Annotated in this window: 43 protein-coding genes, 1 tRNA gene and 22 pseudogenes (1 of these 66 cut by a window edge); 28 read left to right on the top strand and 38 right to left on the bottom strand. The window is 67.2% G+C overall.

All coding sequences use genetic code 11. The features are described 5' to 3' along the window. The 5 genes and pseudogenes from QFZ82_RS00325 to QFZ82_RS00300 form a co-directional block, all read right to left on the bottom strand. Window positions 1-579 carry the beginning of an IS4 family transposase gene (locus QFZ82_RS00325; RefSeq protein ID WP_307711242.1) on the bottom strand. 1,323 nt of this gene lie to the left of the window's left edge, so 579 of the gene's 1,902 nt are visible here — the first part of the coding sequence; the start codon lies at window positions 577-579; its stop codon lies off the left edge, out of view. Window positions 580-1,125: 546 nt separating this feature from the next. After that, a complete protein-coding gene (locus QFZ82_RS00320) occupies window positions 1,126-1,506 on the bottom strand; it encodes a DUF6009 family protein (protein ID WP_307711325.1) in 381 nt (126 codons plus the stop codon). Between the two features lie 680 nt (window positions 1,507-2,186). Next, a complete protein-coding gene (locus tag QFZ82_RS00310; RefSeq protein WP_307711241.1) occupies window positions 2,187-2,675 on the bottom strand; it encodes a hypothetical protein in 489 nt (162 codons plus the stop codon). 370 nt (window positions 2,676-3,045) lie between these two features. Further along, window positions 3,046-3,606, bottom strand: a pseudogene (locus tag QFZ82_RS00305) (XRE family transcriptional regulator). Between the two features lie 13 nt (window positions 3,607-3,619). Next, window positions 3,620-4,144 (bottom strand): annotated as a pseudogene (locus QFZ82_RS00300) (transcriptional regulator); the annotation flags it as partial. Here QFZ82_RS00300 and QFZ82_RS00295 point away from each other — a divergent pair. Further along, window positions 4,117-4,406 (top strand): annotated as a pseudogene (locus QFZ82_RS00295) (IS630 family transposase); the annotation flags it as partial. The pseudogenes QFZ82_RS00300 and QFZ82_RS00295 overlap by 28 nt on opposite strands. Window positions 4,407-4,432: 26 nt before the next feature. On the opposite strand, the gene QFZ82_RS00290 reads toward QFZ82_RS00295, so the two are convergent. Together QFZ82_RS00290 and QFZ82_RS00285 are read right to left on the bottom strand one after the other, a co-directional pair. Next, complete coding sequence (locus QFZ82_RS00290) at window positions 4,433-4,675, bottom strand: SUKH-4 family immunity protein (RefSeq protein ID WP_307711240.1); 243 nt, start codon at window positions 4,673-4,675, stop codon at window positions 4,433-4,435. Window positions 4,676-4,920: 245 nt separating this feature from the next. Further along, window positions 4,921-5,445 carry a hypothetical protein gene (locus QFZ82_RS00285; RefSeq protein WP_307711239.1) on the bottom strand — a complete coding sequence of 175 codons (525 nt, stop codon included), beginning with the start codon at window positions 5,443-5,445 and terminating at the stop codon, window positions 4,921-4,923. A 183-nt stretch (window positions 5,446-5,628) separates the two neighbouring features. On the opposite strand from QFZ82_RS00285, the gene QFZ82_RS00280 reads away from it, so the two are divergent. Further along, a tRNA-Leu gene (locus QFZ82_RS00280) sits at window positions 5,629-5,712 on the top strand. Window positions 5,713-5,744: 32 nt separating this feature from the next. Here the strand turns inward: QFZ82_RS00280 and QFZ82_RS00275 are convergent. Together QFZ82_RS00275 and ssb are read right to left on the bottom strand one after the other, a co-directional pair. Beyond that, window positions 5,745-5,990 carry a hypothetical protein gene (locus tag QFZ82_RS00275; RefSeq protein WP_307711238.1) on the bottom strand — a complete coding sequence of 82 codons (246 nt, stop codon included), beginning with the start codon at window positions 5,988-5,990 and terminating at the stop codon, window positions 5,745-5,747. After that, complete coding sequence (gene ssb, locus QFZ82_RS00270) at window positions 5,990-6,475, bottom strand: single-stranded DNA-binding protein (protein ID WP_307711237.1); 486 nt, start codon at window positions 6,473-6,475, stop codon at window positions 5,990-5,992. The genes QFZ82_RS00275 and ssb overlap by 1 nt, the downstream gene beginning before the upstream one ends. A 204-nt stretch (window positions 6,476-6,679) precedes the next feature. Here ssb and QFZ82_RS00265 point away from each other — a divergent pair, with 204 nt between their 5' ends. Both QFZ82_RS00265 and QFZ82_RS39575 read left to right on the top strand, forming a co-directional pair. Continuing rightward, window positions 6,680-7,225, top strand: a complete 546-nt coding sequence (locus tag QFZ82_RS00265; protein WP_307711236.1) for a hypothetical protein — start codon at window positions 6,680-6,682, stop codon at window positions 7,223-7,225. Between the two features lie 18 nt (window positions 7,226-7,243). Continuing rightward, window positions 7,244-7,735 carry a DUF6233 domain-containing protein gene (locus QFZ82_RS39575; protein WP_373429202.1) on the top strand — a complete coding sequence of 164 codons (492 nt, stop codon included), beginning with the start codon at window positions 7,244-7,246 and terminating at the stop codon, window positions 7,733-7,735. A 25-nt stretch (window positions 7,736-7,760) separates the two neighbouring features. Here QFZ82_RS39575 and QFZ82_RS00260 read toward each other — a convergent pair whose 3' ends face one another. Next, window positions 7,761-9,107 (bottom strand): endonuclease domain-containing protein, encoded by a 1,347-nt coding sequence (locus QFZ82_RS00260; RefSeq protein WP_307711235.1) that lies wholly within the window; start codon window positions 9,105-9,107, stop codon window positions 7,761-7,763. Between the two features lie 46 nt (window positions 9,108-9,153). Here QFZ82_RS00260 and QFZ82_RS00255 point away from each other — a divergent pair, with 46 nt between their 5' ends. Further along, complete coding sequence (locus QFZ82_RS00255; protein ID WP_307711234.1) at window positions 9,154-9,396, top strand: hypothetical protein; 243 nt, start codon at window positions 9,154-9,156, stop codon at window positions 9,394-9,396. 678 nt (window positions 9,397-10,074) lie between these two features. Here QFZ82_RS00255 and QFZ82_RS00250 read toward each other — a convergent pair. From QFZ82_RS00250 to QFZ82_RS00240, 3 genes and pseudogenes are all read right to left on the bottom strand, one after another. After that, a complete protein-coding gene (locus QFZ82_RS00250; RefSeq protein ID WP_307711233.1) occupies window positions 10,075-10,203 on the bottom strand; it encodes a hypothetical protein in 129 nt (42 codons plus the stop codon). A gap of 204 nt (window positions 10,204-10,407) precedes the next feature. Next, window positions 10,408-11,566, bottom strand: a pseudogene (locus QFZ82_RS00245) (IS3 family transposase). A gap of 75 nt (window positions 11,567-11,641) precedes the next feature. Then, a pseudogene (locus tag QFZ82_RS00240) lies at window positions 11,642-11,997 on the bottom strand (ISAzo13 family transposase); the annotation flags it as partial. Window positions 11,998-12,048: 51 nt separating this feature from the next. Here QFZ82_RS00240 and QFZ82_RS00235 point away from each other — a divergent pair. After that, window positions 12,049-12,507 (top strand): annotated as a pseudogene (locus QFZ82_RS00235) (transposase); the annotation flags it as partial. A 330-nt stretch (window positions 12,508-12,837) separates the two neighbouring features. Here QFZ82_RS00235 and QFZ82_RS00230 read toward each other — a convergent pair. The 5 genes and pseudogenes from QFZ82_RS00230 to QFZ82_RS00210 all read right to left on the bottom strand — a co-directional run bounded on the left by QFZ82_RS00230 (window position 12,838) and on the right by QFZ82_RS00210 (window position 17,122). Next, window positions 12,838-13,755 (bottom strand): PfkB family carbohydrate kinase, encoded by a 918-nt coding sequence (locus QFZ82_RS00230; protein WP_307711324.1) that lies wholly within the window; start codon window positions 13,753-13,755, stop codon window positions 12,838-12,840. A gap of 53 nt (window positions 13,756-13,808) precedes the next feature. Next, window positions 13,809-14,276, bottom strand: a pseudogene (locus QFZ82_RS00225) (alcohol dehydrogenase catalytic domain-containing protein); the annotation flags it as partial. Next, a pseudogene (locus QFZ82_RS00220) lies at window positions 14,273-14,398 on the bottom strand (carbohydrate ABC transporter permease); the annotation flags it as partial. The pseudogenes QFZ82_RS00220 and QFZ82_RS00225, both read right to left, overlap by 4 nt. A gap of 210 nt (window positions 14,399-14,608) precedes the next feature. Continuing rightward, a pseudogene (locus QFZ82_RS00215) lies at window positions 14,609-15,167 on the bottom strand (DeoR family transcriptional regulator); the annotation flags it as partial. A 545-nt stretch (window positions 15,168-15,712) separates the two neighbouring features. Beyond that, window positions 15,713-17,122 (bottom strand): IS1380 family transposase, encoded by a 1,410-nt coding sequence (locus QFZ82_RS00210; RefSeq protein WP_307711232.1) that lies wholly within the window; start codon window positions 17,120-17,122, stop codon window positions 15,713-15,715. A gap of 285 nt (window positions 17,123-17,407) precedes the next feature. On the opposite strand from QFZ82_RS00210, the pseudogene QFZ82_RS00205 reads away from it, so the two are divergent. The 5 genes and pseudogenes from QFZ82_RS00205 to QFZ82_RS00185 form a co-directional block, all read left to right on the top strand. After that, window positions 17,408-17,827, top strand: a pseudogene (locus QFZ82_RS00205) (transposase); the annotation flags it as partial. A 308-nt stretch (window positions 17,828-18,135) separates the two neighbouring features. Then, window positions 18,136-19,161: pseudogene (locus QFZ82_RS00200) on the top strand (IS630 family transposase); the annotation flags it as partial. A 197-nt stretch (window positions 19,162-19,358) separates the two neighbouring features. After that, complete coding sequence (locus tag QFZ82_RS00195) at window positions 19,359-20,225, top strand: transposase (RefSeq protein WP_307711231.1); 867 nt, start codon at window positions 19,359-19,361, stop codon at window positions 20,223-20,225. A 140-nt stretch (window positions 20,226-20,365) separates the two neighbouring features. After that, window positions 20,366-20,545: pseudogene (locus QFZ82_RS00190) on the top strand (transposase domain-containing protein); the annotation flags it as partial. Between the two features lie 69 nt (window positions 20,546-20,614). Beyond that, a pseudogene (locus tag QFZ82_RS00185) lies at window positions 20,615-21,690 on the top strand (IS3 family transposase); the annotation flags it as partial. Window positions 21,691-22,056: 366 nt separating this feature from the next. Here the strand turns inward: QFZ82_RS00185 and QFZ82_RS39570 are convergent. From QFZ82_RS39570 to QFZ82_RS00160, 5 genes and pseudogenes are all read right to left on the bottom strand, one after another. After that, window positions 22,057-23,193, bottom strand: a pseudogene (locus tag QFZ82_RS39570) (FAD-dependent monooxygenase); the annotation flags it as partial. A gap of 40 nt (window positions 23,194-23,233) precedes the next feature. Then, on the bottom strand, window positions 23,234-24,139 hold the full coding sequence (locus tag QFZ82_RS00175; protein WP_307711229.1) for an amino acid ABC transporter permease: 906 nt from the start codon (window positions 24,137-24,139) through the stop codon (window positions 23,234-23,236). Further along, on the bottom strand, window positions 24,136-24,804 hold the full coding sequence (locus QFZ82_RS00170; RefSeq protein ID WP_307711228.1) for an amino acid ABC transporter permease: 669 nt from the start codon (window positions 24,802-24,804) through the stop codon (window positions 24,136-24,138). The genes QFZ82_RS00175 and QFZ82_RS00170 overlap by 4 nt, the downstream gene beginning before the upstream one ends. Before the next feature lie 74 nt (window positions 24,805-24,878). Next, window positions 24,879-25,724 carry a glutamate ABC transporter substrate-binding protein gene (locus tag QFZ82_RS00165; protein ID WP_307711227.1) on the bottom strand — a complete coding sequence of 282 codons (846 nt, stop codon included), beginning with the start codon at window positions 25,722-25,724 and terminating at the stop codon, window positions 24,879-24,881. 51 nt (window positions 25,725-25,775) lie between these two features. Continuing rightward, window positions 25,776-26,558 carry an amino acid ABC transporter ATP-binding protein gene (locus QFZ82_RS00160; protein WP_307711226.1) on the bottom strand — a complete coding sequence of 261 codons (783 nt, stop codon included), beginning with the start codon at window positions 26,556-26,558 and terminating at the stop codon, window positions 25,776-25,778. Window positions 26,559-26,863: 305 nt separating this feature from the next. Here QFZ82_RS00160 and QFZ82_RS39565 point away from each other — a divergent pair, with 305 nt between their 5' ends. Then, window positions 26,864-27,427, top strand: coding sequence for a WhiB family transcriptional regulator (locus QFZ82_RS39565; protein WP_373429209.1), 564 nt, complete (start codon window positions 26,864-26,866; stop codon window positions 27,425-27,427). Here the strand turns inward: QFZ82_RS39565 and QFZ82_RS00155 are convergent. Together QFZ82_RS00155 and QFZ82_RS00150 are read right to left on the bottom strand one after the other, a co-directional pair. Then, window positions 27,408-27,839, bottom strand: a complete 432-nt coding sequence (locus tag QFZ82_RS00155; protein ID WP_307711323.1) for a hypothetical protein — start codon at window positions 27,837-27,839, stop codon at window positions 27,408-27,410. The two genes, QFZ82_RS39565 and QFZ82_RS00155, sit on opposite strands and share 20 nt — an antisense overlap. A 574-nt stretch (window positions 27,840-28,413) precedes the next feature. Then, the gene (locus QFZ82_RS00150; RefSeq protein ID WP_307711322.1) at window positions 28,414-29,370 is read right to left on the bottom strand and encodes an IS3 family transposase; all 957 of its coding nucleotides are present in this window, start codon (window positions 29,368-29,370) and stop codon (window positions 28,414-28,416) included. A gap of 18 nt (window positions 29,371-29,388) precedes the next feature. Here QFZ82_RS00150 and QFZ82_RS00145 point away from each other — a divergent pair. From QFZ82_RS00145 to QFZ82_RS00110, 8 genes and pseudogenes are all read left to right on the top strand, one after another. Further along, a protein-coding gene (locus tag QFZ82_RS00145) for an IS5 family transposase (RefSeq protein WP_373429201.1) occupies window positions 29,389-30,206 on the top strand; the annotation gives its coding sequence in 2 pieces (ribosomal slippage) (window positions 29,389-29,736 and window positions 29,739-30,206; 816 coding nt in all). Between the two features lie 56 nt (window positions 30,207-30,262). After that, the gene (locus QFZ82_RS00140) at window positions 30,263-30,454 is read left to right on the top strand and encodes a hypothetical protein (protein WP_307711332.1); all 192 of its coding nucleotides are present in this window, start codon (window positions 30,263-30,265) and stop codon (window positions 30,452-30,454) included. 2 nt (window positions 30,455-30,456) lie between these two features. After that, window positions 30,457-30,729: an ATP-binding protein gene (locus QFZ82_RS00135; protein WP_373429200.1), complete on the top strand. Its 273-nt coding sequence runs from the start codon at window positions 30,457-30,459 to the stop codon at window positions 30,727-30,729. A 362-nt stretch (window positions 30,730-31,091) separates the two neighbouring features. After that, window positions 31,092-31,583 (top strand): IS30 family transposase, encoded by a 492-nt coding sequence (locus QFZ82_RS00130; protein ID WP_307711224.1) that lies wholly within the window; start codon window positions 31,092-31,094, stop codon window positions 31,581-31,583. A 126-nt stretch (window positions 31,584-31,709) separates the two neighbouring features. Continuing rightward, complete coding sequence (locus tag QFZ82_RS00125) at window positions 31,710-33,116, top strand: IS1380 family transposase (RefSeq protein ID WP_307711223.1); 1,407 nt, start codon at window positions 31,710-31,712, stop codon at window positions 33,114-33,116. Window positions 33,117-33,313: 197 nt separating this feature from the next. Next, window positions 33,314-34,243: pseudogene (locus QFZ82_RS00120) on the top strand (IS3 family transposase); the annotation flags it as partial. Between the two features lie 467 nt (window positions 34,244-34,710). Beyond that, the gene (locus QFZ82_RS00115) at window positions 34,711-35,076 is read left to right on the top strand and encodes a PadR family transcriptional regulator (protein ID WP_307711222.1); all 366 of its coding nucleotides are present in this window, start codon (window positions 34,711-34,713) and stop codon (window positions 35,074-35,076) included. After that, entirely contained in the window at window positions 35,073-35,648 is a 576-nt protein-coding gene (locus tag QFZ82_RS00110) for a hypothetical protein (RefSeq protein WP_307711221.1), read from the top strand. Before QFZ82_RS00115 ends, QFZ82_RS00110 begins: the two co-directional genes overlap by 4 nt. Window positions 35,649-35,806: 158 nt before the next feature. Here the strand turns inward: QFZ82_RS00110 and QFZ82_RS00105 are convergent. Next, window positions 35,807-36,117, bottom strand: a pseudogene (locus QFZ82_RS00105) (transposase); the annotation flags it as partial. A 362-nt stretch (window positions 36,118-36,479) separates the two neighbouring features. Here QFZ82_RS00105 and QFZ82_RS00100 point away from each other — a divergent pair. Beyond that, complete coding sequence (locus QFZ82_RS00100; RefSeq protein ID WP_307711220.1) at window positions 36,480-38,012, top strand: ISL3 family transposase; 1,533 nt, start codon at window positions 36,480-36,482, stop codon at window positions 38,010-38,012. 116 nt (window positions 38,013-38,128) lie between these two features. On the opposite strand, the gene QFZ82_RS00095 is transcribed toward QFZ82_RS00100, so the two are convergent. Further along, a complete protein-coding gene (locus tag QFZ82_RS00095) occupies window positions 38,129-38,269 on the bottom strand; it encodes a hypothetical protein (RefSeq protein ID WP_307711219.1) in 141 nt (46 codons plus the stop codon). 429 nt (window positions 38,270-38,698) lie between these two features. Here QFZ82_RS00095 and QFZ82_RS00090 point away from each other — a divergent pair, with 429 nt between their 5' ends. Continuing rightward, window positions 38,699-39,520, top strand: coding sequence for a thioesterase II family protein (locus tag QFZ82_RS00090; RefSeq protein ID WP_307711218.1), 822 nt, complete (start codon window positions 38,699-38,701; stop codon window positions 39,518-39,520). A 7-nt stretch (window positions 39,521-39,527) separates the two neighbouring features. Here the strand turns inward: QFZ82_RS00090 and QFZ82_RS00085 are convergent. Next, window positions 39,528-39,719: pseudogene (locus tag QFZ82_RS00085) on the bottom strand (hypothetical protein); the annotation flags it as partial. An 89-nt stretch (window positions 39,720-39,808) separates the two neighbouring features. On the opposite strand from QFZ82_RS00085, the pseudogene QFZ82_RS00080 reads away from it, so the two are divergent. Then, window positions 39,809-41,007 (top strand): annotated as a pseudogene (locus tag QFZ82_RS00080) (IS3 family transposase). 56 nt (window positions 41,008-41,063) lie between these two features. On the opposite strand, the gene QFZ82_RS00075 reads toward QFZ82_RS00080, so the two are convergent. Beyond that, window positions 41,064-41,881 (bottom strand): IS5 family transposase gene (locus QFZ82_RS00075; RefSeq protein WP_373429199.1). Its coding sequence is split into 2 segments (ribosomal slippage): window positions 41,064-41,531 and window positions 41,534-41,881, totalling 816 coding nucleotides; the frame shifts between segments, so codons are not numbered across the junction. Window positions 41,882-41,979: 98 nt separating this feature from the next. Between QFZ82_RS00075 and QFZ82_RS00070 the strand changes: the two are divergent. Continuing rightward, window positions 41,980-42,984, top strand: a pseudogene (locus tag QFZ82_RS00070) (IS3 family transposase); the annotation flags it as partial. Here the strand turns inward: QFZ82_RS00070 and QFZ82_RS00065 are convergent. Beyond that, entirely contained in the window at window positions 42,912-43,514 is a 603-nt protein-coding gene (locus QFZ82_RS00065; protein ID WP_307711217.1) for a transposase, read from the bottom strand. The pseudogene QFZ82_RS00070 and the gene QFZ82_RS00065 overlap by 73 nt on opposite strands. 71 nt (window positions 43,515-43,585) lie before the next feature. Between QFZ82_RS00065 and QFZ82_RS00060 the strand changes: the two genes are divergently transcribed. After that, window positions 43,586-44,745 (top strand): IS3 family transposase gene (locus tag QFZ82_RS00060; protein ID WP_307711216.1). Its coding sequence is split into 2 segments (ribosomal slippage): window positions 43,586-43,850 and window positions 43,850-44,745, totalling 1,161 coding nucleotides; the frame shifts between segments, so codons are not numbered across the junction. Between the two features lie 75 nt (window positions 44,746-44,820). Here the strand turns inward: QFZ82_RS00060 and istA are convergent. From istA to QFZ82_RS00020, 8 genes and pseudogenes are all read right to left on the bottom strand, one after another. Continuing rightward, window positions 44,821-45,810, bottom strand: a pseudogene (istA, locus tag QFZ82_RS00055) (IS21 family transposase); the annotation flags it as partial. Between the two features lie 51 nt (window positions 45,811-45,861). After that, a complete protein-coding gene (locus tag QFZ82_RS00050) occupies window positions 45,862-46,245 on the bottom strand; it encodes a helix-turn-helix domain-containing protein (RefSeq protein WP_307711215.1) in 384 nt (127 codons plus the stop codon). A gap of 41 nt (window positions 46,246-46,286) precedes the next feature. Then, window positions 46,287-46,597, bottom strand: a pseudogene (locus tag QFZ82_RS00045) (transposase); the annotation flags it as partial. A gap of 198 nt (window positions 46,598-46,795) precedes the next feature. Further along, window positions 46,796-48,634, bottom strand: a complete 1,839-nt coding sequence (locus QFZ82_RS00040; protein WP_307711214.1) for an acyl-CoA dehydrogenase — start codon at window positions 48,632-48,634, stop codon at window positions 46,796-46,798. A 56-nt stretch (window positions 48,635-48,690) separates the two neighbouring features. Beyond that, window positions 48,691-52,677, bottom strand: coding sequence for a type I polyketide synthase (locus QFZ82_RS00035; RefSeq protein ID WP_307711213.1), 3,987 nt, complete (start codon window positions 52,675-52,677; stop codon window positions 48,691-48,693). A 126-nt stretch (window positions 52,678-52,803) separates the two neighbouring features. Continuing rightward, on the bottom strand, window positions 52,804-53,616 hold the full coding sequence (locus tag QFZ82_RS00030; RefSeq protein ID WP_307711212.1) for an SDR family NAD(P)-dependent oxidoreductase: 813 nt from the start codon (window positions 53,614-53,616) through the stop codon (window positions 52,804-52,806). A gap of 236 nt (window positions 53,617-53,852) precedes the next feature. Continuing rightward, window positions 53,853-54,116 carry a hypothetical protein gene (locus QFZ82_RS00025; RefSeq protein WP_307711211.1) on the bottom strand — a complete coding sequence of 88 codons (264 nt, stop codon included), beginning with the start codon at window positions 54,114-54,116 and terminating at the stop codon, window positions 53,853-53,855. Window positions 54,117-54,168: 52 nt separating this feature from the next. After that, window positions 54,169-54,372, bottom strand: coding sequence for a hypothetical protein (locus QFZ82_RS00020; protein WP_307711210.1), 204 nt, complete (start codon window positions 54,370-54,372; stop codon window positions 54,169-54,171). Window positions 54,373-54,688: 316 nt separating this feature from the next. Here QFZ82_RS00020 and QFZ82_RS00015 point away from each other — a divergent pair, with 316 nt between their 5' ends. The 3 genes and pseudogenes from QFZ82_RS00015 to QFZ82_RS00005 all read left to right on the top strand — a co-directional run. Continuing rightward, complete coding sequence (locus QFZ82_RS00015) at window positions 54,689-54,994, top strand: transposase (RefSeq protein ID WP_307711209.1); 306 nt, start codon at window positions 54,689-54,691, stop codon at window positions 54,992-54,994. Window positions 54,995-55,073: 79 nt separating this feature from the next. Then, window positions 55,074-55,880: pseudogene (locus QFZ82_RS00010) on the top strand (IS5 family transposase). Between the two features lie 56 nt (window positions 55,881-55,936). Further along, on the top strand, window positions 55,937-57,001 hold a 1,065-nt coding region (locus tag QFZ82_RS00005), incomplete at its 3' end, for an IS30 family transposase (protein WP_307711208.1).

The following is a 57,001-nucleotide window of genomic DNA, read 5'->3' as shown; positions in this document are numbered from 1 at the left end:
GCCGAACACCGCGCCGATCAGGGCCCGGGTCCCGGTCTCCACCAAGGTCATTAACTCCAGCATCGGGTAGCCGCCGCGGCTCTGCGGTCCGAAGCGGTCGGTGTTGCGGCTGCTGTCGGGGATCTTGATGGAGCTGCAGCCGTCGAAGGAAACCGTGCGGAACGGCCCGAACCTCACCCCGCGTGTCGACGGCTGGGCCAGCGTCCCGGCCAGCACCTCGAACAAGCGCTGCAGTGGCGTGGCGCCGACCCGGCGGCGCAGGTCTCGCAGGGCCTTCGTGCTGGGCCTTGCCACGTCGAGGTCGATCAGGCCTGTGATCAGCTTCTGCCACACCAGCCGGTAACCGACCTCGGGAAACAGGCACATCGCGAGCACGAAGTACACCCCGACCCGGGAGGGCAGGTCCCGCAGCCTGCGCTGCACACTCCGGGTCTCTTCCAGGACCGCGTCGACCAGCTCGAACGGCAGAACCTGGGTCAACTCGCCCAGATGGCCGGGAGCGAAGCGGCCCCCGGCCACGGTGAGGCTTCGGGTCACGGTCGTCAGACCGGGCGGCAGGGCACAATGGCGTGCAGGCAACGGAGCTCCGTAACGGCAGAAGTCTTGGCGGACTACCTGCTCCAACGGGACTCCGTTGCCCTTGTTCCCCGCTCCATCACGGAACACCCGCCAACTCGCTTGCCACCAGCGCGAATCCGTTAACTACCCAGCCTTGGATCAAGGCCCCCTGATGCGCCGAACGCTCCTTGCCGGACGATCCGGCTTGCAACAACCCTGGTGTCGAGAAACGATGGCGAGCTCAAGCGGTCAGCGCATCACCGCTGTTCGGGAGGTCAGCGTAGATCTCTGCCGGAGTGCGGTAGCCATTCCAACGCCGTTGATGTTCCGATGACCGTTGCCGGTGCGCCGGTCGGCTGCAGAAGGGCGCCCGGCACTTCGCCGCACGGCTCAAGGCCGCGGGAGCCAGTCGCCCGTTCCCGCCGCACGGCGCCACTCCCCACCTGCACACACTTGCTGTCAGGAAACGGCTTTGAGGATGCAGAAGATCGACGCGGCCGTACGCTCCCGCTTGCGGGCAGGTCCAGAGACTGCCTGAGTCGCGGGTAGCTTATGGGCCCCCAGATCTCAGGAGGGCACTATCTCGCTTGTGCGCTTCCCTTGGGAGCGGGGCGTCTTTTCTCCCCCCTGGCGCGGTCTGATGGTTCGGGGGTCGACCGCCTCTCCTGGGGCTCCCTCCTTGTAGAGGCCCTCGGGCTCGTTCGGCCGGTCGTGCGGGAGCAGGAAGAAGGTGCGGCGCTGGAAGAGGCCGCTGTCGGGATTGGCCTCGGCGTCCTTATCGAGTTCGGCGTAGCCGACCATGCGTCCGTCGCGGGCGTAGCGGGGCTTCCCGCTGCGGCGGGCGCTCTTGTCGAGCGCCTGGCGGACGTAGTCGAGGTCGTCGAGGTCTTCCAACCACACCACGTTCGCTTCGTGTGCGAGCTGGCTTTCGTGCAGCAGCGAGCTCATGGACGCAGCTCCTTGTCGGCGGTGTGGCGGTGCGGGTTGGGGGTCTTGCCGCCCATTGCGGGCAGCTGGGCGCGGGGGTCTGGGACGCTCCCATAGTAAGACGGCGTCCAGATCCTGGGCAGGAGGCCTTCGCTCATGGCCGTCCGCCTGACGGGGCGTCGGGGCGGGCGATGTCGTCAGGGACAGGGCGAGGTTCGGGTAGTACTTCTTGCCGCTGGACTTCAGCATCTCCGCGGGGGAGGCGAGGCCGACCTCCTGACGGATGCGGCCGGCGAAGGCGCGGGCGGTGTCGGCCCGGATGCCCTCCGAGCTGCACCAGCTGGTGTAGGTGGCGTAGAGCAGGCCCTGCTCTACGCGCAGGTCACCGGTGTCCGGGCCCTGGCGGAGGCAGCACTCACTGGGACTCGAGCGCGGGAGATCGCGCGTGGCGCATAAACGCTCCAGGTACGTGCGCACACATGCGCACGCTCCAGCTACTGTCCAGATGAGTACCGACAGCCCCATCCCTCCTGCTGGTGGCGGGTGCAGATCATGGTCCGGGGCAGGTCCGGCGCCGGGTGGTCCAGGCGGGATGCGGGTGAAGCCGGACAGGCGGCGGGCGGCTTCGGCGCTGAGGTGGATGTCGGTGGCGGGCGAGCCCGCCGCGCGCCGAGCGCGCATGATCACCCCGCTGAAGTCGCTCAGCGGGCTGCCATGGTCGGCCGCGAGGTGACAGAACACGTCGTCCTCGCCCCGCGCCGCGGCCGCATGCCGCCGCTCGCGCGCCAGGCCAACTCGGCCATGGCCGGGTCCAGCATCGCCTGTGCCACGGCCACCACCTCCGGGAGGATCGCCGCGTCCCGGCCCACGATCCGCCACCACGCCAGATCCGCCCCGACGCTGCCGCCCGCCAGCTGGTGGAGACGCCACGGCCAGACCTTCTCCTGCTCCCAGTACAGGGCCTGCTCCCACCAGCGGGCCACCACCACATGGGCCAGCGCAAACGCCCGCTCCGGCTCAACTCCGGCCCGTACCGCACGCCGCGCCACGCCCGGCCACCGCCGCTGCGCGGCCACCACCTCGGGAACACCGCGCACGTCCAGGTGCTCCAGCGGCTGGTCGGCGTCCGCGTCCAGCAGCCAGCGCCCGTGCCAGACACACACCCGCTCCCAGCGCGGCACGTACCGCACCGCCCGCCCCACCTGGCCCGTGCGCCGCGCGGTGCACAGACGGCACCCGAACGCCGCCCGCCGACCGCCACCGCGCCTGCGCCACGGCGGCCTCCCGGCCGCTGCTGATCTCGAGATCATCCACGGTGAAGGACGGCAAAGCGCGCGCCAGCGCCTGTGGCTCAACCCCGCACAACTCGGCGAGCACACCCCGCCCGGCTTCGTTGAGCACGACCTCTGCATCAGCCCGCACGCCGTCGGCTGCCAGACCGTAGCGGTCCACGATCCGGTTGATCAGCGACGCGGTCAGCTCCCCGGCCAGCGGCACGGTCCGCAACGCCCCTGCTGCCACCGACGCCCTTTCCTGCTTCCTGTCCAGCGCCCTGACCGGCTACTTCAGCCCGAACTCGAGGTCGATCAGGTCTGTGAGTTTCACTTCGAGGCCGTGGGCGCGGCGGCCGTTGTCGCGGAAGTAGACCTCGCCCAGGGCCTCGGCCGCGACCTGGCGGAGCTCGTCCTCGGTGACACCGGCCTCTTGGGCCTGGAAGAGACGGGCGACCTGGTGGGGTGGCAGGGCGAGGGTGAGGTGACGTACGCGGGCCTGGTCGGTGGTGCCGGGGGGCGGCGGTGTAGCCGAACCGGGCGTGGACATCGATCACGATGCTGCCGGTGGTGTTCGCGGTCTGCTTCGCCCTGGCCCTGATCTGTGGCTGCCAGCGTGCGCGGATCTCGCGCTCCAGACGGCCGGCGAGCTGCGGCCGGGGATTTTTGATCTGGTTGTTCACGTACCTTTTGACGGTGCGCTGGCTGATGTCGAGCAGCTCGGCCACGCGCCTGGTACTGCGCTGGTGCTGTCGGACCAGATAACGCATCTGCGCCTGGCGGACTTGGGGACGGGACGTGTGAACGCGCCCTGCACCGCCTTGTCGAGTTCCTCTGCGATCGTGACCATCGGCCCGCGCCCCCTATTCCCCGGTGTCCTTGGCGGTGACCTCGCCGGTCTTGATGTAACGGGCGAGGCTGGCGACCTTGTCGGGGGCGCCGAGCTGCTCGAGCATGTCCGCCCCCCACAGCACGCTCTGGGTGCCCTCGTGCTTGACCATCCCCGGCGCCACTCCCAGCCGGAAGCTGCCCGGCACGGTCTTGCCGTCGGTGTCGTAGGGCAGGACGTCCAGCGGGCTGGGTCCGTCGGCGGCGTACACGGCGCAGTCAGAGAGGACCGCGACCGGGTAACGGCCGGTGGCCGCGGCCAGGTTGAGCATCTTGCGGTGCATGTTGATCCAGGCCCGGGAGATGACGGTCGCGCGGATGTCCGGCCGCCAGTTGCGCAGCCGCTTGTACCAGCCGTCCAGGAACCGGCCGCTCTCGCGGCGCACCCAGGCCTCGACGGGGGCGACGTCGTAACCGAGCTCGACGGCGTACGCGACCGTCGGCGCGGCGTACCAGGCCGGACCTTCAGGGCGTTCACCGGTGGGCGAAGAAGAACAAGGTCGAGCTGTGCTTCACCCCGACCTACGCCTCCTGGCCAACCCGATCGAGGCGGACTTCGGCCCGCTGCGGCAGTTCACCCTGGCCAACTCCCACCACCGCAGTCATCCCGCGCAGACCCGGGCCTTGCACCGCTACCTGCGCTGGCGCAACGCCCACGCCCGACGCCCCGACGTACTCGCCGCCCAGCGCAAGGAACGCGCCCGCGTCCGCAGCGAAAAGGGCATCCGCTGGGGCGGACGCCCCCTCGTAATCGCAGCTTGAGCAGCCTGCCTCGATGTTCTGCGTGGTCACACACTCATGCCGTAACCCAGTTCCTCAGCCCCGACGTGCCAGAAGGAGTTCTCGTCGGCAACGGCCTCGGCGTCAATCATCTCGAATCGTTCCAGCAACGCTTCAGTGAGCGCGTCGGCGGCCAGCTCGGCCAGGTCCACGGTCTCGTCTTCGCTCAGACCGTCACCGGGCCCCTCGTATGCAGCGGCCTCCTCATAAGCGCGGCTGAAGGCAACAAACGCCTTGACGCTGGAGTTCATCTCCCATGCTGCGACGCTTGCCTTTGCCCGAGGGGTGGGTGCGCAGGCGGTGGCACAGCCGTGTCCGGGAGCCGGGCTGCATGGCGATGAGCCCGGCTACGGACAGCCGGCCCGAACGTCGTCCGCTCACCGTCACCTGCGGAGTCACTCCGCGTCGGCCCCAGGTGCGTCCTCTGGGCGGCCGTCGGGTGAAGCCTGCCTCGTCCTCGAAGCAGATGTATCCACCCGAGGCCGCCCGGGCTCGTTTACCTCCGCCCAGGCGACATCGCACCGCTGAGGTCCTGGTCGAGCTGACGGCGCAGCGCCGCGAGCACGCCGAAGTCAGGAGTGGGCTGAGGCGGCACCCGCCCGCCGGCGCCGAGCTGCAGCGCGGGCAGACTGTACGCCTCGCGCAGCAACTCCAGGCACTGTGCCCGCGCTTCGTTCGTCGCCTCCGACGTCGGCGGGTAGCCGCCGTCTACCCGCCTGGCCCGCAGCACGCCGGACTCGGCGAGCCGCTGGTACGGCGCGAGCGCCTCCTCATCGAGGAGCCGCCGCAGGCTTTCGCGCGCCGTGGTGGGCAGCGCGCCCCGGGCCAGGGCCCGGCCCAGTTCCCCGCGGACCATGCCGAGCTGACGACGCCGAGCCTCGCCGACGACCAGGTCGTTGAGGAGGCGGTCGAGGGGGTGAGTGAGGGGAACTCCGACACGCGTCCGATTGTGGCGTACGGTCCGCCGCGCCGCCCGGCCGCGTCCTGGTTTTTGGACTTTCTGGACCGCCCAATCGTACACGCGCGCGAAGGGATGCAGCGGCTGAGCTGCGTCTCAGTATTGCCATAAACCCCAAGGCCAGGTATAGGCTGATGCTTCGCTTCACAGCACGGTGGGGCTGTGCACCGCAGTGAGGGCAGCGCACAGCCCCCACCCACCTGGGCCAGGGGCCGGTCGAGCTCAGGGCCCGGTGTGAAAGCGTCAGGGAGTGTGGCGGAACTGGCAGACGCGCCGGATTCAAGTCCCGGTGCCCTTACGGGCGTGAGGGTTCGACTCCCTCCACTCCTACACCCCGCCTGCGGTCGCTCTGCCACAGGCGATCAGGTCCGATGGCCGTCCGGCGCTTGTGCCGGAGTCACGGCCAGAATGTTCCGTACCGTCATGGCGTCCAAGCCGGTACGCGTGGCGATGCGCTGGACGGACTCGCCATTGTGGCGGGCTGCGAGGATCGCCGCCGCCAGGTCACGACGGGCCGCCTGCAAAGCCTGCTGGGCCGCCGTGACCGCCCCCGCGGCAGCCTCCAGATTCCTTCCGTCCTGTACGGGACGCGGAGAAGGAGACGGCATCAGAACGGAGGCTCCTCGGCCGGGATGTCCGCGTCCGCGCCGCCGACAGGAGCGGTCGGGCGGACGGGACTGGCCGTGGCCCACGGGTCATCTGGGGCGGTCTCCCGCGGTGGGACCGGTCGAGCGGTGCGGGTGATGGCCACCGTCGCGAACGTCATGGACGCTCCTACATCGTCCGCGTCCAGCACCATCCGCGAGCGCTTCTCCCCTTCCGGGTTCTCCCACCGGTCGGTACGCAGCCGGCCCGCGACCACCACTCGGGACCCCTTCGACAGCGACCCGGCCACGTTCTCCGCCAACTGCCGCCAGCAACTGCAGTCCAGGAAGGTCGGTTCCCCGTCCCGCCAGGCACCCGTGTCGCGGTCGAACGTCCGGGGAGTCGACGCCACCGTGAACCGGGCCACCGCCACCCCGGCCGAGGTGAACCGCAACTCCGGATCATCCACAAGATTCCCGATCACCGTCAGCGGAAGCTCATTTCGCATGACTGGAAGCCTCTCACACACCACCCCGCGCCATCCGACGTCAGAAGTACAACGTCCACCACCCGGACTGTCGACATCGACGTTCGAAGACGCTCGCGGTGACGGCCGGCCCAGTATGGCGGTCGGCTCGATTCCCCACCCGGCAGCCACACTCAGTAGTGTCGGTCCTCGTCGGCGGACGTGATGTTTGAGGGGGTGGTGAGCGTGGCGCGTACCTGGCTGTCCATCCGGGTGGAGCTGGTCTCCGGACACGGCGCGGACCTGTGGCCTCGCCCCGGCCGGATTTTCGCCGTCGCGCGCTCGCACTCCTTCGTCCAGCTCGCTACGGCCATCGATCTCGCCTTCGCCCGCTGGGATCTGGCTCACCTGCACCTGGTTGCCTTGTCTGACGGCACCGGGGTCAGCCCCCTGGAATGGTGGGATAGCGAAGCTCCGGACGACACCGTGGACGGCCATGCGACCAAGCTGAGCAGGCTGCAGGCCGGCGAACAGTTCGCCTACGTCTTCGACATGGGTGACGACTGGACTCACCTGTGCACGGTCGCGGACAGGCGTATCGACCCCGCCGACGAACTCGGCGAAACCCCCGACCGCCCCATCCCGTACTGGGGCTGGGGAAACCTCCCGGAGCAGTACGCGCGGCGCTGGGACGGCGACGACGGCGAGTCGCCTATGCCGAAACGACCGGCCCGCGGACTCAGTGACCTGCCGCCGATCCTGCCGTGGCGGGGCGAACACCACCAAGGATGAGGGGGCAGCGAGGTCGTCATGAATCAAGGAGAGGGAGCGGGTGCTTCAGGGCCGCCGCCGATCTTCGTCGTGCTCCCGGACGGCCAGGAAGTCCGGGCACGGCTCCACGCCCGGCGGCAAGAGAAGGACGGCTGGCGGTACCAGATCGGGATCCAGCTGTGGCAGGACCGTGCGAACGGCGATGCGCGGGCTGCCGAGCACCGGGCCTGGGTAAGTCCTGCGCAGGCCCGCCCCGTACCCGGCGTGTCCTACCGGGATGTCCCCACGTACCGCCCGTTCCCGGCAGACGGCCTGTCACAAAGAAGTCGGCCGGCATGGACGCTCCAGTACCTGCCCCACCGCCCCGGGCACCCAGGCGCCACCCTCCTCCACGTCATCGGCTGCACACCCAGCGACCAGACCCTCAACCAGGAACAGGCACTTGCCGCCCTCAGCCAGCCCCGCGCGGCAGCCTGCACAGAATGCGACGCCGCTCGATCCCTCGCCTCAGGACCGCCGCCCGCCTCCTGACGGTGTCGGGCCTCGCGCTGTTTGCTCAGAACAGCGCGAGGCCCTCACTGCTGGTGTCCGCGATAACCGGCCGGGACCGGGTGGGGAGGCCGTCCAGGCGGTCAGGTCCGGCCGCGGCGGCCACAGCAGGGGCGGTCTCGGTCAGCCAGGTACCGAACCGCTCGGCGGCTTCACGGTAGGGGATGCGCGCCAGAATACGGTGCTCACCGGAGGGGCAGAAGTCGACGGCGACCGTGAGCCAGCAAGAACGGGGCGTCTTGTGGCTGCCCGTCCAGGACACGCGCAGCACGCCGCAGGGTTTACGGCCGCGGGAGCCCCGGGGGTGGGTCGGGCGTAGTGATCGGCAGGCTATGTAGGCGGTCCAGGCTGCGAGGTGCGGCAGCGGCAGGGTGGTGCGGGCACGGCAGCCGAGGCAGCGGTGCCAGTGACAGAGCCAGTCGCCGATGTGGGTGTCAAAGAGGCGTGTGTAGTGGTCGGCCACGCGGATGTCATTGCTGTACAGGTGGTCGGGTCGTTCCTGCGTGTTGCAGGAGTGACAGACGGGGGCGCGGACGTAGCCGTGTTCGTGGCAGTGGTCGAGCACGGCTGCGGGCGCGGTGCGGCAGACGGCACACGTCCACCCGGCCACCTTGCGGGAAATGCCCGGTTTCCGGCTGAGTGCCGAGTACAGGTGGCCTTTCAGTTCCCCGTTGTAGGGCCGCAGTGGCACGGTCGGGCAGGGAGGGTCCGCCGACCGCCGACCGCCGGCGGCTCGGGCCTGCCCGTGGCGGGCGGACGGCTCAGTGACGGCTGCGCTTTCCTCGCGGGTCCGCCCGGCTTGCAGCCACTGCGTTTCGGCGTGCTCAGCCGCGTCCAGCAACCTGACCACGGCGCGCGGCAGCCACCATGTCCGCACCGTCCGGTCGCGGGTTTGCTCCACGAGTATCCGCCGCCAGTCGATCCCCGCCAGATGGTACGGCCGACCGCCTTCACCTCGTGCTGGCCGCCCGGCGTAGCCCGACTCCAGCAGCTCCCGAGAGATCCGCTGACGCCACCGCAGCGGCGTGTTCCCGCTGCGCACCAGCTGCGGCGCGCCACGGAACAGACCGATACGAACCAGATCCTGATCATCCATCGCAACCGCGTTGAGTTCCGCCGCCGCCCGGCGCACCTCAATCTCCGAAACACCACAAGGGCCGCCGCTGGCCTGCACCGTCGCCACCACACGGCCGCCGAGCAGGACGTACCCCGCCCGGGCATCGGCAGGAGAGCAGGTCAACGCCGCAGAAGCCGTCGGCACAGCGCCGCCGGCTGTCAAGCTGGCCCACAGAGCATCAGCGGCGCCCAGAGTGATCAGGCCGCCCCTGCGACCCGGGATGACACGCTCTGACATACCACCAGGCTAACGGCCCGGCCACCCCGACGAGGACTTCATCGCCGTGACGGTGCCCGCTGATGATCTGGACGAGGCCGAGGAGTCAGCGCCGTATGGTCTGGACGTCGCGCGGCACATCGTGCGGCTGATCAACAACCGGGACGACGCCGAGGCCTGGGCCGATCTGAAGACGCTGCTTGGTCCGGCAGGGCCGATGGGCGGCCAGTCGGCGAAGGCGTGGCACCGGCTGCTGGAGTGGCTGCCCAAGACGCACGAGGAGATTCCGACGTACACGCTCGACATCTGAGCGGATGACCTGCCAAGCCACGGCAGCATGCAGGACTGGTGAAGCCGGTCTCCGGCACTGACTGCTGTGGCATAGTGCCGTACTGCTCCCCGCCGCTGCGGGGATGTGTCCGACGCAAGTCTCACGACACCTTGCTCCCCCGCCCACGCGCGGGTCGATGCGGTTCAGGTCAGCAACTGGACACGCATCCCTCCTACGCCTGAGCGGAGTCCCCCGCCATCGTGGGGATGGCCCTGATGGCTCCCCTGGTGCCGTCATGCTCCCCGCCGCTGCGGGGATGATCCGGACTGCTTTGCGCCCCCGCCGGGATGAACGCCGGCCGCGTGGCCTCTCGATGTGGCAAGGCTTCCGGGCCTGCGATCCGAAAACAAGGGCACGATCATGATGACCCAGCACAGCGAGAAGAAGACCATCCCCTGCCAGCCCAAGAAGACCACAGCCACGACGTCCTGAACGGTGGAGCTCAGCGAGGAACTACACGATTTCGTGACACGCCCGCAGTGAGCTACGCGGCGGCGGAAGTCGGTCGAACTCGAGCTGATCCGCCCTCAAGTGGTCTCTGCGTTTTGCCAGGCATGTTCGTGTGGCTCAAGGACCTCACCCGAACCACCGATTGATCACGACTCAATACGCTCCTAGCGGACACGGCACTGCCTGAACCGTGGGCGGCCAGGGAACCTACCGGACCCGCGTGATGGTCACGACGGCGTGGCGAGTGATGCCAGCCAGCGCCTCGACAACGAAGTCTGCGGACGGGCTGGTGAAGGTGTCGCCGCCGTGGGTGCACCCGAGCACCAGAAGCTTCATGAAGCCTGATCCTTCCAAACGCCCGTCTCTGCGAAAGACGCTCCAGGTCTGGTCACGCACGGCTGCGTGGGGCATGATCCGATACCCCCACAGAACTCCGAAAGGGGGCCTTATGGGCGATCTGTCGGGGATTGAGCTGCCCCGAGTTTCGTAGAGTCCGGTGGTCTTGTTTCAGGCGGACTGCGGGGTGGCTTCCTGTTGTCGTCAGAAGTCGCGTTCGTACTCGGCGGGCGGTACGTAGTCGAGTGCGGAGTGCAGGCGTTCTTCGTTGTACCACGTGACCCACTGGAAGATCGCCCGTTCGACCTGGTCGACGTCCCGCCACGGCCCTTGCATCTCGATCAGCTCGGCCTTGAACGTGCCGTTCAGGGCCTCGGCCATCGCGTTATCGTACGAGTCGGCCACGGAGCCGACCGACGCGGAGGCGCCGATGTCAGCGAGCCGGTCGGTGTACCGAATTGACACGTATTGAGATCCGCGGTCGCTGTGATGAATGAGGCCGGAGCCTGCCTTGATCCGGCGTCTCCACAGACCCATCTCCAGTGCGTCCAGGGGCAGTTCGGTCCTCATGTGGTTCGCGACCTGCCAGCCGACGATCATCCGCGAGTACACGTCCAGGACAAACGCCACGTATGCCCAGCCCGACCACGTCCTCACATAAGTCATGTCGGCGACCCAGAGCTCGTCCGGGCGGGAGGCTGTGAAGTCCCGATCGACCAGGTCCGGCGGCCTCGGCGCCGACGGTTCGCAGATCGTGGTGCGGCGCCGCTGTCCGCGAATGACACCCTCCAGGTTCAGCTTGGCCATCAGGCGCTCGACGGTGCAGCGGGCGACGTCCACCCCCTTGCGCTTGAGGGCACGGGTCATCCGGCGGGCTCCATAGGTGCCGTCCGACTCGGCGGGACCGACTCGATCACAGGCATGAGCTGTTCATCGCGGAGCCGGCGGGCCGACTTCGGCCGCTTCTTGCGGGCAAAGTACGTCGACGGCGACAGCTCCAGCACCCGGCAGACGGGATCGACCCCGAGACCCTTGTCACGCAGATGGTCGATCACCTGCTCGGCCTCGTCCGGGGACGGTCGATCTCCTGGGCAAAAAACACCGACGCGGCCTTGAGGATGTCGTTCGCCCGCCTCAACTCCGCCACCTCTTTGCGGAGTTGCCTGAGCTCGTCCTGCTCGGCGGTGGTCAGCCGGTCGTCGCGCTCGCCACGGTCGGCCTCCGCCTGGCGGACCCAGCCGCGCAGGGCCTCTTTATGGATGCCCAGGTCCTTCGCAACGTGCGCGATCGGGCGGCCGGTGGAACGGACCTCGCGGACCGCGCGCTCGCGGAGCTCGTCCGGGTATTTACGGGGTGCAGGCATGGTGTTGGTGGATCTCCTTCGCCAGGACCGTAACCCTGGCATCAGGGACTCCACAAATCTCAGTACAGCTCACAGGGACTTCGTCGTCCACCGCAGCGGAGACGTCGGATCGCCCCGCTCATCCGGCTCCACCAGTGCTATCAACGCTGGCACCAGTTCCGGATCCAGCCCTCGGCTCGCTTGCGGCCGCCGCCAGGCCGCCGAATCCGCCCCGCGGCTACCACGTCTTCGCCGGTCTCCAGCTCGAAGACACCCCGGCGAACCGTGGTCTCGCTGGCCCCCGCGACCCGTGCAACGGCCCGAACGCCCCCGTGTCCCAGCAGCCTCGCCTCGGATCCCATCAGCAAACGCCGCCGCCGTTCGTCCAGGTGAGGCAGCAGTACCTCGAACCGGACAGCAAGCTGCCCGAGATCCCCCTCCGAAATCGCCATACCAGACCAACGAGAGCCTTCGCTGGAAGCGACACCTTGATTTCCTTACGGCTTCACCTGCTGCGGAATTCCTTCCGCTATGCCGCCCGGCAAGACTGGGACAAGATCTCCAAGCTCCTCAAGCCCGTCTACACCGCCCCCGCCGAAGAGGCCGCCCTGGACCGGTTCGCCGAGTTCGCCGACGCCTGGGGCCGGAAGTATCCAGCGATCGTGAAGCTGTGGGAGAACGCCTGGGAGGAGTTCACCCCCTTCCTGCGGTTCGACACCGAGATCCGCCGCATCGTCTGCACGACGAACGCGATCGAGTCGGTGAACGCGCGCATTCGCCGGGCGGTCAAGGCCCGCGGCCACTTCCCCAACGAGCAAGCCGCCCTGAAGCGCGTCTACACGGCGATCATGTCCCTCGATCCCACTGGCAAGGGACAGACCCGCTGGACCATGCGCTGGAAGACCGCACTGAACGCTTTCGACATCACCTTCGACGGCCGCCTGTCGGCAGCCCGCCAGTAACCCCAACTACCCCAGTTACACCGCGTCGTTTGACAGACCCCGGCCCCGCTGAAGGGCGGTCTCTTTCGCTCCCTCCTCTGGCAAGTCTTGGCCCCACCCGTCCGGCCTGCCCAAATCGGACCCGATTGGTCGTGGCATCCGCCCAGCGCTCACTCTGGGGACTTACAGATCCTGAGCAAACACCGCCTGTTCAGGGGAGCCCCCGCAGGCGGCCGACGCGAGTTGGCCGGCGTCGCGGTCTGTCCGTGAGCGAATACGTTGCACGGCAGGTGCACCATCACGTGAAGCGCTTCGCCCATTGCCCGGCCTCGACTTACGCAAATGGGTCCGTCATAGGGGAAGTTCCGGAGGAAGGTCCGCCCCGGCCTGTTGGCATGCCGCAGCTCCGATCAGGGCCGCGAACTCCAGCATAGCCACGACCTCGGCCACAGGCGCACCGCCCGGATTCCTGTCGTGCAGATCGCCAGCACTGAACAGCCGGGCAAGAACGGCCGCCATGAAGGCGTCCCTCGCTCCGATGGAGTCGATGACGCCGACAGTCAGCGATGGAACCGACACTTCGCCCCGGTGGGGTAGAAACGCGGTGCTCCCGCCTGCACCACGGGTCAGGAGTACGAGACGCCCCTCGTCTGCGAGTTCTCGGCAGGCCTGCTCCGGAGGAAGGCCCGGCCACAACATGGCCGAGTCCTCGTCACTGGTCTTGACGATGTGAGCGAGCGCGCACAGCGCTCGCAGCCGAGTCAGGGCATCCGCCGGGTCGATGCAGCGGTCGATTCGGACATTGGGGTCCACGACGAGCACCGAACGCTTAGCCGCAGACATTGCGGTCTCCAGGACCGCGTCTGCGGCCGGCTGAACAACGGCGGCGAGCCCGCCGACATAGACCGCGGAGAATCGCTCCAGACCGCCAGGGGGGCCGGTGATCTGAAAGGTGCCCGTGTCCCTGAGGTGGAAATCGTAGCGGTTCCCGCCGGGCGTAGGATCCGCGACGGCGAACGCGCTCGGGAGAGCGGACAGCCCACAGAGACTGAGATCCACCCCCGCGCCTCTGAGCCGGTCTTCGTTGAGTCGGCCGAACGCATCACCGCCGAGGGTGCCAGCGAAGGAGCTTGGGACACCGAGCCGGGCGAGCGCAGCCGCGACGTTGGCGGGTGCGCCGCCAGGCATGGGCAGGTAGGCACCGTCCGTAGCCGGTACGAGGTCGATCAGAGCTTCGCCCATGACAAGAATGGGGCCTGCCATCTCCATCACGGCTCGACCACCATCTTGCGGCCCTGGCCAACCTTGAATCGGTCGAGTGTGCTGCTGTTCAGCACGTCGTAACCGCGCACGGCGCACGAGAGAGGATCGATCCGGGCGGCGTCGCGCACATCGACGTGGTCGGGCAGGCGTACGCAGTTGGCGACCGGCGCGAGAGCATACTCGGCGGCGCCGCCTTGGACCGAGACGCCGATCGCGTTCCACCGGTCGCAGAGGTTCGCACGGCCGGCTCGGCAATGCCTGCACTCGTGGCAGTACAGCGACGGGCCTACGGCGACCCTGTAGCCGACGGCGAGTTCGCTGACCTCGCTGCCGATCTCGATCATCTCGCCGGCGTGCCCCGATACGACGGGAAGGGCGGGGGCGAACTCGCACTGCAGCATGTGCAGATCAGTGCCGCACAGACCGCACGCGGCCGCATCGACCACCCCTTCACGTGGCGCCGGTGTCGGGTCGGGGACGGTGGCAACGGCGACTTGGCCGGGTGCCTCGATGAGTGCGGTCCTCAATTGACGGCTCCAAGGAAGAGGCCCTGGACGAGCTTGTCCTGGGCGGCGAATGCGGCGGCGACCACCGGTAGGGACACGAAAACGGATGCGGCGCATAGCTGGGCGAGGAACAAGCCCTGACTGCCAAGCACTGGCCCATCGAGATGGGCCGCCTCCATCACCCCAGCGGGCCGGTTCTGAAGCCCGGCGCGGAGGATCAACATCGTGAACGGCCTCCACTGTCACCCCAGCGAGGCTTCGACGGCGAGCAGCGGCATGTTGGAGATCCAGTCGGACTGGGCGGGGGTTCCCGGCCATCCAGGTGCAAGCGCCGTTGAGTGGACCGTACTCCTGAATTGGGCGTGAACCCCGGCCAGGACCCGACGCTTGGTTCCGCGTACTGGCTGTGCCTTGATCTCGTCCACCGCGGTATCGGGTGACGTAAGCCCACACTCGCGCGAGATCTCGTGGGCGCCGATGGAGGCAAGGTCGATCACCAGACTGGCGAGCATGCGGGACGCCCAGGGTTCGACGGTGCCCTGAGTCGCTGCCCGACCTCGCCACCCAGCAGAAGTACCGAGAAGCCCCCGGTCGGCCGCTGAAGAGTGAAGCCCCCGTCCACGAAGACCGTCTCCGCGTCCTCGAGCAGCTGCCCGGCTGCCACGGCGATGCGGGAGTTCTGCGCCACGTACTGCGCGGTGCGGTCTGCGAGCGTCGTCTCAAAACCGGCGCTCTCGACCGGGCGGGCACCGCCATGCGTTCTGCGGAGAAGGCCGTGCTCCTCCGGGGACGCCCAGATCGCGGCGGGCCGCTTCCTTGGCCACGGCGAACTCGGCGGCTAGAGGTGACTTGGACTGATCCCGCATGGCGGGCGCGTTGGGGTATCGCCCGCCTCCACTCTTGGGTGTCCATTGGCATAGCTTTCCGTTTTCGCTGCGTTGCGATTACCTGCGCGTTCAGGCCTCAGCAATGTGTTGTACAAGTGAACGAGGGCGATGAACAGAGCACTTCGCCTTCCTGGGGTGCCCGGTTGACCTCGCTCGGTAGAGGCATCCGGCCTGGTCTGTTGGGTGAGGCGAATCCTTTCGGGCTTGTTGTCGCCCGATTGAAGGCATCTGGATGCCCGCATGGCCTCCGTTCAGCCGGCCCCCCGCGTAATGGGTCTGAAACACTTGACGTCGTATGTTGGTCGGGTCGGGTGGCGGCGAACAGGAGCTCGGGCACGAGCCGGTCCCGTCCCGTCCGCCGCGGATCCTAGTGTGATGCGCCAGAAATCCTGAAGGTTAGCCTCGATCTTGCATGAGGGTCCGTCAGCTTGCTGAAGGACTCTTTCGGCTCGTTCGGAGCGGAGATTTCTGCAGGTGGGCAGGCTGGTGGCCCGGCTGTCGCGTCGGGTGGGCGCCGGGTTCCACGGCTCCGGTCGGGTGGTGTTGCTCGTGGGGACGGGAAGTTGCTGGTCAGCCGGGGTTCGGCAGGGCCGCGAGCCGTTGCAGGGCGTCGGTGATCACACCAGTCCAGGGCCAGTGCTTGGCGAGGCGGAGGATGCGGCGGCGTCCGGTGGTGACGAGCTGAGCGGCCACGGAGAACAGCCGCAGCCGCAGGCGGCGGGGCTCCCACCGGCCAGCTTGTCCGGTGAGGGCGAGCATCGGCAGCCATGCCAGCAGGTCCAGGGCGATCTGGACGATCTCCAGCCAGATCTGGTTCTGTGCGGTGTCGTGGAGGGGGAGGTTGCGTCGCAGGCCGGTGGCGCGGGCGGCGCGGATGCGGTCCTCGGCGCGGGCCCGCTGGCGGTGCCGCAGCTCCAGCTCGGCGATCGGAGCATGCTTGGTGTTGGTGGCGAAGCAGGTCAGGCGCATGCCGTCGGCGTCGGCGTCGGCGTCGGCGTCGGCGTCGGCGTCGGTGAAACGCAACTGGGCGCCGGGGTGCGGTCGTTCCTTCCGCACGATCAGCCGCATCTCCTTGGGCCAGCCTTTGAGGCAGTCGCCGTCGAGTTCGGCGACCCAGGCGCCGTCGCGGATCTCGCCGTCGGGCTCGACGGCCGGCGTCCAGGCCGACGCCGGGACCTTCCCGACGGCCTGGTGGATGGCATCGGTGATGGTCATGCCGACCGAGTAGGACAGCCACCGGCCGCGCGCGGAAAGCCAGTCCACGAACTCGTGGGTGCCGCCGCCCGAGTCGGTGCGGATCAGCGTCCGCCGTCCGCGCCGGTACTTCTTCGGCAGCTGCTTCAGGGCGATCCTGGCGGCTTCGATGTGGTCCGCAGCGGTGTTGCTGCCCGCGTTCCCGGGCCGCAGCAGCCCGGCCACCGGCTCCCCGGACCCGCCCCGGCCGTGGTCGACGAACCCCATCAGCGGATGGTGCCCGAACGTCTTTTTCCAGGTCGCGGCCGCATCCTGCTTCTCGGAATGCGCGATCACCAGCACCCCGTCCAGGTCCACGACCACCTGCCCGCCGGCGTCCGGAGCTTCCTCACCGGCCAACGTCCACACACATTCACGGACTTGAGAGCGGGCCTGCCGCAGTGCGGTCAGAGCACGCTTCCCACCCGCTGCCAGCGTGTCGATCAGCCGGGATACCGTCGGATCGGAGGCCACCGGCCCGAACACCGACGGTTCGGCCCGCAGCATGCCCACGCCCGCCAGGCAGTCCCCACCCAGCGCGACCGCGAGCGCCACATCCAGCAGGACCTTGCCCGGATCATGCACCGCCCGCGGCCTTCGCCACGGCTCAAGCGCCGCCGATATCGCCGCATCCAGACCGGACTTGCGGATCGTCTCCACCAGCAGCACACCACCGGCCTGGGACACCACCCCGCGGCCACCGCCTTCGGTACGGACACGCGGGTAGAACCCGATACTCTTCTTCACCTGGAGAGTGCTTCTTTCCTGCGACGACCCTGGACCCTAGACAAGTCCCATCGTTGCAGGTCAGGAGCACTCTTCGCGTTTCTGATCACCCACCGGACGCCCTGCCACGTGAAAGCGCGAGGTTAGTACTCCAGTCTGGTTTCGCGATCTTGCTGGTGGACCCGGCTGGTAACGCGTACGGCCACCGCATGATCATCGGGGGTTGTGTGGACTCCTGAAGATCGTGCGGTGGCCGCAGGCCATAGCGTAGACCCTGCCCGCTGGCGGGCGATGTTCGACCAGGCCATGGCCCGGATCGCGGGACGATTCGGCCGAGTTGAGCCGCGGACCGCCGCCCGTGCCTATCTGCTCGGGCTGCTGTCGAACGTCGAGCGCAAGAACTGCTGGCAGCTGGCCGAGCAGGCCGGTCACGCCCGGCCCGGGCCGATGCAGCGCCTTCTGCGCTACGCGCGCTGGGACGCCGACGCTGTCCGTGACGACCTGCGCGCCTACGCCGCCGACCACCTCGGCACCGACGACGCGGTGCTGATCGTGGACGAGACGGGCTTTGTGAAGAAGGGCCGAGCCTCGGCGGGCGTGCAACGGCAGTACACCGGCACCGCGGGACGCATCGAGAACTCCCGGGTCGGCGTGTTCCTCGCCTACGCCACCAGCCGGGGACGGGCCCTGATCGACCGTCGGCTCTACCTGCCCGAGCATTCCACTTCCTGAGCGTCGTCGCCGCCAGCGCGGCCCCGGACCGGGCCGCCGATCCGCACCACCCCACCCGCAGCCACGAACCGATCACGCTGACCGTCCCGGAGATCCGCCACCTACTCGCCGCCTTCCACCCACCGGCCGTGTCCGCGGCCAGGCTGCTGCACTGGTCCAACTGGCGCCGAAAGCACCAGGCCACAGCCCGTCGCAGCCACTACCGACGACGATCCGCCGACGAACCCACGGGATAGATCACGAAACCGCACTGGAGTATTAGTTGCTACCTTCTTTTCATGGCGCATCGAGGCCCTGCTGCTGTGGAGATCGTTCTTTCCGAGGACGAGCGTGTCGAACTTGTGCGCCGGGCGGGGCTGCCGGACCGACGCACGGCTGAGCGGGCCCGGATCATCCTGGCGTGCGCTGATGGGATGTCGAATGCGGGTGCGGCGCATACCGTTGGCGTCGGCGTGAAGACGGTCCGCAAGTGGCGCGGGAAGTTCGCCGCTGAGCGGCTGGCGGGGCTTGAGGACGAGGGCCCTATCAGCCGGCCGAAGTCTGCGCTGGTCCTGACCGAGGGCGAGCGGGCCCAGCTGGTGCGCTGGGCGAGGCGGGCGAAGACCGCCCAGTACCTCGCGTTGCGGGCGAAGATCGTGCTGCGGTGCGCCGAGGGCGTGACGAACAAGCAGGTCGCAGCCGATCTGGGGGTGGACCAGTCGACCGTGGACCGCTGGAGGGCCCGTTTCGTGGCCGATCGCCTCGACGGCCTGCAGGACGAACCGCGAACCGGTCGGCCGCCCTCGATCCTGCTCGACCAGGTCGAAGACGTCATCATCGCGACGCTGGAATCCGCACCGGGCAAGGACACGCACTGGTCGCGCGCCTCCACGGCCGCCCGCACCGGACTGTCGAAGTCCACCATCGGACGGATCTGGAAGAGGTTCGACCTCAAGCCGCACCTGCAGGACTCCTTCAAGCTTTCCACCGACCCGCAGTTCATCGAGAAGGTCGTCGATGTCGTCGGCTTGTATCACAACCCGCCTGAGAAGGCAGTGGTGTTATGCGTCGATGAGAAGAGCCAGATCCAGGCGCTGGACCGGTCCCAGCCTGTGCTTCCGATGATGCCAGGCATGCCGGAGCGGCGCACCCACGACTATCTGCGGCACGGCATCACCAGCCTGTTCGCTGCCTTCAACATCGCCGACGGCACCGTCATCAGCGAACTCCACCGCCGCCACCGGGCCATCGAGTTCAAGAAGTTCCTGGTCACCATAGACAAGGCCGTGCCCACCGAACTGGATGTGCACCTGGTGTGTGACAACTGTGAGGATCATGGGGTGCCGCAGGGGGCCGGAGCCTGACCCGTGCGACAACTGGCCGAGGTGCCTTGGTGTAGAACTGTCGGCTCCGGCCCTCTGCGGTGCGTACTGCCGCCGGCCCGGTGAACGTGTCCCGATAGGGGCTTTGCCGCACAAAGCACCGTCACAGTTCTGACCGCCCACCGGACCGGCGTCAGCCACCAGACCCAGTCCAAGGGAGCCTCGTGACCGTCACCAGCATGCCCCAGCCGACGCTGCCCGCGCAGCGAGTCCCGGACCCGGTCGAGGAGGTGGTCCTCGGGGTGGACACCCACAAGGACGTCCACGTCGCCGCTGTCATCACCACCCTGGGTGCCTTGCTCGCCCACCAGGAGTTCCCGACCACCGCCACCGGATATCGCCAACTACTGGTGTGGGCAAGGTCGTTCGGCACCCTGCATCGGGCCGGTGTCGAATGCACCGGATCCTACGGAACCGCGCTGACGCGGTCCCTGCGCAGGGAAGGCATCGAGGTCGTCGAAGTCAACCAGCCCGACCGTGCCACCCGGCGCAAACGTGGCAAGACGGATGCCGTCGACGCGGACGCAGCCGCTCGCGCACTGCTGTCCGGGCGCGCCACCACCGTGCCGAAGACCGCGGACGGCCCCGCAGCGGACATGCGGGTCCTGCGACTGGCCAAGGAATCGGCCGTCAAGGCCCGTACCCAGGCGCTGAACCAGCTCAAGGCCGTCCTGCTGGCCATCGACCCGGACCTGCGCGAACTGCTCACAGGTCTGAGCAATCCTGCGCTGGTCGCCACCTGCGCGACCCTCGATTCCCATGACCGGGGCGAGGCCGTCTTCACCATGCGCCTGCTCGCCCGCAGAATCCAGCACCTGTCCGGCGAGGTCAAAGAGCTCACCCGACGCACCACCAGGGCCGTCCGCTCCTGCCGGCCCCAGATGCTGGACCTGGTCGGTGTCGGGCCCGACAGCGCCGCAGTCCTCCTCATCACCGCAGGTGACAACCCTGACCGCATCACCGACGAGGCATCCTTCGCCGCCCTGTGCGGCGTCAGCCCGGTGGGCCTTGACCCAAGGCTGGGTAGTTAACGGATTCGCGCTGGTGGCAAGCGAGTTGGCGGGTGTTCCGTGATGGAGCGGGGAACAAGGGCAACGGAGTCCCGTTGGAGCAGGTAGTCCGCCAAGACTTCTGCCGTTACGGAGCTCCGTTGCCTGCACGCCATTGCGCCCTGCCGCCCGGTCTGACGACCGTGACCCGAAGCCTCACCGTGGCCGGGGGCCGCTTCGCTCCCGGCCATCTGGGCGAGTTGACCCAGGTTCTGCCGTTCGAGCTGGTCGACGCGGTCCTGGAAGAGACCCGGAGTGTGCAGCGCAGGCTGCGGGACCTGCCCTCCCGGGTCGGGGTGTACTGAGGTGATCCCCGCGGTGTGGACACACCTGACAATGGATCTTGGTGATCCTGGAAGGTGTAGATCCACGTGGCAAGGCCCTCGAAGTACAGTGCGGAGTTCCGGTCCGACGCGATCGCGTTGTGGCGGGCTTCGGCCGGCAGAAGGACGTTCAAGGACGTCGCGGCCGATCTGGATGTCAACCCCGAGACGCTCCGCAGCTGGGTGCGTAACGCCGACGCACCGCCTGCCGCCGCTGCGTCCCAGGAGACCGAGGCCGAGCGGGCCCGGCTGCGGGCAGACAATGCCCGGCTGCTGAAGAACGAGAAGGAATGGCAGCTGGAGCGGGAGATCCTTCGCCGGGCAGCGGCCTATTTCGCCCGGGAGATGAAGTGAAGACCGCCGCTTGGGACTTCGTCTCCGCCCACGCCGAGGCCTTCGGCATCAAGCGGATATGCCGGGTACCGGGAATCTCCCGCTCCGGCTACTACCGGTGGATCGCCGGGGCCGAGGCGCGGGCCGAGCGGCAGACCGCTGAGGACGCCCTGGTCACCGAGATCCGCGAGATTCATGCCGAACACCGCGGGAACTACGGCGCGTAGCGCATCCATGCCGAATTACGCGGCTTCGGCCACACCGTCAACCGCAAGCGGGTCGCCAGGCTGATGCGCAAGCACAACATCGTCGGCCGCCACCTGCGCAGGAAGAAGCGCACCACCGTCGCAGACCGGCTCGCGCCACCAGTGCCGGACCTGGTCCAGCGGGACTTCGCCGCCGGGGCTCTGGACGAGAAGTGGTGCGGCGACATCACATACGTACAGGTCGGCGCCGTGTGGCTCTATCTCGCCTGCGTCATCGACATCCGCTCGCGCCGGGTGCTCGGCTACTCGATGGCCCCGCACATGCGGGCCGAACTCGTCATCGACGCGCTCCAGGCCGCGGTCGCGGCCCGCGGTGGCGACATCTCCGGGGTGATCTTCCACGCGGACAGGGGTTCGCAGTACACCTCGGCCGCGTTCGCCCAGGTCTGCGACCGGCACGGCATCCGCAGGAGCATGGGCAGGGTCGGCTCGAGTTACGACAATGCCCTCGCCGAGAGTTTCTGACAGAGGCTGAAGAGGGAGACGATGCACGGGAAGCCCGGCGACGGCCTCCGCCAGCCTCGGCATCACTCCGGCGCTCACCCAGTGCCGCCGGTCCCACACGCCGGTGCCCGGCGCGACGAGGACGACGAGGAGGCGGCCTCGCCCCAGCCGGTCCCACAGACGTGCGGCCGTGCCGTCAGGAGCCGTCACCCGCACGTCCTCGACGGGGGCACCCGCCTCGGTGGCGACCGCGGCCGACGGGGCCACCGCTTCGGGCGTGAGCACCGAGTGGCCGTAGACGGGGGGCGCGCCGAGCGCGCCCTGACCGAGGTGGCCGTCGGTGAGCATCATGTCGTGGCCACGCGCCGCTCCGGGCAGGTAGGTCCGCAGACCGCTGCCGCTGCGCAGTATCGGCAGCGACTGGTCGGCGGCGCGAAGCCGTGCGGCGACGGCGGTGCGGCGCTCGTCCTGGTAGCTGTCCAACAGGGTGTCGGAGGCCCCGTGGTGCCAGGCCTGCGCCAGCTTCCAGGCCAGGTTGCCGATGTCCCGCAGCCCCTCGTCGACCCCCTGCGTGCCGAGGGCACCGAGCAGATGCGCGGCATCGCCGGCGAGGAAGGCCCGGTCGACGCGCCAGCGGCGGGCCAGCCGGTGGTGAAGGGTGTAGACGCCGGTGTCGATCAGCTCGTACGGCGGGGTGTTGCCGCACCAGCCCGCCAGGGTGTCCCGCACCCGGGCCACCAGCGCCTCCGGGGTGACCAGTTCGCCGCGCGGCGGCAGCAGCCAGTCCAGGCGCCACACGCCGTCCGGCAGGGGGCGCGCGACGACCTCGTCGCCCCCCGACGACCACGGCGGACGGCGGTGCAGCAACGCCTCGCCGGACCACGGGAGTTCGGTGCGCAGGGCGGCCACCGCATGGCGTTCCACCGCCGTACGGCCGGGGAAGCGGATGCCGAGGAGCTTGCGGACCGTCGACCTGGCGCCGTCGCAGCCGACGAGATGGCTGCCCCGCCACCAGGTGCCCGAGGGGCCGCGGCTGTGCGCGGTGACGCCGCCGCCGTCCTGCTCCAGCGAGTCGAGGCGGCTGTCGGTGACGAGCCGTACGAGGCGCTGCTCGGTGACCGCGTCCCGCAGGCCGCGGGTGAGCGCGTGCTGCGGGATATGCAGCGGAGCGGGCGTGAGGCCGTCGCCGAGAGGCAGGTGCCGCACCTCCTGCCTGCGCCGCATCGACCGCCAGCCCGTCCAACGGACGCCGTCGTCACGCAGGGTGCCGCAGCCGAGCCGTTCCACCAGGGCGGCCGTGTCCGCGCGCAGGACGACGGTGCGGGCGGGGCGCGGCTCGTCCTTTCCGTTGCTCTCGTCGAGCACGACGGAGGGGACGCCCTGGGACGCGAGGGCCAGGGACAGGGCCAGGCCGACCGGGCCCGCCCCGACCACGATCACCGGGTCCACGAGGTGACTCCTCGGGCGCGAAGGGTCGTGCGAAGAAGTGCGGAGGGAGCCCGGTGCGCGATCACAGAACGTATGCAACTCACTGCCGCTGCCTGCGTCAAGCGACACCGGGGTGCGGCGAGGGGCGGCGGCCATATGGCCACCGCCCTTCAGCGGTCGGACATCCGATGAACCGTCAGACGGCCCGCCCGTTGTCGGTCTTGGCGACTCCGGGCTCCCCGACGGGCTCCTCCGCGCCGCCGGGTGCGGTCAGGACCGCGCCCGTGCTCTTCTTGGCCCGTCGCAGCCTGCCCTCCAGCCAGGAGGCGAAGCTCGTGAGCAGGAGGTTGAGGAGGATGAAGATCACCGCGACGACGATGAAGCTCGGGATGGTGTTCGCGTAGTTCGCGGCCAGCGTGCCCTGAGCGCTGAGCAGCTCGGTGAAGGCCAGCAGTGCGCCGCCGAGCGCGGTGTCCTTGACGATCACGACGAGCTGGGAGACCAGTGCGGGCAGCATCGCGGTGACGGACTGGGGGAGCAGGACGCTCGTCATCGTCTGGCCCTTGCGCAGGCCGATCGCCTTGGCAGCCTCCGTCTGGCCCTTGGGCAGCGACAGGATGCCTGCGCGGACGACCTCTGCGAGGACCGACGCGTTGTACAGCACGAGGCCGGTGACCACGGCGTACAGGGGGCGGATGTCGCTGCTGATGGCGTCGGAGTTCGCGTAGAGCTGGTTCGCGAACAGCATCAGGAGGAGGACCGGGATGGCGCGGAAGAACTCCACGACGACCCCGGCGGGGATGCGGACCCAGCGGTGGTCGGAGAGCCGGGCGATGCCGAAGACCGCACCCAGCGGAAGCGCGATGACCATGGCGAGGGCTGCTGCCTTCAGCGTATTGCCGAGGCCGGGCAGGAGATAGGTCGTCCAGGCCTGAGCCTCGGTGAACGGCTTCCACAGGGACGACTCGAGCTGCCCGTTGTCGCCCAGGACGCTCAGGACCCACCAGATGCCCAGCACGAGCGCGGCGAGGAAGGCGACCGTGTAGACGATGTTGCGGCGCTTGGCCCGGGGGCCCGGAGCGTCGTAGAGGACGGACGTCATCGCTTCACCGCCATGCGCTTGCCGACCCAGCCGAGGATGAGTCCGGTGGGAAGGGTGAGAACCACGAAGCCGAAGGCGAAGACCGCCGAGATGAGGACCAGCTGTGCCTCGTTCTCGATCATCTCCTTCATCAGGAGAGCCGCCTCCGCGACGCCGATGGCCGCTGCGACGGTGGTGTTCTTGGTGAGCGCGATCAGCACGTTCGTGAGTGGACCAATGACCGAGCGGAAGGCCTGCGGGAGCACGATGGTCGTCAGGACCTGGGTGAAGCTCAGACCGAGAGCGCGTGCCGCCTCCGCCTGTCCGACCGGCACGGTGTTGATGCCGGACCGCACGGCTTCGCAGACGAAGGCCGCGGTGTAGACCGAGAGCCCGAGGACAGCCAGCCGGAACGGCAGAGCCTCGAAGTCGTCGGGAACCCCCAGGGTCATGCCGAGGGTGTCGGCGAGACCGACCGAGGAGAAGACGATGATCACCGTCAGGGGGATGTTCCGGACCACGTTCACATAGACGGTGCCGAACGCGCGCATCAGAGGCACCGGGCTCACTCGCATCGCGGCGAGGACGGTGCCGAGCACCAGGGAGCCGATTCCGGAGATGACGGTGAGTTTCACCGTCATCCAGAACGCCCCGAGCAAGTCGTAACCTTCAAGAAAGTCGAACACGATCTCCCGCGCTTCCGCGTGTAGGAGGGCGCGGCACGCCGCCGTCAGCGGCGGCGCGCCTCGTCAGCCCTGCTTCACTTAACGATGTTGCCGATCTTCGGGGCGGGCTCGTTCTGGTAGTTGGCCGGGCCGAAGTTGGCCGTCACGGCCGCGTCCCAGGACTTGTCCTGGACCATCTTCTCGAGGGCGGCGTTGATCTTCTTGACCATTTCGGCGTCGCCCTTCTTGACGCCGATGCCGTAGTTCTCGTTGCTCAGCTTGAGGCCGGCGATCTTGAACTTGCCCTTGTACTGGTCCTGGGAGGCGTAGCCGGCGAGGATCGAGTCGTCGGTGGTGAGCGCGTCGACGGCGCCGCTCTGGAGGGCGCCGAGGCACTGGGAGTAGGTGCCGTACTGCTTCAGCTGGGCCTTCGGCGCGAAGTCCTTCTTCACGTTCTGCGCGGAGGTGGAGCCGGTGACCGAGCAGAGCTTCTTGCCGTTGAGGTCGTCACCCTTGCTGATGTTGTCGTCGGCGCGGATCAGCAGGTCCTGGTGGGCGAGCAGGTACGGGCCGGCGAAGTCGACCTTCTGCTTGCGCTCGTCGGTGATCGAGTACGTGGCGGCGATGAAGTCCACGTCGCCGCGGGCCAGCGCGGTCTCGCGGTCGGCGCTCTTCGTCTCCTTGAACTCGATGTCCTTCTCGTCGTAGCCGAGCTCCTTGGCGACGTACTTCGCGACGTCGACGTCGAAGCCGGTGAACTTGCCGTCCGGCGTCTTCAGGCCGAGGCCGGGCTGGTCGTACTTGATACCGACCGTGATTTTGTCGCCGCCGGAGGTGCCGGTGCTGCCGCTGTCCTTGCCGTTGTCGGAGCCGCAGGCCGTGGCAGACAGGGCGAGCGCGAGCACGGTGGCCGAAGCGGCGGTGACCTTGCGAAGCTTCATGATGTGACTTCCCTATGTTGACGCGAAGTAGTGGATCAGCTGATCCAGGACTCAGTGGTGAAGGATCTTCGACAGGAAGTCCTTGGCCCGGTCGCTGCGCGGGTTGCTGAAGAACTCCTCGGGCGTTGCCTCTTCGACGATCTTGCCGTCCGCCATGAACACGACCCGGTTGGCGGCGGATCGGGCGAAGCCCATCTCGTGGGTGACGACCACCATTGTCATCCCGTCCCGCGCCAGCTGCTGCATGACCTCGAGAACCTCGTTGATCATCTCGGGGTCGAGAGCCGACGTCGGCTCGTCGAAGAGCATGACCTTCGGACCCATCGCCAGCGCCCGTGCGATCGCGACGCGCTGCTGCTGACCGCCGGAGAGCTGGGCGGGGTACTTGTCGGCCTGCGCGCCGACCCCCACCCGGTCGAGCAGCGCCCGCGCCTTCTCCTCGGCGGCCTTCTTGTCCGTCTTGCGCACCTTGACCTGGCCGAGCGTCACGTTCTCCAGCACGGTCTTGTGCGCGAAGAGATTGAACGACTGGAACACCATGCCCACGTCGGCGCGGAGCCGTGCGAGCTCCTTGCCTTCCTGGGGCAGCGGCTTGCCGTCGATCGTGATCGAGCCGGAGTCGATGGTCTCCAGTCGGTTGATGGTGCGGCACAGCGTGGACTTTCCGGACCCGGACGGTCCGATCACGACCACGACTTCGCCGCGGGTGATCGTCAGGTCGATGTCCTGGAGCACATGCAGCGCGCCGAAGTGCTTGTTCACGTCGCTCAGTACGACCAGGTCGCCCGCAGCGGGTACGGCTTCGTCGCCCTTGGTCACTGACACTCCGCTCATCGGCTTCTTGCTCCGTCCTCCTCGGTTGGGGAAAACTTAAGCACAGGGGATGCTACCGCCGTCCACCACATTTGAGCTTAAATTGAGCATTGCATTATCAGGGTTCAAGGTGATGGGCGACCCCTGTGGCTTGGCATGATGACGTACCATCATCGGACCGCGCGAGATTGAATTCCCTTCAGGGGAGAGGGTTGCCCTTCTGGGAATATTGGCTCTTCAGCGCAGAAGTTGCGTCGCTGAAGGCGTCAAGCCTCAATTACGTGCGCACGATCGACGCCACTGGATCTGGAGAAGGTTGGAGAGAGATGAAGAAATCGTCGACGTTGTGCGCTCCTCCCTTTCTGGCAGGGCTCATCCGCCGAGTTCCCTGCACGAAAGCCCCTCTAATCTTCCATCCTTTGGAAGGCGACACCCGTCGGCCTGCCTCGGCCGTGGCGTTGTGCCACGGCTGCCCCGTGACGTCTGAATGTCGTCAATGGGCCCGCGAGCACGGCGAGTTCGGGATCTGGGGAGGTGAGACCGATGACGAACGAAAGGCGGTGAGATATCGATCACGGGCCAAGGGGGCGGCGCGCAGCAAGCCGCAGCCCGTAAGACGCGTGGAAGCACCCGCACCCGCACCCGCGAGGGAAAATGGATGGCGTCCCTACCTCTCCCCCAGCGAAGAATTGGTGCTCGACTACCTCCGGGCGGGTTACGACAGAGAAAGCATGACTACCGAGTTGAGACGCAGCAAACTAGCAGTGTCGCGTGCGATCGGTGGTTTGTGTCGTAAGTTGTGCACCAGCGAAGCAGGCATTGTGCTGGCTGCTCGCGCAGCCGGCCTGTTCCTCACCTCCCAGGCCCCGGTCAACACGTTCCGGCCCTGACTCCACGGCCGGGAGGAATGGAAGCCAGAGGTAACGACGCCCGCGACTGCGGCGCATCGACCGGGGCAACGCAACCGGCACCTACTTCGGACGCATCGTGGAGCGTCGGCCCAGCGTGCGGGAGGAGCAGACCCGGCTCTGGAGAGCTCAGAGTGCGTGGCCTCCCGCCGGTGGGCGCGCCGAACTCGGAGCCGAGTGGGCATGACGACGGAAGATCGAGCGCTGTTCGTCCGCGCCGGTGCCGCAGCAGGCGTCCTTCGCCGTTTCGGCCGTGCAGGACACGGGTAGCACCCTCGGTGTATGTCTTGCCGGCCTTCCACGTCTCGCCGTAGCGGTGAAAGGACTCACGCGCCCGGTCCGGCGTCATGCCGTGGCCGTTGTCCGTCACCACGATCTGCGAGACAGCACCCATAGCGGAGCGCTGGAGCTGGACGTCCACCTGCGTGACATCCGCGTCGAGGGCGTTCCACAGCGGCGATCGGGGGTTTCTTCTTGAACTGGAGGATCTTCCCCTCACCGACCGACAGCATGAACTCCGTCGTGCGCGAACCCGCCTGTCGCGGAAAGGCACCGACTGCGGTCTCCGTCGCTACCGCTGTACCGGACGGGTCCTCGCCGACGACCCGCGGACCTCGCCAGCACTCTGCAGGCGAGCACGATGAGCACCCGGAGCGGGCCCGCGCGGCGCACTCCGGGGCGACTGCGCACTGGTAGCCACACCGCCGTGCGGGCAGGTGCGTATCCGGTGGAGTCGGTGCGCATCCACCCGGCGCATCATGCATCCGATGCGCAGCACGATGCGTACCGGGCGGCCGATGGCGGGGGTGTGGCCCATCGGATGCACTCAATGCGGTGGACCAGGCTGGGTGAGGAAGTTCCCCTTGACATGGGCCGTGGTCAAGGGGAAACGCGCGAGTGCGCACCGGGGGGCATCGTCACCGGCGCAGCCCGCCTCAAGTTTCCCCGTGATCTTGGACACGGTGTTGTTACGCCGCGAGGGCCTGATCTTGCTGGTAGCGCAGGCGCGTCTCGTGGGGTGTGAGGTAGCGCCAGTGGATGTGCTTGCGCAGGCGACGTCTGTTGTAGAAGGTCTCGACGAAGTCGAAGATGTCGGCGCGGGCGGTGGCCCGGTCGGGCCAGAAGCGGGTGCCGATCTCTTCTTTGAGAACGGCCCAGAAGCTCTCCGCGGCGGCGTTGTCGAAGCAGCTCCCGGTCCTGCCCATGCTTTGCCGGTGCCCCAACTCGCGGATTCTGCTTCGGAGTTGATCGGACGTGTATTCCGATCCGCGGTCGCTGTGGATCACGCAGCGGGGTTCCAGACGGCCCAGCGCGGCGGCCATGTCGAGGGCGTCGACAACGAGTTCGGCGCGGTGGTGGTCGGCCATCGAGTAACCGATCACTTCGCGGGTGGCCAGGTCCAGCCAGGAGGCGAGGTAGAGCCAGCCCTCGGCGGTGGGTATGTAGGTGATGTCTCCGACGGTCCTCGTGCCGGGCCGGGTGGCGGTGAAGTCCCGGCCGATCAGGTCCGGCGACGGGGCGGCCGTGGTGTCGGCCTTGGTCAGGCTGCGACGTCCGGTGCGCCGGCTGTTCCCGGCGATGCCGTGCTCCCGCATGACCCGCTCCACCCTTTTGCGGTTGACCACCCGGTCCCGGCGGCGCAGTTCAGCGGTGACGCGCGGGACACCGTAGTTCCGCCGGGAGGCGACGTGGATCACCGTGATCTCGTGGGCCGGGGCCTCATCCGCCCGTCCCCGCGCTTCACGGGCCTCGGCCCGGGCGACCCACGCGTAGTACGTGGACCGGGCGGTCTTCATCGCCTTGCACAGCAGCGTGACCGGGTAGTTCGCCTTCTCCGCGTGGATGAACCGGCATACCGTACTCACCGGTCGCTCTCCTTCGGAGAAGGCCGTCTTAGAGGGTGTCTCACGTGGCGTTAGGTGGATGCGGCATGATGCTTTGCCATGGTTGTTGGTTTGTCGCAGCGGTTGGTTCCTGACGAACTCTGGTCGCTCGTCGCACCGTTGTTGCCTTCGTTTACTTCCCGTCCGCAGGGTGGAGGCACGGCCCCGGTCGATGAGCGAGCAGCGTTCACGGCTGTGGTGTACGTGCTGACCAGCGGCTGTGCCTGGCGCCATCTGCCGGAGACTTTCGGTGTCTCGCCGGCCACCGCGCACCGCCGGTTCTCCGCTTGGACCAAGGACAGGCTGTGGCGGCGGCTGCATCGGGCCGTTCTGGACGAACTCGGGGCCCGTGGTGAGGTGGACTGGACCTCGGCGATCGTGGACGCGGCCTCGGTCCGTACGAAAAAGGGGGATCGCTGACCGGGCGCAATCCGGTCGACCGGGGCAAGAAGGGCAGCAAGCTCCACGTACTGTCCGACGCGCAAGGCTTACCCCTCGCTCTTGGCGTCTCTGGCGCGAACGTTCATGACAGCCAGGCGCTGCTGCCGCTGGTCCTGGGCATACCCGCCATCCGCTCGAGGCGCGGTCCCCGTAGACGCCGCCCCGGCAGGCTCCGTGCCGACAAGGCGTACCACTCCGCCGAGAGGCTGAAGTGGCTGCGCGAGCGGGGCATCGTCCCGCGCATCGCCAGGCCCGGCATCGAGTCCAGCGAGCGTCTCGGCCGGCACCGCTGGAAGATCGAACGGTCGATCTCCTGGCTCTTCGGCTACCGCCGCCTGACCGTCCGATACGAGCGAAAGGGCAGCCACTTCCTGGCCTTCCTCGGACTCGCGGCGGCCCTGACCTGCTACAAGAAGCTCGCAAAACTCACCACGTGAGACATCCTCTTAGATTCAACCGGTCAGAGCAACAGCGCTGGTTGAGGACGGTATACGTGGCAAGACTGGGTCGGCCGGGGATGTCGGACGAGATGAAGGCCGACCTGTGGCGGCGGTGGAGGTCCGGGGAGTCGATCAGCGTCATCTCGAGACAGATCAGCAAGCCGCCGGGCTCGGTGTTCACCGTCCTCAAGCACCATGGAGGAATCGCTCCCGTGCCCCGCAAGGCGCGCGCCGGATCCCGCTGATCGTGGTCGATGAAGTGGGTTACATCCCCTTCGAACCCGAGGCCGCGAACCTGTTCTTCCAGTTCATCTCGGGCCGCTACGAACGCGCCTCGGTGATCGTCACCAGCAGCAAGCCCTTCGGACGCTGGGGCGAAGTCTTCGGCGACGACACCGTTGCCGCCGCGATGATCGATCGCCTCGTTCACCATGCCGAGGTCATCTCGCTGAAGGGTGACAGCTACCGCATGCGCGGCCGCGACCTCGGACGGGTTCCCGCGGCCAACACTGGGGAATGACCAACATCAACTGACGCAGCGGAGGGTCATTTTTCACCCGCCGGAATCGGCTCACATTTCAAGCGTCGCCGACACCCGACGTCCGAAACAGTGCCTGCTCACCCGCAGGCCCGCGTTGAGGCAGACGGTGCTGACCCTGCTGAGGGAGGAGTGGCCGCCGGAACAGATCGTCGGGCATCTGCGTCTACATCACAGTGACGACCCGGGTCTGCGGATCAGCCACGAGACGATCTACCGGTCGCTCTACACCACCCGATGGAAAGTGGTGCCCCGCGAGTTGTGCAAACGCCTGCGAACTGGCCGCCCGATCCGGAAGAACAAGCGTCACACGGTGAAGGGACAGTGGCGTTCACAGATCATCGATGCCCGACCGATCGAGGAGCGGCCCCAGGGACCGCAGCGAAGCCGGACACCTGGAAGGCGATCTGGTGATCGGCTCGAACAACAGCCAGGTCGCCACACTGGTCGACCGGAAGACGCGGTTTCTCAAGGTCGTGAAGCTCGCCAGTCGCCATACCACCGTGGTCGTTCCCGCTCTGGCCGAGACCTACGCACGCATGGATCCCCGTCTACGCGGCACGCTGACCTGGGATCGCGGCATGGAATTGGCAGCCCATAAGCGTCTCAGCGCTGACACCGGTGTCGACGTGTTCTTCGCAGCACCGCGTAGCCCCTGGCAACGTGGCACCAACGAGAACACCAACAAGTTGCTACGGCAGTACCTGCCCAAAGGAACGAACCTGTCGACCTTCAGCCAGTACGACCTTGACGCCATCGCGACGAAGCTCAACAACCGTCCGCGAAAGTGCCTGGGGTTCCGCACACCAGCCGAGAGTGTTGCCTTGACCGGTTGAATCTAGCCTCGCCGTTTCGGTTGGGTACGGCTGGCTTTGGGGCGGAAACGCGAAAGTGCCTTCCTGACCTGGGACGATGAACCTTGCTGAGGGGTTCTGTCGGTCCAGGCGGAGGGCACTTTCTACGTGCAGGCTATCGGGTTGCGTCCCAAGGTCCATGTCAGTGCCGATGGTTCGGGGGTGGTCGGGCATGCCGGGGCACGGTTGCTGGCGGATCTTGCCGATGCCACCGGGCTGACCGCCGCGTACTCCGCCGCTCTCAGGCCGCTTCGGCCGCGCGGGACCGGGCATGATCCGGGCCGGGTCGCCACCGATCTCGCGGTGATGCTCGCCGACGGCGGTGAGGCGATCGCGGATCTGGCCGTGCTGCGGGACCAGGGCGAGGTGTTCGGCCCGGTCGCCTCCACGCCCACGGCTTGGCGGTTGCTCGCCGACACCGACGAGGCTGCACTCGCTTCGCTGCGAGCGGCCCGCGCTTCAGCCCGGGAAGTCGCCTGGATGCAGGCCGCCGAGACCGGCGAGGGCATACCTGCTGCTCGGGCCGGCGGACGAGAACTTCCCGGCCTGGTCCTGGACCTCGACGCCACGCTGGTCACCTGCCACTCGGAAAAGGAACAGGCCGCACCCACCTATAAGGGCGGCTTCGGCTTCCATCCGCTGCTGTGTTTCCTCGCGAACACCGGCGAGGCCGTGTCGGGGCGGCTTCGGCCCGGGAACTCCGGAGCCAACACCGCAAGCGACCACATCACGGTCCTCGACCAGGCGCTCGCGCAGATCCCCGACGCTCACCGGCACGGCACCGACATCCTGGTCCGCGCCGACAGCGCCGGATCCGCGAAAGCCTTCCTCGCCCACATCCGCGACGTGCGGAAACGAGGAATTCGTACCTTCTTCTCGGTCGGATACGCCATCACCGAGCCGGTCCGCCGCGCTGTCCGGGCCCTGCCCGACCGCCTCTGGCATCCCGCCCTGGACCAGGACGGGACGCTGCGTGATGGCGCCGAGGTCGCCGAGCTGACCGACATGGTCGACCTGACCGGCTACCCCGTCGGCACCCGCATCATCGTGCGCCGCGAGCGCCCGCACCCCGGCGCCCAGCTGTCCCTGTTCGACCTCGACGAGGGCCTGCGGCATCAGGTGTTCCTCACCGACACCCCCTACTCCGGTGGTGGTTCCGCCCAGTTCCTGGAGGTCCGTCACCGCGGGCATGCATGCGTCGAGGACCACATCCGGTGCGGCAAAACCACCGGCTTCGGCCGCTTCCCCTCCCGCGACTTCGCCATCAACACCGTCTGGCTCGAACTCAGCCTCACGGCGATCGACCTGATGGCCTGGACCCGTGTCCTGCTGCTGGACGGGGAGCTGGCCACCGCCGAGCCGAAGAAGCTCCGCTACCGGCTGCTGCACGTCGCCGCCCGCCTCACCCGCGGCGGCCGACGCCTGCGCTTGCGGATATCAGCGACCTGGCCCTGGAGACACGAACTGGCCACGGCCTTCCATCGCCTCGCAGCACTGCCCCGTCCCGCCGACTGACCGGCAACCCTGCCCGCCACGACCCGAAGGATCCTGGAGAACCCGACCACCGCGCCGGGACTCCGCCATGTCCGAACACCGAAATCGCATCGGTCACCCGACAGTTGCCCCTCAGCGACGCCTCACCGCCCCAACCGAAACGGCGAGGCTAAGGCGTCTTTCTTCGCGGCCGAGCTCGACCGGCCACACACACGCTCGTAGCGTTCATCGACGAGCACAAGGCCCGCTTCGGCGGCGTCGAGCCGATCTGCCGCGTGCTGACGATGCACGACTGCAGGATCGCCTCCTCCACCTACTATGCCCACCGCAGACGCCGGACCGCGCCGTCCGCCAGGACCGTGCGGGACGGCGAGCTGAAGGAACTGATCCAGCACGTCTACGACGCCAACTACCGCGTCTACGGGGCGAGGAAGATCTGGCGGGAGCTGAACCGGCAGGGCCAGGCCGTGGCCCGCTGCACCGTCGAACGCCTGATGCGCGAGCTCGGCATCACCGGCGCGGTCCGCGGCAAACGCGTGATCACCACGCTTCCCGGCGGCCAGGCCGGGCGGGCTCCCGACCTCGTGGACCGCAACTTCGTCGCCGGCGCCCCGAACCGCTGCTGGGTCGCGGACTTCACCCATGTCAGAACGTGGGCCGGCGTCGTCTACGTCGCCTTCGTCGTGGACACCTTCTCCCGCCGGATCGTCGGCTGGTCGGCCGCCACCGTGAAGGAGACGGTCTTCGTGCTGGACGCCCTGGAGATGGCGATCTGGCAGCGCGACCGTGATCAACATCCAGTCCAGCCAGGTGAGTTGATCCATCACTCCGATGCCGGGTCGCAATACACGAGTTTCCGGCTCGCCGAGCACCTGGACGCCGCCGGTATCGCCGCCTCGATCGGCTCGGTCGGCGACGCCTACGACAATGCCCTGATGGAGAGCACGATCGGGCTGTTCAAGACCGAGCTGATCAAGCCCCGACGGCCGTGGAAGACGCTGTCCGACGTCGAGCTCGCCACCGCCGAGTACGTCGACTGGTACAACCACCGACGACTCCACAGTGAGATAGGCCACGTCCCGCCCGTCGAATACGAGAACAACCACTACCGGGCAACCACAAAACCCCAGGTCACAACCAACAACTGAGATCTCTACCGAACCCGGAACGGTTCAGTCTGACGCGCGACACCGCCGGTCCAACCTCCGCGTCATCAAACGCAAAATCGCCAGCTGGCCCCTCAAACGCGCCGCCCACCGCGTTACAGACCACCCACGCGTTCCGGCCATCACCGTTGTCGATGCCACCAAGCCCAAACGGGTCAAGCGAACAAAAACACCCTAAGTTACTGGTATTGAGGCTAGTTCGCATCAGATGCGATTCGCGGCGGTTCGCAGATACACCAGAAACCCGCTACGGGATGATCTTAGAGCTGGGCGGCTCGCTACGACTCGACGTCCGGCGGGAGGATGCGGGTTGCGCGGGGCCGCAGCACGGCGTGGTTGCCAGTAGATGGTGGCATCGGTTCTCTACGGTCGCTGCGCGACGACTGGTGCGTGGTTTCCGCCGCACTCCAGCTGGCCCGGGGTTGACCCATCGGCGTAGTATGCAATGCATGGTAGCTGGCAAAGCAAGAAATCCCATGGAGGCCCGCGGTGTGAGCCAGCTACGCAAGGGCGTGCTGGAGTACTGCGTCCTGGCGTTGCTACGTGACAGGCCTCGCTATGGGGTGGAGCTGCTGGAGACTCTTGCGGATACGCCAGTCATGGCGACCAGCCAGGGGACGCTGTATCCGCTGCTGTCCCGTCTGCGTAGAAGTGGCCTGGCAGACACGTTCCTAATGGAGTCGGCCAGCGGGCCGTCTCGCAGGTACTACGAGCTGACCGACCAGGGCCGGCAAGCCCTGGAGGAGTTTTCCGAGCACTGGCACAGTTTCCGTGATGCTGTTGACCGTTTCCTCGTTTCTGGAGCTGAATCATGAGCAACGCCCTGACTCACCCGCTGGTTCGCGCTTACCTGGCCTCGGTCGACACAGAGGGGGCAGTGCTACCCGACGACCGGCGCCGTGACCTGATGGCAGACTTGCGCGAGCACATCGAGTCTGTGCTGCCGCAGGGCGCCGATGACGCGGCGGTCCAGCAGGCTCTGGACCAGCTCGGCACCCCCCGGGAGATCGCCGCCGCCGCGATCGCCGAAGAGCCCGGCGTCAAGCCGCTGCAGCCGGAAGGCAGCGTGCGCACCACTCTGACCCTGGGCATGATGGTTTTGGCCGCCCCGTTCTGGGTCCTCGGTATCGGCCTCGTACTGGCCGTCCTTGCCGCCGTGCGGATCTGGCGCTCTACAGCATGGACCAGGCGGGACAAGCGCCTGGGCATCATCTGCGCCCTCTCGCCCCTACTGGTGATCCCCGCGGCTGCCGCACCGTTCGCTTTCGCGCGCGGCCTCGGCTCCGCCGAATTCATCGGCATATTCCTGATCGCCATGGTGATCCCGCTGGCCGGAGCCATCCGACTGGGACACAGCGCCGCACGCCTGCACCCCCACGCGGCCTGAAATGCCCGCTTCCCCAACGGATTCGGCGGGGAGGTGGGCCCCATGGCCAGTGCGGGTCGTCGGTCAGGCCGGGCGCGTACGTTCCTGCGGAGCCCGCGAACTGCTCCGGGAAGGTGTGCGAGCGTAGGCTGAGGACGAACATCTCGTGCTCGTCTGCGACGACTTCGTTCGATCTCGACCGGGCCGACATCGGTGATGACGGTCTTGGAGCGGGTGCCGTTGCGGACGTTGCCACTGCCGGTCTTCTCATGCTTCTCGTGTCCGAGGTGGTCGGTGATCTCGCCTTCGAGGGCCGACTCTAGGATTCTCTTCGTCAGCTGCTGCAGCAGCCCGCCCTCGCCGGTCAGCTGGATCCCGTCGGCCTTCGCCCGGTCCACCAGCTGGCTGATCAACTGGTCGTCCAGCGCATCCGGAGCCCCCGCGGGCTCACTTCCTCGACGGCCTCAGCGGAGACGATCACGTCTGTCATCAGGTGTTACTTCCTGTTCGAAGATCCACCGTTGACCGGGCCCTGGCTCCCATCCGGTGGTGACGGAGTGTGAGAATCTGCCGCCGCCAGTTGCAGAGCATGCGATCGACGCCCTGACCTGGCTGTTTCACGAGCGGACGGCGCTGCCGTGAGGAAGCCGTCCTGGCACGCCAGGCTCACACCGATCAGGCACCGTGCAGGTCGGCCGAATCCAGACAGCGAGCGCTGCAACGTGCTGACCTGCGTCTCCCTGATCGGTGGGTCCTTCGACCGTCAAATCACCGTCCGTCACCACCGGATGTGCGACAGAGCCTCATATTCGGTGGTGACGGAGTGTTGTGAGGGTCGTTGACCTTCATGTGATGGATGTCAACGAGCTTGTGCAGACGGTGTTTTCGGGTCTGTCCCCGCTGGTCATGGAGGATGTGGCCGATGAGGGTGAGCGGATCGTGGTGCGGGCCCGGACGCCGCTGGACACCGCGGTCTGCCCGGTGTGCGGGGCCTCGTCGGGACGGGTGCACGGCTATCACTGGCGGACGGTGGCCGACGTTCCGGTCGACGGGCGACGGGTGGTGGTCCGTGTGCGGGTGCGGCGTCTGCTGTGCCCCACGCGAGGCTGTCGCCACACCTTCCGCGAACAGGTGCCCGGGGTGCTGGAACGATACCAGCGACGCACCGCTCGTCTGACCAGGCAGGTCAAGGCCGTGGTCAAAGAGTTAGCGGGCCGGGCGGGATCACGTTTGCTGGCGATACTCGCGGTGGGCCTGTCCCGTCACGCGGCCCTGCGCACCCTGCTGCGCATCCCGTTGCCCACCGGGCGGGTGCCCCGCGTGATCGGCGTCGACGATTTCGCCCTGCGCCGGCGGCACCGCTATGCCACCGTGGTGATCGACGCCGAGACCCATGAGCGGATCGACGTGCTGCCCGACCGCACGGCCGACACGCTGGAAGCGTGGCTGCGCGAGCATCCGGGCATCGAGGTCGTGTGCCGCGACGGCTCAGCCACCTACGCCGAGGCCATCCGCCGCGCCCTGCCCGACGCGGTCCAGGTCGCGGACAGGTGGCATCTGTGGCACAACCTGTGCGAAGCCGCCCTCAGCGAGGTGAAGGCGCACAGCAGCTGCTGGGCCACCGTACTGGACGCACCCATCTACGACGGGCCACCCGCCCGAACCACCCTGGAACGCTGGCACCAGGTCCATGACCTGCTCAATCAGGGCGTGGGCCTGCTCGAATGCGCCCGCCGTCTGCAGCTGGCCCTGAACACCGTCAAACGCTACGCACGAGCCGACCGGCCCGAGCGGATGCTCCGCGTCCCCAAATACCGCGCCGGCCTCGTCGACCCCTACCGCGAGCACCTGCGCAAACGCCGGGCCGAGGACCCTGCCGTCCCCGTCAAGCGCCTCTTCGAAGAGATCAAGGCCCTCGGCTACGAAGGCTGCCTCAACCTCCTGCACAAGTACATCAACCAAGGCCGCGCGGACGCCGACCGCAGCCACATCTCCCCACGCCGGCTCGCCCGGATGCTCCTCACCAGACCCGACAACCTCAAGACCGAACATCACGACCTCCTGGCACGGCTCACCGCCGCCTGCCCCGAGATGACCCAACTGGCCTCCGTTGTCGGGGCCTTCGCCGAACTCCTGACGCCTCGCGAAGGAAACGCCGACGCACTCTCACGCTGGATCATCCAGGTCCGCGCGACCGATCTGCCCCATCTGCACTCCTTCGCCCGGGGCCTGGACCGAGACCGGGACGCAGTGATCGCCGCACTCACGCTTCCGTACAGCAACGGCCCCACCGAGGGCGTCAACACCAAAACCAAACGGATCGCACGTCAGATGCACGGACGACCAGGCTTCACCCTACTTCGCCACCGCATCCTCCTCGGATAGCGGCACACTCCGTCACCACCGAAAGTGAGACAGGGCCGTTGACCGTACAGACCCATCCCACGATGAACGACCACGGCCGCCGCCCCGACAACCGGGGCGGCGGCCGTGGCTGCTCATTACGGCAGCCACATGCGACGAACCCCCGAGCTGCCGCGTGCGAGGAGCTCGCGCTCCGCGACGGCGACGGGCACGCCGACGTCGACGACATGGTCCGCGGCGGACTGACCGGTCCCGAACTCACCGCTGTCCACGCCCACCAGGCCCAGCGCCTGGCGGCCGCCGTCGACGCCGACCGCACCCGGCTATGGTGCTGCGCTCGGAAGGAACTTCCCCGCCCGCTGCGGCAGGCGACGCAGATACCCTGCGCCGGCGCTCCTTCCCGAAGATGCGGTCGGCCTTTCTGCCGCACGCACTCGCTGACCAGTTCGCTTGACAAGGCCCGCGCCACCCTCCATCATCGTTCCACTAACTAACTAGCGAAAGGGTGGTGAAGGGGATAGGGTTCCGTATCGACAGACGGAGCGGGATCGCCCCGACTAAGCCCTGCTCGTCCAGGAGTTGGAGCACCTCTCACAGGGCTGTGACACGGCGCGGACGGTCTCGTGGTCAACCCGCCCGTAGTTACTTGCAGAAGGCGATCGCACCACATGGTGATGCACCTTCCGCCCTGAAAGGAAAAAAAGACCATGCGACTGATAACCGACTCCCGGCATAATGATCTTGAAGTTGCTCGTCGTCGGCGTGGCTCGCTGGAGCGGCCGAAGCTGGTCTGCTTCCACCACGCGGGCGCGGGTTCTTCGGCCTTCGCCTCGTGGCAGAAAATCATCGGTGAGGCCGCTGAGGTTGTTCCCGTAACCCTGCCGGGGCGTGACCAGCGCAAGGCGGAGCCAAGGATCACCGATGCCGACCAGCTCATCGAAGAACTCCACACACAGCTCGGTGATACCCTCAACACTCACCCCTACATCCTTTACGGGCATAGCATGGGCGGCCTGGTGGCCTATAACTTCGCACGCGCCCGGGAACGGGCCGGCCTTCCCTCCCCGGCACTGGTCGTCATCGGGGCCACTCAAGCCCCTCACCTGGCCTCTCCCTTGCAGACCGGTCTGGAACTGCCCGACCGTGAACTGCTGCAACTGCTGGTCGCCCACCAGACCCTGCCACCCCAAGCCGCCCAAGGCGGCCGGCTGTGGGAACAACACGTACTCCCCGTCGTGCGAGACGACCTACACCTCGCCCAAGCACTCCTTACCGCTGAACGAACCCCACTCCAAGCCCCACTCCTCGCCCTGGCCGCACGCCGGGACACCATCTCCCCCCTGCACGGCATCATCGAATGGGCCGACTACGCCCCCGCCGGCTTCACCGTGCGCACCGTCGAAGGCGACCACCTCTTCGTACACGGCAACAAGACACCCCAAATCCTGCGCGAAGCAGCCATGCGACTGCACACAGGACACATCCCCACCGAATACGACCCCCTGGCCATGTGGCGCGAAGCAAGCTAAACAAAAATCAACAGCAAACACCACCCACGCCGCCCCTTGCCAACCTGGGGTGACCGCTCCCGTGCACGCTCCAGGGCCAGTGCTTTGCCAGGCGGAGGATGCGACGGCGGCCGGTGGTGACGGGCTGGGTGGCGGCGGAAAGCAGCCGCAGTCGCAGGCGGCGGGGTTCCCGCCGGCGGGCTGCGCCGGTCAGCACGAGGGGCCCTCAGCGGGACCAGGTGAGGTGATCCCCGCGGTGTGGACACACCTGACAATGGATCTTGGTGATTCTGGAAGGTGTAGATCCACGTGGCAAGGCCCTCGAAGTACAGTGCGGAGTTCCGGTCCGACGCGATCGCGTTGTGGCGGGCTTCGGCCGGCAGAAGGACGTTCAAGGACGTCGCGGCCGATCTGGATGTCAACCCCGAGACGCTCCGCAGCTGGGTGCGTAACGCCGACGCACCGCCTGCCGCCGCTGCGTCCCAGGAGACCGAGGCCGAGCGGGCCCGGCTGCGGGCAGACAATGCCCGGCTGCTGAAGAACGAGAAGGAATGGCAGCTGGAGCGGGAGATCCTTCGCCGGGCAGCGGCCTATTTCGCCCGGGAGATGAAGTGAAGACCGCCGCTTGGGACTTCGTCTCCGCCCACGCCGAGGCCTTCGGCATCAAGCGGATATGCCGGGTACCGGGAATCTCCCGCTCCGGCTACTACCGGTGGATCGCCGGGGCCGAGGCGCGGGCCGAGCGGCAGACCGCTGAGGACGCCCTGGTCACCGAGATCCGCGAGATTCATGCCGAACACCGCGGGAACTACGGCGCGTAGCGCATCCATGCCGAATTACGCGGCTTCGGCCACACCGTCAACCGCAAGCGGGTCGCCAGGCTGATGCGCAAGCACAACATCGTCGGCCGCCACCTGCGCAGGAAGAAGCGCACCACCGTCGCAGACCGGCTCGCGCCACCAGTGCCGGACCTGGTCCAGCGGGACTTCGCCGCCGGGGCTCTGGACGAGAAGTGGTGCGGCGACATCACATACGTACAGGTCGGCGCCGTGTGGCTCTATCTCGCCTGCGTCATCGACATCCGCTCGCGCCGGGTGCTCGGCTACTCGATGGCCCCGCACATGCGGGCCGAACTCGTCATCGACGCGCTCCAGGCCGCGGTCGCGGCCCGCGGTGGCGACATCTCCGGGGTGATCTTCCACGCGGACAGGGGTTCGCAGTACACCTCGGCCGCGTTCGCCCAGGTCTGCGACCGGCACGGCATCCGCAGGAGCATGGGCAGGGTCGGCTCGAGTTACGACAATGCCCTCGCCGAGAGTTTCTGACAGAGGCTGAAGAGGGAGACGATGCACGGGAAGCTGTTCGTGACTATGCGGCAGGCGAGGCTGGAGATATTCCAGTGGCTCACCTACTACAACGCCCGCCGCCCCCACAGCGCGCTGGGCTACCTCTCCCCGATGGAGTTCGAACAGCAGCACCACAAGACAGCTAACCTCGCGCTTTCATGACAGCCCGCCAGATGAACTGGCGAGCTGTCATGAAAGCCCGAGGCTAAGAGGATGTCTCACGTGGTGAGTTTTGCGAGCTTCTTGTAGCAGGTCAGGGCCGCCGCGAGTCCGAGGAAGGCCAGGAAGTGGCTGCCCTTTCGCTCGTATCGGACGGTCAGGCGGCGGTAGCCGAAGAGCCAGGAGATCGACCGTTCGATCTTCCAGCGGTGCCGGCCGAGACGCTCGCTGGACTCGATGCCGGGCCTGGCGATGCGCGGGACGATGCCCCGCTCGCGCAGCCACTTCAGCCTCTCGGCGGAGTGGTACGCCTTGTCGGCACGGAGCCTGCCGGGGCGGCGTCTACGGGGACCGCGCCTCGAGCGGATGGCGGGTATGCCCAGGACCAGCGGCAGCAGCGCCTGGCTGTCATGAACGTTCGCGCCAGAGACGCCAAGAGCGAGGGGTAAGCCTTGCGCGTCGGACAGTACGTGGAGCTTGCTGCCCTTCTTGCCCCGGTCGACCGGATTGCGCCCGGTCAGCGATCCCCCTTTTTCGTACGGACCGAGGCCGCGTCCACGATCACCGAGGTCCAGTCCACCTCACCACGGGCCCCGAGTTCGTCCAGAACGGCCCGATGCAGCCGCCGCCACAGCCTGTCCTTGGTCCAAGCGGAGAACCGGCGGTGCGCGGTGGCCGGCGAGACACCGAAAGTCTCCGGCAGATGGCGCCAGGCACAGCCGCTGGTCAGCACGTACACCACAGCCGTGAACGCTGCTCGCTCATCGACCGGGGCCGTGCCTCCACCCTGCGGACGGGAAGTAAACGAAGGCAACAACGGTGCGACGAGCGACCAGAGTTCGTCAGGAACCAACCGCTGCGACAAACCAACAACCATGGCAAAGCATCATGCCGCATCCACCTAACGCCACGTGAGACACCCTCTAAGGCGTCTTTCTTCGCGGCCGAGATCGACCGGCCACACACACGCTCGTAGCGTTCATCGACGAGCACAAGGACCGCTTCGGCGGCGTCGAGCCGATCTGCCGCGTGCTGACCGAGCACGACTGCAAGATCGCCCCCTCCACCTACTACGCGAATAAGCAGCGGGGCTCCGCGCCATCGGCGCGGGCCGTGCGCGACGCCGAGCTGAGGGAGCTGATCGAGGAGGTCTACACGTCCAACTATCAGGTCTACGGGGCCCGGAAGATCTGGCGGGAGCTGAACCGGCAGGGTCACACGGTGGCCCGCTGCACCGTCGAACGGCTGATGCGCGAGCTGGGCATCGCCGGCGCCGTCCGCGGCAAGAGGGTCATCACCACGATCCCGGGCGGGCAGGCCGAGCGGGCGCCCGACCGCGTCGAGCGCGACTTCGTCGCTCCGGCGCCGAACCGCTGCTGGGTCGCGGACTTCACGCATGTGGCGACCTGGGCCGGAGTCGTCTGCGTCGCCTTCGTCGTGGACACCTTCTCCTTCCGGATCGTCGGCTGGTCGGCGGCCACCGTGAAGGAAACGGGCTTCGTGCTGGACGCCCTGGAGATGGCGATCTGGCAACGCGACCGCGACCAACACCCCATTCAACCCGGCGAGTTGATCCATCACTCCGACGCCGGGTCGCAATATACGAGTTTCCGGCTCGCCGAGCATCTGGACGCTGCCGGCCGCGCCGCCTCGATCGGATCGGTCGGCGATGCCTATGACAATGCCCTGATGGAGAGCACGATCGGGCTGTTCAAGACCGAGTTGATCAAGCCCCGACGGCCGTGGAAGACGCTGTCCGACGTCGAACTCGCCACCGCCGAGTACGTCGACTGGTACAACCACCGACGACTCCACAGTGAGATAGGCCACGTCCCGCCCGTCGAATACGAGAACAACCACTACCTCGCAACCACGAAACCCCAGGTCACAATTAACATCTGGGATCTCTACCGGACCCGGGGCGGTTCAATCTGCGCTTCGACGATGCGGACCGGGACGGTGCCGATGACGGACAGATAGGAGCCGTCCGCGAGACGGACAAGGACGGGGGTGCGGCGGTTGGCGCGGATCCGGCCCAGGAACTGGGCGCCGGTGTCGGCCACGGCGGCGAGGAAGGCGTTGGCGTCGAAGCCCTTGTCCCACAGGACCAGCATGTCCGGGCGCAGGTGGTGCAGCAGTCGGCGGGCATAGTCGGTCTCGCCCTCTCTGGTCGGGCCGAACACCGCGCCGATCAGGGCCCGGGTCCCGGTCTCCACCAAGGTCATTAACTCCAGCATCGGGTAGCCGCCGCGGCTCTGCGGTCCGAAGCGGTCGGTGTTGCGGCTGCTGTCGGGGATCTTGATGGAGCTGCAGCCGTCGAAGGAAACCGTGCGGAACGGCCCGAACCTCACCCCGCGTGTCGACGGCTGGGCCAGCGTCCCGGCCAGCACCTCGAACAAGCGCTGCAGTGGCGTGGCGCCGACCCGGCGGCGCAGGTCTCGCAGGGCCTTCGTGCTGGGCGTTGCCACGTCGAGGTCGATCAGGCCTGTGATCAGCTTCTGCCACACCATGAGCTGTACTGAGATTTGTGGAGTCCCTGATGCCAGGGTTACGGTCCTGGCGAAGGAGATCCACCAACACCATGCCTGCACCCCGTAAATACCCGGACGAGCTCCGCGAGCGCGCGGTCCGCGAGGTCCGTTCCACCGGCCGCCCGATCGCGCACGTTGCGAAGGACCTGGGCATCCATAAAGAGGCCCTGCGCGGCTGGGTCCGCCAGGCGGAGGCCGACCGTGGCGAGCGCGACGACCGGCTGACCACCGCCGAGCAGGACGAGCTCAGGCAACTCCGCAAAGAGGTGGCGGAGTTGAGGCGGGCGAACGACATCCTCAAGGCCGCGTCGGTGTTTTTTGCCCAGGAGATCGACCGTCCCCGGACGAGGCCGAGCAGGTGATCGACCATCTGCGTGACAAGGGTCTCGGGGTCGATCCCGTCTGCCGGGTGCTGGAGCTGTCGCCGTCGACGTACTTTGCCCGCAAGAAGCGGCCGAAGTCGGCCCGCCGGCTCCGCGATGAACAGCTCATGCCTGTGATCGAGTCGGTCCACGCCGAGTCGGACGGCACCTATGGAGCCCGCCGGATGACCCGTGCCCTCAAGCGCAAGGGGGTGGACGTCGCCCGCTGCACCGTCGAGCGCCTGATGGCCAAGCTGAACCTGGAGGGTGTCATTCGCGGACAGCGGCGCCGCACCACGATCTGCGAACCGTCGGCGCCGAGGCCGCCGGACCTGGTCGATCGGGACTTCACAGCCTCCCGCCCGGACGAGCTCTGGGTCGCCGACATGACTTATGTGAGGACGTGGTCGGGCTGGGCATACGTGGCGTTTGTCCTGGACGTGTACTCGCGGATGATCGTCGGCTGGCAGGTCGCGAACCACATGAGGACCGAACTGCCCCTGGACGCACTGGAGATGGGTCTGTGGAGACGCCGGATCAAGGCAGGCTCCGGCCTCATTCATCACAGCGACCGCGGATCTCAATACGTGTCAATTCGGTACACCGACCGGCTCGCTGACATCGGCGCCTCCGCGTCGGTCGGCTCCGTGGCCGACTCGTACGATAACGCGATGGCCGAGGCCCTGAACGGCACGTTCAAGGCCGAGCTGATCGAGATGCAAGGGCCGTGGCGGGACGTCGACCAGGTCGAACGGGCGATCTTCCAGTGGGTCACGTGGTACAACGAAGAACGCCTGCACTCCGCACTCGACTACGTACCGCCCGCCGAGTACGAACGCGACTTCTGACGACAACAGGAAGCCACCCCGCAGTCCGCCTGAAACAAGACCACCGGACTCTACGAAACTCGGGGCAGCTCACTCGATGCGGCGGCCGACGGCCAGGGGATGCACCGAGTAGTCGCAGGTGTCCAGGCGGACGTAATGGTCCCGGGGCAGTCGCAGCGATGCCTTCCACCAGCCCGGCGGGGCGATCGGCGGCAAGGCCAGCATCCGGGAGCGGTCCGCCTCCAGCCGGTCCGCCGGGCGGGCCTGCAAGGTGCGGTGGATGCGCCGGTTGGCCCTGATCAGCCAGTCGGCGAGCTGGATGTTGAAGTCGGCTGGCGAGGTGAACACCCGTCCGGGCAGGAACGACGTCTCGAGATAGCCGTTGGCCCGCTCGACCAGGCCCTTGGCCTCTGGATCCCGTGGCTTGCAGAGCAGGAACTTGATGCCCAGGAGTCCGGCGAACGCGGCGAATTCGTCAGTGAGTTGGGGTCCGCCGGACCGCCAGGAACCGACGGCTCCCTCGTTGTCCCAGACCAGCACCCGGGGGACGGCACCCAGCTCATTCAGCAGCCGCCAGTGCCCGGCAATCAGGTCGGCCGCAGACCTGGAGGGCAGCATCCGGGCGGTGATCCAGCGCGAGTAGCCCGCGACCATGACCAGCACTGGCGGCCGCCCGACCTGGCCGAAGCCGAGCGGGATGTCGGCGGGAGGGAACCACAGGTCGCACTGGCCGATCTCGCCCGGCTCATAGACCGTCCGCGAGGCCGGATCCGCAGGCCGATAGGCCGGCCGCAGGTCCCGGACCCGCTCCTTGAGCACCGTCAGACCGCGGTCCCAGCCGATCCGTTCCGCGATCACCGTCGCCGGCATCTCCGGCCACTGCTCGAGCAATTCACGAATCTGCGGCTCGACCGCGTCCACGATCGAGCCCTTCGGCGCCCGCTGATACTTCGGCGGCGCGTCGTCCGCGATCGCCCTGCGGACAGTGTTCCTCGCGCTCCCCAGCTTCCTTGCAATCGCCCGAACCGGCATCTGATCGGCCCGGTGAAGCCGACGGATCTCCGCCCAGTCCTCCACGCTGATCACCACTCCTCCCGGCCTGACTCAACGAGCCAGACCCCCGGAGGGGGTCAACTTTCAAGCGCCGCCCCTGGTCCACTTTTCAGCCGTCGCCGACAGTCGGGCGCGGTCAAGGGCGCGTTCCTGCGCAGCGATCGCCCGGTAGACATCGCGTCCGCCGTTGTTGTTGACTTCACGGCTGATCGTCGACACCGCACGTCCCAGCAAGCCGGCGATCGCCCGGTAGGAATCGCCGGCACAAAGCCCGCGTGAGATCTCCTCCCGCTCGCCCATCGTCAAGCTTCCGGCGCGCGCCTTGCGGGGCACGGGAGCGATTCCTCCATGGTGCTTGAGGACGGTGAACACCGAGCCCGGCGGCTTGCTGATCTGTCTCGAGATGACGCTGATCGACTCCCCGGACCTCCACCGCCGCCACAGGTCGGCCTTCATCTCGTCCGACATCCCCGGCCGACCCAGTCTTGCCACGTATACCGTCCTCAACCAGCGCTGTTGCTCTGACCGGTTGAATCTAAGGCCGCGGCTTTGAGGATCTCGTTCGCCCGCTTGAGCTCGGCGTTCTCCTTCTTCAGCCGCTTCAGCTCGGCGGACTCCTCCGTCGTCGTCCCCGGCCGGGTCCAGCGTCGACCTGGTCCTGCCGTACCCACTTCCGCAGGGTCTCGGTCGTGCCGATGCCCAGCTTCTGGGCGACTGCTTTCATAGCGGCCCACTCGGTGTCGTACTCCGGCCGCACCTCGGCGACCATCCGCACCGCCCGACGACGCAGCTCAAGCGGGTACTGGGAAGGACGTGCCATGACTCGATCCTCTCAAATGATCGAGTCCCTACCGAACCCGGAACGGTTCACAGCACCAGCCCACCGGAGCCGTGGAACCCGGTGCTCACCCGACGCGACAGACGGGCAGTCAGCCTGCCCACCATCAGACACAGAACGCGAAACGGTCTGCCAACTCCGTCGGCAGACCGTCACGAAAGATCGAGGCTAGGCAAGACTCTATGGGCGGTGGAGTTCCGGGGTCATTGCGTCGATATAGTCATTCTCGGCCATCGGCGCGTGAAGCCTGGTCGTTGGAATCGCGAATGCGTCCACTAGCGCAGCCGCGTGTTCGTGGACTTTCGCCACTGCCTGAGTGCGTGCTGTGTGGATCTGCGTGGCGTCCTCGCGTGAGAGAGTTCCGCGCTCGAGATGCCAGCTTAGGTCCTCTTCAAGAATGGTGAGGCCGTGAAGAATTTGCACGGAGCGGAGCTGCTCCCTGGTCAGTTCGTCCTGAGCGTTGACGACCGCGCCTTCGAAGGCCCGCAGCGCCAATGTCCTCGTATGGGCGTCGGCAAGCTGGAGGGCCTTGGGCATGACCGGATTCCACACCTCGAATTCTGTGGCACCTGGGCTAGCCTGTGCGACGTGCTCGCGAAGCTCGCTGAGAAGAACTGCTTCCTTGACGGCCGCGAGCGCCAGCACGGTTTCTGGGTCCGAGCAATCGTCCAACGAGTCCGGGAGGTCGGCATTGGGGTGGAAGCTGTTGTCCTGTGTCAGGTTCTTGCCGGCGTCGAGTCGAGTGAGCAGATTGTCGCCGACGGCTGCGTGATAAACTTGAGCAGCGCCTTCGTATTCGGTCAGCCGGTTGGCGCTGAGTAGCCCTTGTGCGCCGCTGCTAGCGCGGGCCGTGTTCGTCACGCGTGCCAGGCAACTGGTAGCAGCGGCCTTGGTAAGGGCCAAGCCTCTGTGAACGGCGGTCCACGGCGCCCACGTCGGCTTCGCGGTGCGTGCCCCGGCCGGGTTGCCCTCTCGGTACCAGGTCTTGGCCTGCTCTACGAGGAAGGTGGTCGCGTATACCTCTGCGAGGGCGGAGTACAAGGCGAGTTGCTGGGTGCTGTAGCCCAGGACCCCAAGCCCTGGTGCCAGCGTTCCTGAGGTGATGCGCTGATTTGCGTACCGCATGGCTATGGTGACGCTTGCCCTGGCCGCTGCTGCCAGCCCCACTGCCGCACCCAGTGCGGCGTGCGCGTTGAATGCCAGGGAACGGACCAGCCGATGCGAAGGGCTTTCCAATGGGTCCACGAACTGTCCGTCCGCGTTGATGAAGGCCTCGTCTCGTAGCCAGCCGTCGTACGCGACTCGGGCGCCGTGGAAGCTGACGAGGGCGTAGTCCAACGGGATGGAGGGGACTTCCGACAGCGCGGAGATTCGGATGCCCGCGCAGGGTCCCTCGACAGTGCGCACACGGATCGCGAAGGGGAAGACGCCACACTTTCGACCCTCGACGATCAGTTGCGCGTAGACGATCGAGGTGTTCGCGACCCCGTCTGCTGCCACGTTCGCCATGATCTTGGCCGAAGCGGGGTCGGGGGTATGGAGGGTGAAACTCCTGCTCTCCGGGTCGAAGTGTGCTTCGGTGCCGGGGCAGATATGACTGTTGCTCCGGCCGAGCTCTGTGATCATGATGGTTCCGGCTGCTCGTTGACAGTCCAGCTCTTCGGTCAGCTCATCCAAGTACCCTTCGGGACGACCGAGGGTAAGAATCGACCAGGTGCACACACTGAAGTGGACGAGCGCGGCGTGGAACAGCGACGGATCGGCCACCGCCATCCATGCCTGCGCCGCGGTGAGCCTCTCCGTGTCGGCGACGAGGGCCTTCGCCCCGCCCTCGAACCGCCCGACGACAGCCAACCTGCGGTAGGTCCGCTGATCCCGCTCAAGGGCTGTAGCAGGTGATTGGCCGGCGAACTCGGGCTCCCGAAGGAGGGTGTCGAGTTCACTGAGGTGCGCAAACCCATCGCCGTGTAGGAGGGTCTGCAACTCAGTCGGCTGCTCGGGAAGGAAAGGTGTATCCATTGAGGGCTCCTGGGTTGGTCGGGCCGGTGGTGTTCCTGCTCCGCTAAGTGCTGGGATCACAGGCGGGCCTCGCTGATCACTTTTTCGGTGAATTGCCAGACGGCGGCCATGAAGTCGTCGAACCGGCTTCGATGGATTTCATGGCTCGCCTCGGCCATGTTGATTGCTGTGCTACCGGTCGGCAGGAAACTCTGTGCCTGGGCCCACTCGCTGTCCGCGAGCATGCCGCCACAGCGTGGGTCGGCCCTCAGCAGCAAGGTTGGTGCAGCGACATTGGCAATCAAGGGCAGCAGCGGGCCAGACAGGCTCCCATCGTCCACGATGCGTGTTGCGTTGACTCTGGATGCCTGCCGCCACCCCTCGACGAGGCTTTCGCGATCCGCAGGATCCCATTCGGGACGCATTGCCAGCAGGCTCTCTCGGGCTTCCGGCGCTGTCATGGCAAGCGCTGCGGTCAAGCTCTCGAGTTCTCTCCCCTGCCGTGCCGGGGAAAAGACGGGTGGCGGGTCTTCGAGGACGAGTCCGGACAGCACCGGGGCCGGCCGGTCTGTCTCGGCGCCGCTGGCGAGCACAAGTGCCACGGCGGCGCCCCACGAATGGCCGACAACCAATGGTGCTTTCAAACCAAGCGCCCTCATGAAATCGGCCACATCGTCGGCCACCGCGCGCAGTCCGTAACAGGTGGCCTCCGGTGTGCTGCTTGCGCCATGGCCGCGTAGGTCGAGCGAGAATACGGCGAACCGTTCCGCCAGAGCGGGACCGACTCGCGACCAGCTCGCGGCCGATCCCGAATTGGCGTGCAACAGCACGACGGGCGTACGGGCGTTGGGGCTGGCTCCCCAGTGCACATAGTGGAATCGGCCGGTGGGCAGCTCGACGATGTCCGACTGGTGAAGCAGCGGTTGCTGCCGCGGCGGAGGAGGAGGGACTGCCTGTCGCCGCGGAGGAACTGCCTGCGCGTTGTCCTTCGTGGACGCCAGATTTTCGCAGAGGTAAGCGCTGAGGCTCTCCAGCGTCGCGTGGTTCCAGATCTCCGCAAGGGAAATAGCGATACCCAGGGCGTTCTGCAGTGTGCTCCTGAGGCGCATGGCGTGCAGTGAGTCCAAGCCGAGCTTGGCGAACTGGGCGCTGGGACTGATTCGGCGTGCCCTCAGGTGCAGCAGGGCCCGAAGCTGTCCGTTCAGATACTTGTGGATCAACGACCTGCGCTCGGAGGTAGTAGGCACGGAGTCAAGCGCAACGAGCAGGTCACACGCGTCGGCCGGTTTGGGCTCGACCCCTTGTTCGCCGGAACCGGTTTGATTCAGGCCGGTATGCGTACCGGGGCGCACGGAGTCCATGTCGATCAGATGGCGTTGACGATCCCAGGACGTCGGCGGTACCTCGGCGAGGACGCCGGAGGAGTACCAACGTTCCCAGTGCACGTCCTGCCCTGAACAGTGCAGTGCAGCGAGGACGCCGTTCAGCGCTTCCAGGCCGTCCTGCTTGGCCCGCAGCGTCGGCAGGACCACAGTGACGTCGCCCACTCCGAGGTGCTCAAGCGTCTCAGTCAGCGGCTGAGTGGCCACCGGATGCGGCGATATCTCTTGGAAGATCTGGTAGCCGTCGGCCACCAACGCTCTCGTCGCGTCTGCCGCTCGAACAGGATCGCGCATGTTGGCGGTCCAGTAGGCCGCGTCGAAAACCGGCACGGTGCGCGGGTCCGGGAGGACGGTGGTGTAGAAGGGCACAGTGGGCGAGAGTGGCCGCAGATCATGCAGCGATTCTCCGAGTGCCCGGGCAAGCGGAGCGGTGAGCGTGCAATGTGAGGCGAAGTCGACGGCCACCATCCGTGCCGCGATGCCCCGTGCCTGCCAGCCTGTGACCAGCCGCAGTACGTGCTCGGAGCTTCCGCTGATCACTGTCAGTCGCGGGGCCGCCACCATCGCCACATCTACCTCGGATAAAGACTCGACCTCTGTTCGTACCTGCTCGGCTGCCAACTCGACTACGCCCATGGCGCCAGTGCCTGCCTCCGACTGCGCCACGCACTGCAAGGAGCGACGGCAGATCACCTTCACGCCATCGCGGAGGTCCAGCCCTCCCGCCACGACCGCCGCGGCGACTTCCCCCATGGAGTGCCCCACGACTGCACTGGGTTCCACGCCCCTCGCCCGCAGCACGCGGGCCAGCGCGACCTGCATGGTGAAGATCAGCGGCTGCACCTGGTCGACGCGGGTGGCCTCGATTCCGGACTTCAGCCACTCGTACGGGGAAAAGCCGGATTCAGCCACCACCAACGGATCCACTTCGGCAATGGCATCAGCGAAGACCGGATCATGATCAAGCAGATCACGCCCCATGCCCACCCACTGTGAGCCGTGGCCACTGAACACCCAGACCGGGCCCCGTCCCTCGGTGTCGCGCGCAAAACCGGAGATCACGCCTCGCTCCGGTGTCCCCTCGACATAGCCGCGCAGGCAGGAGATCAGCTCGTCACGCGATCGTGCCAGCACAGCCAGCCGTTCGGCAGCATGGGTCCTGCGCAGTGCCAGTGTGTGCGCGACATGCTGTAGTGGCACAGACGAACCTGGCCCCTCCAGCCACTCGGCCAGCCGGGTGGCGGAAATCTCCAACGCCGTCGGAGATCCCGCCGAGACCAGGTATGTCTGTGTGCCTTCCGCGGTGAGATGCACGGTCGGCGGAGGTGCGGGGGGCTCCTCGACTACGGCGTGGGAATTGGTTCCGCCCACGCCGTAGGAACAGACCGCGGCGATCCTCGGCTCCCTCTCGATCGGCCACGGCTGAGTCTGCGTGGGGACAAAGAGCCGGGCCATCGTCCCGTCCGCCTCCGGTGGCAGCCGCCGGAAGTGCAGGGAGGCCGGGACCTCGCCGTGCTGGACGGCGAGCACGGCCTTCAGCAGCCCTACCATTCCCGCCGCTGCCTCGGTGTGGCCGAGGTTACTCTTGACCGAGCCCAGCGCACACCGGCCACTGCCCTCGCCATACACAGTGGCCAGAGACGACAGCTCTATCCGGTCTCCTGCCTTGGTTCCGGTTCCGTGCGCCTCGATCAAGCCCACTGTGGCGGGGTCGACACCGGCCCTGGCGAGGGTGGTGCGGAACAGTTCGCACTGAGACTCGGCCGAAGGCAGCGCGAAGCGAGAGGTCCGTCCATCGTGGTTCACGGCAGTGCCCCGAAGCACCGCGAGTACTCGGTCCTGGTCGCGCACGGCGTCCTCAAGCCGCTTCAGCACGAGCACGACACATCCCTCGGCGCGAACGTACCCGTCGGCGCTCTCGTCGAAGCTCTTGCATCTTCCGGTCGGTGAGAGTACGCCGAACTCGTTGTAGGAACTGAAAACGCGAGGACTCAGCAACAGATTCGCGGCGCCGGCAAGAGCAAGATCGGACTCACCCGTCTGCAGGCTCTGGCAGGCCAGGTGTGCCGCGACGAGCCCAGATGAGCACGAGGTGTCCAGCGCCACGCTCGGCCCGCGCAGTCCGAGCAAGTGCGAGACCCGTCCGGGTGCTGTGCCGAACTGGTTGCCTGTCATGAAATACGGCCCGCCGCCTTGGGGCAGCCACGGGGAGTAGGTCACGTAGTCGGGATTACAGAGCCCGGTGAACACACCGGTGCGAGTCCCTGAAAGCTCCGCCGTAGGTATCCCGGCGTGTTCGCAGGCTTCCCAGGTGACCTCCAGCAGCAGCCGGTGCTGGGGGTCGATGAGCTTCGCTTCCTCCTGACTGATACCGAAGAACTCGGCGTCGAAAGCACCCAGGTCGTCGCCCAGGAATCCGCCGACCCACTCTAAGGGACGCGATGCCTCACGCTCCAAAGCGGCACATGCCTCTTCACTCCAACGGTCCGTGGGCGCCTTGGTAACGGCATCCCGGCCATTTCTCACGAGGTCCCACAACGCGGCCGCGGAGTCGACGCCACCAGGCAACCTGCAGGATGCTCCGACGACGGCCACGGGGATCGCCTGGATGGGGGGCGCTCCGCCCTGCCTAGGGTTGCCGTCAGTCGCCTGTTTCGCCGGCGTGGTAAATGAAGTTCTCATGCCCGAGCAACCCTTCTCAATGATATGCAAGTGATCTACTTGTGGGTGAAGTGTTTTCTGGAGCAGACCGGGGTGCCGGGAACCGCAGTGGGCGGCGAGTCCTTTATCGGTTCCCGGTGCCGGTGCTCAGGAAATGGAGCCCATCACTGGTGCAACGGACAGGCCACCGTCAACCACAAGTGCGTGTCCAGTCACGAACGCGGCAGCCGGCGACGCAAGGTAGACCGTGGCGGCGGCGATATCCTCGGGGCGCCCCCACCGGCCCAGTGGTACATGGCTGAGCAGTTCTGGACCAAGCTCCGGGTCTTCCCGAACCGCGACGTTCATGTCAGTCGCTGTCCACCCAGGACAAACAGCGTTGACCCGAATGCCGTCACCGCACCAGCCGACCGACAGCGAGCGCAGTAGCGACAGTTGGGCTGCCTTAGTCACGGCGTACGCGTCCATACTGGGTGAGGCCATCGTGCCGCAGATCGACGAGATGAGGATGACACTCGCGCGCCCCGACTTTGCCAGGTACGGGTATGCCGCACGGCAAAGACCCACCGAAGCTCCGAGGTTCACCGAGATGACCGGCTCCCACTCCTTGTCGGTGGTCTCAGCCAGCGGCTTGAACAATGCTTCTCCCGCGTCATTGGCAGGCAGCACGCCGGCGTTGTGCACCAGGATGTCCAGGCCACCCAACTGTTCGGCAGCCTCGGTGACCAGGCGCGCGGACGTACCCGTCTCGCCGAGGTCCCCGGCGAGGAGCGCGGCGTGGCCTCCGACTCGCTCCACGTGATCGGCGGTCACCTTGAGCGCGTTCTTAGTCCTTGCCGCCAGCGCGAGGTCTGCGCCCGCCTCGGCCAGTGCGCAGGCGATGGCCGCGCCGATTCCTCGAGAAGCACCCGTGACAAGGGCTCGGGCACCATCGAGTCGGAAAGAGTCGTTGACAGACATGGCAAACTCCAATGTTCGCTCGTTATTTCTCTGTGCACCAGGTTTAGCCAGCGACTGGGCGGCGCTCTCCGAACCCCTAGCCACAGTTCGTAGCCATCCACTTCGGCTACTGCCAGGGCGTGTCCTTGCACCGATCTTTGCCTTTCGCGGCGGTGGCCGACGCGCGGGCCGTGGTGAGGGTGGGGTGCGGTGGACAGGGCGCAGAAGGTGCGTTGCTGTCACAGAGGCAGCTCGTACTAGTGGTAGGTGTCGTGCATGCGCCACGCCGTCAGCTGGGGTGAGCGGTCGAGGGCCCGGCCGCAGGCGGCGTGAGCGGCGAGCAGGGCTTCGGCCTCGGATCCGGCGAGGATGAAGAGGACCATGTCGATCTGGCCTGCGCTGGTGCGTAGCCACAGGTGCTCGATCCGGTCCGCGGGGGCGAAGTGGGCCGTGAGCAGTTCTCTGAGGCGGGCCGGAGCAGCGGGGGTTCCACGGGAACCGACCAGCCGTATTGTGATCATGTACATCGGAGTTTCAGCGGGGGCTGGTGTGTGTCCCCGTCTGCCGTCGGTGTCAGAGCTGCCGGGGGGAGTTGGTGGTGTCCTTGGGGTGGCTCCAGCCGTATCCGTCGTCGAGGATCTGTCCGGTGCCCCAGCCGAATCCGTCACCCGCTACCACGCCTCGGGGCTCCGAAGCGCTGGGGGCGACGGCGCCGGAGGCGGTGACGCCGGCGATCGAAGCGGCGGACGTGAGCAGCACTGCGATGATCCGGGACATGACAGACTCCACCTTTTGAATAGCCGTCTATTGCGTCGTTTCTCTGCCTTCACCCTGTTTTGTAGGGTGTTGCGTTCGATGGGTTAAGCCTGTCCAACCGTCGAAGCGGTGTCACTAGCAGACGGCGGGCTTCAAGCTGCCTGGCACTTTGGAGCCACCTCCTCGCCGATCCAGGTTGTCTCCATTGACACTTGTTCACCTCCTGCCCCTCCGGAAGCCTGACCTTGCCGAAGGTGTAGACCTGGGGTGAGGTGATCCCCGCGGTGTGGACACACCTGACAATGGATCTTGGTGATCCTGGAAGGTGTAGATCCACGTGGCAAGGCCCTCGAAGTACAGTGCGGAGTTCCGGTCCGACGCGATCGCGTTGTGGCGGGCTTCGGCCGGCAGAAGGACGTTCAAGGACGTCGCGGCCGATCTGGATGTCAACCCCGAGACGCTCCGCAGCTGGGTGCGTAACGCCGACGCACCGCCTGCCGCCGCTGCGTCCCAGGAGACCGAGGCCGAGCGGGCCCGGCTGCGGGCAGACAATGCCCGGCTGCTGAAGAACGAGAAGGAATGGCAGCTGGAGCGGGAGATCCTTCGCCGGGCAGCGGCCTATTTCGCCCGGGAGATGAAGTGAAGACCGCCGCTTGGGACTTCGAGGGTGTCTCACGTGGCGTTAGGTGGATGCGGCATGATGCTTTGCCATGGTTGTTGGTTTGTCGCAGCGGTTGGTTCCTGACGAACTCTGGTCGCTCGTCGCACCGTTGTTGCCTTCGTTTACTTCCCGTCCCGCAGGGTGGAGGCACGGCCCCGGTCGATGAGCGAGCAGCGTTCACGGCTGTGGTGTACGTGCTGACCAGCGGCTGTGCCTGGCGCCATCTGCCGGAGACTTTCGGTGTCTCGCCGGCCACCGCGCACCGCCGGTTCTCCGCTTGGACCAAGGACAGGCTGTGGCGGCGGCTGCATCGGGCCGTTCTGGACGAACTCGGGGCCCGTGGTGAGGTGGACTGGACCTCGGCGATCGTGGACGCGGCCTCGGTCCGTGCGAAAAAGGGGGATCGCTGACCGGGCGCAATCCGGTCGACCGGGGCAAGAAGGGCAGCAAGCTCCACGTACTGTCCGACGCGCAAGGCTTACCCCTCGCTCTTGGCGTCTCTGGCGCGAACGTTCATGACAGCCAGGCGCTGCTGCCGCTGGTCCTGGGCATACCCGCCATCCGCTCGAGGCGCGGTCCCCGTAGACGCCGCCCCGGCAGGCTCCGTGCCGACAAGGCGTACCACTCCGCCGAGAGGCTGAAGTGGCTGCGCGAGCGGGGCATCGTCCCGCGCATCGCCAGGCCCGGCATCGAGTCCAGCGAGCGTCTCGGCCGGCACCGCTGGAAGATCGAACGGTCGATCTCCTGGCTCTTCGGCTACCGCCGCCTGACCGTCCGATACGAGCGAAAGGGCAGCCACTTCCTGGCCTTCCTCGGACTCGCGGCGGCCCTGACCTGCTACAAGAAGCTCGCAAAACTCACCACGTGAGACATCCTCTTAGATTCAACCGGTCAGAGCAACAGCGCTGGTTGAGGACGGTATACGTGGCAAGACTGGGTCGGCCGGGGATGTCGGACGAGATGAAGGCCGACCTGTGGCGGCGGTGGAGGTCCGGGGAGTCGATCAGCGTCATCTCGAGACAGATCAGCAAGCCGCCGGGCTCGGTGTTCACCGTCCTCAAGCACCATGGAGGAATCGCTCCCGTGCCCCGCAAGGCGCGCGCCGGAAGCTTGACGATGGGCGAGCGGGAGGAGATCTCACGCGGGCTTTGTGCCGGCGATTCCTACCGGGCGATCGCCGGCTTGCTGGGACGTGCGGTGTCGACGATCAGCCGTGAAGTCAACAACAACGGCGGACGCGATGTCTACCGGGCGATCGCTGCGCAGGAACGCGCCCTTGACCGCGCCCGACGTCCGAAACAGTGCCTGCTCACCCGCAGGCCCGCGTTGAGGCAGACGGTGCTGACCCTGCTGAGGGAGGAGTGGCCGCCGGAACAGATCGTCGGGCATCTGCGTCTACATCACAGTGACGACCCGGGTCTGCGGATCAGCCACGAGACGATCTACCGGTCGCTCTACACCACCCGATGGAAAGTGGTGCCCCGCGAGTTGTGCAAACGCCTGCGAACTGGCCGCCCGATCCGGAAGAACAAGCGTCACACGGTGAAGGGACAGTGGCGTTCACAGATCATCGATGCCCGACCGATCGAGGAGCGGCCCCAGGCGGCGGAGGAGGACCGCAGCGAAGCCGGACACCTGGAAGGCGATCTGGTGATCGGCTCGAACAACAGCCAGGTCGCCACACTGGTCGACCGGAAGACGCGGTTTCTCAAGGTCGTGAAGCTCGCCAGTCGCCATACCACCGTGGTCGTTCCCGCTCTGGCCGAGACCTACGCACGCATGGATCCCCGTCTACGCGGCACGCTGACCTGGGATCGCGGCATGGAATTGGCAGCCCATAAGCGTCTCAGCGCTGACACCGGTGTCGACGTGTTCTTCGCAGCACCGCGTAGCCCCTGGCAACGTGGCACCAACGAGAACACCAACAAGTTGCTACGGCAGTACCTGCCCAAAGGAACGAACCTGTCGACCTTCAGCCAGTACGATGAG

It is taken from the genome of Streptomyces sp. V4I23 (genome assembly GCF_030817975.1).
In the GTDB taxonomy this organism is placed as follows: domain Bacteria; phylum Actinomycetota; class Actinomycetes; order Streptomycetales; family Streptomycetaceae; genus Streptomyces.
Note: the sequence above shows the minus strand (reverse complement) of the source record. Positions and strands in the feature narration are given on the sequence as shown.

Coding starts and splice junctions, on each gene's coding strand:
- QFZ82_RS00320 (WP_307711325.1), bottom strand. CDS start 1,506: ATGAGCTCGCTGCTGCACGAAAGCCAGCTCGCACACGAAGCGAACGTG.
- QFZ82_RS00290 (WP_307711240.1), bottom strand. CDS start 4,675: ATGAACTCCAGCGTCAAGGCGTTTGTTGCCTTCAGCCGCGCTTATGAG.
- QFZ82_RS00275 (WP_307711238.1), bottom strand. CDS start 5,990: ATGCCGTCTCCTTCTCCGCGTCCCGTACAGGACGGAAGGAATCTGGAG.
- ssb (WP_307711237.1), bottom strand. CDS start 6,475: ATGCGAAATGAGCTTCCGCTGACGGTGATCGGGAATCTTGTGGATGAT.
- QFZ82_RS39575 (WP_373429202.1), top strand. CDS start 7,244: ATGAATCAAGGAGAGGGAGCGGGTGCTTCAGGGCCGCCGCCGATCTTC.
- QFZ82_RS00260 (WP_307711235.1), bottom strand. CDS start 9,107: ATGTCAGAGCGTGTCATCCCGGGTCGCAGGGGCGGCCTGATCACTCTG.
- QFZ82_RS00250 (WP_307711233.1), bottom strand. CDS start 10,203: ATGAAGCTTCTGGTGCTCGGGTGCACCCACGGCGGCGACACCTTCACC.
- QFZ82_RS00230 (WP_307711324.1), bottom strand. CDS start 13,755: ATGGAGATGGCAGGCCCCATTCTTGTCATGGGCGAAGCTCTGATCGAC.
- QFZ82_RS00175 (WP_307711229.1), bottom strand. CDS start 24,139: ATGACGTCCGTCCTCTACGACGCTCCGGGCCCCCGGGCCAAGCGCCGC.
- QFZ82_RS00165 (WP_307711227.1), bottom strand. CDS start 25,724: ATGAAGCTTCGCAAGGTCACCGCCGCTTCGGCCACCGTGCTCGCGCTC.
- QFZ82_RS00160 (WP_307711226.1), bottom strand. CDS start 26,558: ATGAGCGGAGTGTCAGTGACCAAGGGCGACGAAGCCGTACCCGCTGCG.
- QFZ82_RS39565 (WP_373429209.1), top strand. CDS start 26,864: ATGAAGAAATCGTCGACGTTGTGCGCTCCTCCCTTTCTGGCAGGGCTC.
- QFZ82_RS00155 (WP_307711323.1), bottom strand. CDS start 27,839: ATGGGTGCTGTCTCGCAGATCGTGGTGACGGACAACGGCCACGGCATG.
- QFZ82_RS00130 (WP_307711224.1), top strand. CDS start 31,092: ATGCCCGACCGATCGAGGAGCGGCCCCAGGGACCGCAGCGAAGCCGGA.
- QFZ82_RS00115 (WP_307711222.1), top strand. CDS start 34,711: ATGGTAGCTGGCAAAGCAAGAAATCCCATGGAGGCCCGCGGTGTGAGC.
- QFZ82_RS00110 (WP_307711221.1), top strand. CDS start 35,073: ATGAGCAACGCCCTGACTCACCCGCTGGTTCGCGCTTACCTGGCCTCG.
- QFZ82_RS00100 (WP_307711220.1), top strand. CDS start 36,480: ATGGATGTCAACGAGCTTGTGCAGACGGTGTTTTCGGGTCTGTCCCCG.
- QFZ82_RS00090 (WP_307711218.1), top strand. CDS start 38,699: ATGCGACTGATAACCGACTCCCGGCATAATGATCTTGAAGTTGCTCGT.
- QFZ82_RS00065 (WP_307711217.1), bottom strand. CDS start 43,514: ATGGTGTGGCAGAAGCTGATCACAGGCCTGATCGACCTCGACGTGGCA.
- QFZ82_RS00050 (WP_307711215.1), bottom strand. CDS start 46,245: ATGTCGGACGAGATGAAGGCCGACCTGTGGCGGCGGTGGAGGTCCGGG.
- QFZ82_RS00040 (WP_307711214.1), bottom strand. CDS start 48,634: ATGGATACACCTTTCCTTCCCGAGCAGCCGACTGAGTTGCAGACCCTC.
- QFZ82_RS00035 (WP_307711213.1), bottom strand. CDS start 52,677: ATGAGAACTTCATTTACCACGCCGGCGAAACAGGCGACTGACGGCAAC.
- QFZ82_RS00030 (WP_307711212.1), bottom strand. CDS start 53,616: ATGTCTGTCAACGACTCTTTCCGACTCGATGGTGCCCGAGCCCTTGTC.
- QFZ82_RS00025 (WP_307711211.1), bottom strand. CDS start 54,116: ATGATCACAATACGGCTGGTCGGTTCCCGTGGAACCCCCGCTGCTCCG.
- QFZ82_RS00020 (WP_307711210.1), bottom strand. CDS start 54,372: ATGTCCCGGATCATCGCAGTGCTGCTCACGTCCGCCGCTTCGATCGCC.